General features: G+C 64.8%; 55 protein-coding genes and 1 riboswitch (2 of these 56 running past the window's edge). Of the genes, 15 read left to right on the forward strand and 40 right to left on the reverse strand.

Translation table 11 applies throughout. The features are described 5' to 3' along the window. The 4 genes from CIT40_RS05730 to CIT40_RS05745 form a co-directional block, all read right to left on the reverse strand. On the reverse strand, positions 1–830 hold the 5' portion of the coding sequence (locus CIT40_RS05730) for a DNA methyltransferase (protein ID WP_094894954.1). Its footprint begins 319 nt before the window's first position; the window shows 830 of its 1,149 coding nt (coding positions 1–830); its start codon is at positions 828–830; its stop codon lies beyond the left edge, outside the window. Then, a complete protein-coding gene (locus CIT40_RS05735; RefSeq protein ID WP_148667170.1) occupies positions 793–1,791 on the reverse strand; it encodes a hypothetical protein in 999 nt (332 codons plus the stop codon). Before CIT40_RS05735 ends, CIT40_RS05730 begins: the two co-directional genes overlap by 38 nt. 258 nt (positions 1,792–2,049) lie before the next feature. Then, complete coding sequence (locus CIT40_RS05740; protein ID WP_094894960.1) at positions 2,050–3,072, reverse strand: hypothetical protein; 1,023 nt, start codon at positions 3,070–3,072, stop codon at positions 2,050–2,052. Then, entirely contained in the window at positions 3,066–3,437 is a 372-nt protein-coding gene (locus CIT40_RS05745) for a hypothetical protein (protein ID WP_148667171.1), read from the reverse strand. The genes CIT40_RS05740 and CIT40_RS05745 overlap by 7 nt, the downstream gene beginning before the upstream one ends. 570 nt (positions 3,438–4,007) lie before the next feature. Here CIT40_RS05745 and purD point away from each other — a divergent pair. Both purD and CIT40_RS05755 read left to right on the forward strand, forming a co-directional pair. Then, positions 4,008–5,291 (forward strand): phosphoribosylamine--glycine ligase, encoded by a 1,284-nt coding sequence (gene purD, locus CIT40_RS05750; protein WP_094894963.1) that lies wholly within the window; start codon positions 4,008–4,010, stop codon positions 5,289–5,291. Positions 5,292–5,513: 222 nt separating this feature from the next. Further along, a complete protein-coding gene (locus tag CIT40_RS05755; protein WP_094894966.1) occupies positions 5,514–6,416 on the forward strand; it encodes an alpha/beta fold hydrolase in 903 nt (300 codons plus the stop codon). Positions 6,417–6,500: 84 nt separating this feature from the next. On the opposite strand, the gene CIT40_RS05760 is transcribed toward CIT40_RS05755, so the two are convergent. Then, a complete protein-coding gene (locus CIT40_RS05760) occupies positions 6,501–6,959 on the reverse strand; it encodes a nucleoside deaminase (protein WP_094894968.1) in 459 nt (152 codons plus the stop codon). A 120-nt stretch (positions 6,960–7,079) separates the two neighbouring features. Here CIT40_RS05760 and CIT40_RS05765 point away from each other — a divergent pair, with 120 nt between their 5' ends. Then, a complete protein-coding gene (locus CIT40_RS05765) occupies positions 7,080–9,176 on the forward strand; it encodes a pseudouridine synthase (protein WP_162307365.1) in 2,097 nt (698 codons plus the stop codon). A 1-nt stretch (position 9,177) separates the two neighbouring features. After that, on the forward strand, positions 9,178–9,735 hold the full coding sequence (gene rsmD, locus CIT40_RS05770) for a 16S rRNA (guanine(966)-N(2))-methyltransferase RsmD (protein WP_094894973.1): 558 nt from the start codon (positions 9,178–9,180) through the stop codon (positions 9,733–9,735). Positions 9,736–9,830: 95 nt separating this feature from the next. Here the strand turns inward: rsmD and mutL are convergent, their stop codons facing one another. The 8 genes from mutL to CIT40_RS05810 all read right to left on the reverse strand — a co-directional run bounded on the left by mutL (position 9,831) and on the right by CIT40_RS05810 (position 20,744). After that, complete coding sequence (mutL, locus tag CIT40_RS05775) at positions 9,831–11,642, reverse strand: DNA mismatch repair endonuclease MutL (RefSeq protein WP_094894975.1); 1,812 nt, start codon at positions 11,640–11,642, stop codon at positions 9,831–9,833. Between the two features lie 116 nt (positions 11,643–11,758). Further along, positions 11,759–12,181, reverse strand: coding sequence for an alternative ribosome rescue aminoacyl-tRNA hydrolase ArfB (gene arfB / locus CIT40_RS05780; RefSeq protein WP_094894978.1), 423 nt, complete (start codon positions 12,179–12,181; stop codon positions 11,759–11,761). A 115-nt stretch (positions 12,182–12,296) separates the two neighbouring features. Next, positions 12,297–13,664, reverse strand: a complete 1,368-nt coding sequence (locus tag CIT40_RS05785; RefSeq protein WP_162307366.1) for a M16 family metallopeptidase — start codon at positions 13,662–13,664, stop codon at positions 12,297–12,299. After that, positions 13,661–15,055, reverse strand: coding sequence for a M16 family metallopeptidase (locus CIT40_RS05790; RefSeq protein WP_414645388.1), 1,395 nt, complete (start codon positions 15,053–15,055; stop codon positions 13,661–13,663). The genes CIT40_RS05785 and CIT40_RS05790 overlap by 4 nt, the downstream gene beginning before the upstream one ends. A gap of 187 nt (positions 15,056–15,242) precedes the next feature. Further along, complete coding sequence (locus CIT40_RS05795) at positions 15,243–15,968, reverse strand: hypothetical protein (protein ID WP_162307825.1); 726 nt, start codon at positions 15,966–15,968, stop codon at positions 15,243–15,245. A 95-nt stretch (positions 15,969–16,063) separates the two neighbouring features. Next, a complete protein-coding gene (gene lspA, locus CIT40_RS05800) occupies positions 16,064–16,558 on the reverse strand; it encodes a signal peptidase II (protein WP_094894989.1) in 495 nt (164 codons plus the stop codon). Between the two features lie 10 nt (positions 16,559–16,568). Further along, positions 16,569–19,568 carry an isoleucine--tRNA ligase gene (gene ileS / locus CIT40_RS05805; RefSeq protein ID WP_094894991.1) on the reverse strand — a complete coding sequence of 1,000 codons (3,000 nt, stop codon included), beginning with the start codon at positions 19,566–19,568 and terminating at the stop codon, positions 16,569–16,571. 204 nt (positions 19,569–19,772) lie between these two features. Beyond that, a complete protein-coding gene (locus CIT40_RS05810; RefSeq protein WP_094894994.1) occupies positions 19,773–20,744 on the reverse strand; it encodes a bifunctional riboflavin kinase/FAD synthetase in 972 nt (323 codons plus the stop codon). A gap of 234 nt (positions 20,745–20,978) precedes the next feature. Between CIT40_RS05810 and CIT40_RS05815 the strand changes: the two genes are divergently transcribed. Further along, positions 20,979–21,374, forward strand: a complete 396-nt coding sequence (locus CIT40_RS05815) for a response regulator (protein WP_007596883.1) — start codon at positions 20,979–20,981, stop codon at positions 21,372–21,374. Positions 21,375–21,545: 171 nt separating this feature from the next. Here the strand turns inward: CIT40_RS05815 and CIT40_RS05820 are convergent, their stop codons facing one another. The 9 genes from CIT40_RS05820 to uvrC form a co-directional block, all read right to left on the reverse strand. Further along, the gene (locus CIT40_RS05820) at positions 21,546–22,400 is read right to left on the reverse strand and encodes a TIGR01459 family HAD-type hydrolase (RefSeq protein ID WP_094894995.1); all 855 of its coding nucleotides are present in this window, start codon (positions 22,398–22,400) and stop codon (positions 21,546–21,548) included. Between the two features lie 15 nt (positions 22,401–22,415). Then, complete coding sequence (locus tag CIT40_RS05825; RefSeq protein WP_094894996.1) at positions 22,416–23,927, reverse strand: EAL domain-containing protein; 1,512 nt, start codon at positions 23,925–23,927, stop codon at positions 22,416–22,418. A gap of 148 nt (positions 23,928–24,075) precedes the next feature. Then, positions 24,076–25,203: a YihY/virulence factor BrkB family protein gene (locus tag CIT40_RS05830; RefSeq protein WP_094894997.1), complete on the reverse strand. Its 1,128-nt coding sequence runs from the start codon at positions 25,201–25,203 to the stop codon at positions 24,076–24,078. Next, complete coding sequence (locus tag CIT40_RS05835; RefSeq protein ID WP_094894998.1) at positions 25,204–25,782, reverse strand: phage holin family protein; 579 nt, start codon at positions 25,780–25,782, stop codon at positions 25,204–25,206. Positions 25,783–25,871: 89 nt separating this feature from the next. After that, entirely contained in the window at positions 25,872–26,831 is a 960-nt protein-coding gene (prmB, locus tag CIT40_RS05840; RefSeq protein ID WP_094894999.1) for a 50S ribosomal protein L3 N(5)-glutamine methyltransferase, read from the reverse strand. Further along, positions 26,831–27,313, reverse strand: coding sequence for a molybdenum cofactor biosynthesis protein MoaE (locus tag CIT40_RS05845; protein ID WP_094895000.1), 483 nt, complete (start codon positions 27,311–27,313; stop codon positions 26,831–26,833). Before CIT40_RS05845 ends, prmB begins: the two co-directional genes overlap by 1 nt. 3 nt (positions 27,314–27,316) lie before the next feature. Continuing rightward, positions 27,317–27,568: a molybdopterin converting factor subunit 1 gene (gene moaD, locus CIT40_RS05850; protein ID WP_027565391.1), complete on the reverse strand. Its 252-nt coding sequence runs from the start codon at positions 27,566–27,568 to the stop codon at positions 27,317–27,319. Next, positions 27,565–28,182: a CDP-diacylglycerol--glycerol-3-phosphate 3-phosphatidyltransferase gene (pgsA, locus tag CIT40_RS05855; RefSeq protein WP_094895001.1), complete on the reverse strand. Its 618-nt coding sequence runs from the start codon at positions 28,180–28,182 to the stop codon at positions 27,565–27,567. Before pgsA ends, moaD begins: the two co-directional genes overlap by 4 nt. A 97-nt stretch (positions 28,183–28,279) precedes the next feature. Further along, positions 28,280–30,334, reverse strand: a complete 2,055-nt coding sequence (gene uvrC / locus CIT40_RS05860) for an excinuclease ABC subunit UvrC (RefSeq protein ID WP_094895002.1) — start codon at positions 30,332–30,334, stop codon at positions 28,280–28,282. Positions 30,335–30,585: 251 nt separating this feature from the next. Here uvrC and CIT40_RS05865 point away from each other — a divergent pair, with 251 nt between their 5' ends. Beyond that, complete coding sequence (locus CIT40_RS05865; RefSeq protein ID WP_162307367.1) at positions 30,586–31,209, forward strand: outer membrane protein; 624 nt, start codon at positions 30,586–30,588, stop codon at positions 31,207–31,209. Positions 31,210–31,320: 111 nt separating this feature from the next. Here CIT40_RS05865 and CIT40_RS05870 read toward each other — a convergent pair whose 3' ends face one another. From CIT40_RS05870 to CIT40_RS05885, 4 genes are all read right to left on the reverse strand, one after another. Continuing rightward, positions 31,321–31,536 carry a cold-shock protein gene (locus tag CIT40_RS05870; protein WP_008544396.1) on the reverse strand — a complete coding sequence of 72 codons (216 nt, stop codon included), beginning with the start codon at positions 31,534–31,536 and terminating at the stop codon, positions 31,321–31,323. A gap of 254 nt (positions 31,537–31,790) precedes the next feature. Beyond that, on the reverse strand, positions 31,791–32,651 hold the full coding sequence (locus CIT40_RS05875) for a 23S rRNA (adenine(2030)-N(6))-methyltransferase RlmJ (RefSeq protein WP_094895004.1): 861 nt from the start codon (positions 32,649–32,651) through the stop codon (positions 31,791–31,793). A 175-nt stretch (positions 32,652–32,826) separates the two neighbouring features. Further along, on the reverse strand, positions 32,827–33,519 hold the full coding sequence (locus CIT40_RS05880; protein WP_094895005.1) for a ribonuclease T2 family protein: 693 nt from the start codon (positions 33,517–33,519) through the stop codon (positions 32,827–32,829). Positions 33,520–33,639: 120 nt separating this feature from the next. Then, positions 33,640–34,101, reverse strand: a complete 462-nt coding sequence (locus CIT40_RS05885; RefSeq protein ID WP_094895006.1) for a hypothetical protein — start codon at positions 34,099–34,101, stop codon at positions 33,640–33,642. Positions 34,102–34,287: 186 nt separating this feature from the next. Between CIT40_RS05885 and CIT40_RS05890 the strand changes: the two genes are divergently transcribed. Then, positions 34,288–34,587: a hypothetical protein gene (locus CIT40_RS05890; RefSeq protein ID WP_038947472.1), complete on the forward strand. Its 300-nt coding sequence runs from the start codon at positions 34,288–34,290 to the stop codon at positions 34,585–34,587. Between the two features lie 42 nt (positions 34,588–34,629). Then, on the forward strand, positions 34,630–35,160 hold the full coding sequence (locus CIT40_RS05895; RefSeq protein ID WP_094895007.1) for a DUF3617 domain-containing protein: 531 nt from the start codon (positions 34,630–34,632) through the stop codon (positions 35,158–35,160). Between the two features lie 60 nt (positions 35,161–35,220). Here the strand turns inward: CIT40_RS05895 and CIT40_RS05900 are convergent, their stop codons facing one another. From CIT40_RS05900 to CIT40_RS05910, 3 genes are read right to left on the reverse strand one after another with little or no spacing between them, the layout of a single operon-like run. Then, on the reverse strand, positions 35,221–36,609 hold the full coding sequence (locus tag CIT40_RS05900; protein ID WP_094895008.1) for an ATP-binding protein: 1,389 nt from the start codon (positions 36,607–36,609) through the stop codon (positions 35,221–35,223). An 18-nt stretch (positions 36,610–36,627) separates the two neighbouring features. Then, positions 36,628–37,359 carry a response regulator gene (locus CIT40_RS05905; RefSeq protein ID WP_094895009.1) on the reverse strand — a complete coding sequence of 244 codons (732 nt, stop codon included), beginning with the start codon at positions 37,357–37,359 and terminating at the stop codon, positions 36,628–36,630. Then, positions 37,356–37,898 carry a MarR family winged helix-turn-helix transcriptional regulator gene (locus CIT40_RS05910; protein WP_244611916.1) on the reverse strand — a complete coding sequence of 181 codons (543 nt, stop codon included), beginning with the start codon at positions 37,896–37,898 and terminating at the stop codon, positions 37,356–37,358. The genes CIT40_RS05905 and CIT40_RS05910 overlap by 4 nt, the downstream gene beginning before the upstream one ends. Before the next feature lie 338 nt (positions 37,899–38,236). Between CIT40_RS05910 and CIT40_RS05915 the strand changes: the two genes are divergently transcribed. The 5 genes from CIT40_RS05915 to CIT40_RS05935 all read left to right on the forward strand — a co-directional run bounded on the left by CIT40_RS05915 (position 38,237) and on the right by CIT40_RS05935 (position 42,486). Beyond that, positions 38,237–39,319 carry a branched-chain amino acid aminotransferase gene (locus tag CIT40_RS05915; protein WP_094895011.1) on the forward strand — a complete coding sequence of 361 codons (1,083 nt, stop codon included), beginning with the start codon at positions 38,237–38,239 and terminating at the stop codon, positions 39,317–39,319. A 239-nt stretch (positions 39,320–39,558) separates the two neighbouring features. After that, positions 39,559–40,083 carry a YegJ family protein gene (locus CIT40_RS05920; RefSeq protein WP_094895012.1) on the forward strand — a complete coding sequence of 175 codons (525 nt, stop codon included), beginning with the start codon at positions 39,559–39,561 and terminating at the stop codon, positions 40,081–40,083. 85 nt (positions 40,084–40,168) lie between these two features. Then, entirely contained in the window at positions 40,169–41,689 is a 1,521-nt protein-coding gene (gene hisS / locus CIT40_RS05925; protein ID WP_094895013.1) for a histidine--tRNA ligase, read from the forward strand. Positions 41,690–41,807: 118 nt separating this feature from the next. Then, positions 41,808–42,011 carry a tautomerase family protein gene (locus CIT40_RS05930; protein ID WP_008144861.1) on the forward strand — a complete coding sequence of 68 codons (204 nt, stop codon included), beginning with the start codon at positions 41,808–41,810 and terminating at the stop codon, positions 42,009–42,011. Between the two features lie 82 nt (positions 42,012–42,093). Continuing rightward, positions 42,094–42,486: a thioesterase family protein gene (locus CIT40_RS05935; protein WP_094895014.1), complete on the forward strand. Its 393-nt coding sequence runs from the start codon at positions 42,094–42,096 to the stop codon at positions 42,484–42,486. Between the two features lie 33 nt (positions 42,487–42,519). Here the strand turns inward: CIT40_RS05935 and CIT40_RS05940 are convergent, their stop codons facing one another. The 3 genes from CIT40_RS05940 to CIT40_RS05950 all read right to left on the reverse strand — a co-directional run bounded on the left by CIT40_RS05940 (position 42,520) and on the right by CIT40_RS05950 (position 45,495). Beyond that, complete coding sequence (locus CIT40_RS05940; RefSeq protein ID WP_094895015.1) at positions 42,520–43,893, reverse strand: NAD(P)H-dependent oxidoreductase; 1,374 nt, start codon at positions 43,891–43,893, stop codon at positions 42,520–42,522. Between the two features lie 79 nt (positions 43,894–43,972). After that, entirely contained in the window at positions 43,973–44,797 is an 825-nt protein-coding gene (proC, locus tag CIT40_RS05945) for a pyrroline-5-carboxylate reductase (protein WP_094895158.1), read from the reverse strand. Between the two features lie 197 nt (positions 44,798–44,994). Next, on the reverse strand, positions 44,995–45,495 hold the full coding sequence (locus CIT40_RS05950) for a type III secretion system chaperone family protein (RefSeq protein WP_094895016.1): 501 nt from the start codon (positions 45,493–45,495) through the stop codon (positions 44,995–44,997). A 439-nt stretch (positions 45,496–45,934) separates the two neighbouring features. Continuing rightward, positions 45,935–46,108: riboswitch (FMN riboswitch) on the forward strand. Positions 46,109–46,183: 75 nt separating this feature from the next. On the opposite strand from CIT40_RS05950, the gene CIT40_RS05955 reads away from it, so the two are divergent. After that, the gene (locus tag CIT40_RS05955) at positions 46,184–46,741 is read left to right on the forward strand and encodes a 6,7-dimethyl-8-ribityllumazine synthase (RefSeq protein ID WP_094895017.1); all 558 of its coding nucleotides are present in this window, start codon (positions 46,184–46,186) and stop codon (positions 46,739–46,741) included. Positions 46,742–46,838: 97 nt separating this feature from the next. Here CIT40_RS05955 and CIT40_RS05960 read toward each other — a convergent pair whose 3' ends face one another. From CIT40_RS05960 to CIT40_RS05995, 8 genes are all read right to left on the reverse strand, one after another. Further along, positions 46,839–47,873, reverse strand: coding sequence for a D-alanine--D-alanine ligase family protein (locus CIT40_RS05960; RefSeq protein WP_162307368.1), 1,035 nt, complete (start codon positions 47,871–47,873; stop codon positions 46,839–46,841). Beyond that, the gene (locus CIT40_RS05965) at positions 47,870–48,898 is read right to left on the reverse strand and encodes a putative zinc-binding metallopeptidase (RefSeq protein ID WP_094895019.1); all 1,029 of its coding nucleotides are present in this window, start codon (positions 48,896–48,898) and stop codon (positions 47,870–47,872) included. The genes CIT40_RS05960 and CIT40_RS05965 overlap by 4 nt, the downstream gene beginning before the upstream one ends. 212 nt (positions 48,899–49,110) lie before the next feature. Then, positions 49,111–50,064: a ribose-phosphate pyrophosphokinase gene (locus tag CIT40_RS05970; protein ID WP_162307369.1), complete on the reverse strand. Its 954-nt coding sequence runs from the start codon at positions 50,062–50,064 to the stop codon at positions 49,111–49,113. 192 nt (positions 50,065–50,256) lie between these two features. After that, positions 50,257–50,871 (reverse strand): hypothetical protein, encoded by a 615-nt coding sequence (locus CIT40_RS05975; protein ID WP_094895021.1) that lies wholly within the window; start codon positions 50,869–50,871, stop codon positions 50,257–50,259. 303 nt (positions 50,872–51,174) lie between these two features. Continuing rightward, positions 51,175–51,942 carry a peptidoglycan editing factor PgeF gene (gene pgeF / locus CIT40_RS05980; protein WP_094895022.1) on the reverse strand — a complete coding sequence of 256 codons (768 nt, stop codon included), beginning with the start codon at positions 51,940–51,942 and terminating at the stop codon, positions 51,175–51,177. Further along, a complete protein-coding gene (locus tag CIT40_RS05985; protein WP_094895023.1) occupies positions 51,942–53,057 on the reverse strand; it encodes a class I SAM-dependent methyltransferase in 1,116 nt (371 codons plus the stop codon). The genes pgeF and CIT40_RS05985 overlap by 1 nt, the downstream gene beginning before the upstream one ends. Positions 53,058–53,078: 21 nt before the next feature. Beyond that, a complete protein-coding gene (gene lgt / locus CIT40_RS05990) occupies positions 53,079–53,924 on the reverse strand; it encodes a prolipoprotein diacylglyceryl transferase (RefSeq protein WP_094895024.1) in 846 nt (281 codons plus the stop codon). An 8-nt stretch (positions 53,925–53,932) separates the two neighbouring features. Continuing rightward, complete coding sequence (locus CIT40_RS05995) at positions 53,933–54,670, reverse strand: dienelactone hydrolase family protein (RefSeq protein WP_094895025.1); 738 nt, start codon at positions 54,668–54,670, stop codon at positions 53,933–53,935. A 162-nt stretch (positions 54,671–54,832) separates the two neighbouring features. Here CIT40_RS05995 and CIT40_RS06000 point away from each other — a divergent pair, with 162 nt between their 5' ends. Further along, positions 54,833–55,004 carry the 5' portion of an accessory factor UbiK family protein gene (locus CIT40_RS06000; protein WP_094895026.1) on the forward strand. Its footprint extends 77 nt past the window's final position, so only the first 172 of its 249 coding nucleotides appear in the window; its start codon is at positions 54,833–54,835; the stop codon falls past the right edge of the window.

A 55,004-nucleotide genomic window follows, 5' to 3' on the forward strand; every position in this document is an offset into this window, starting at 1 on the left:
TCTAAAGTTAAACGTTGCGCCTTCACGTAGTCTGCCACTCCGAAGTACGGGGGCGAGGTGACGATTAGTTGCGCACCATCGATCGGCTTGTTTCCCAGGATGGTCGCAGCATCACCTTCCAAAATTTTCACCTCGGTAGCAGCCGTCTCGCGACGCTGCGATGCATTTCGATATGTGTCTCGCGCCTCATAAGCCTCGGCAAATCCAATTAGTACCTTTTCGTAGAGATCAATCACGTCCCTCTCGTGATTATCTTTAGGAGTCGTGTTGTCACAGACGTAGCCCCAATGACGCGTTTCACGGCATACGGGCAGCAAGATCGATGAAAATGCAGCTTCGGCAAGAACACGACCGTCCCCTCGCAATTCTGCGATGCTGCTTCGCAATCTCCGCAAGTCGCCAAGTGTCCTTGGCGTATACCATTTTTCGCTCTGCACAGTTTTAGGAACCGCGTCCCTCTTAGCATTCTGGCGCACGAGGATGCGAATTCGATCTACTAGCTTTCTTATTTGATCAGAGCTCCGCGATAGTGTCTTCGCGCGAGCCATCAACGCCGAAACGGGATTAAGTTCTACCCCGACGCAAGGGCGGTCGAGGCGCTGAGCTTCCACTGCGGTGGTGCCGGAGCCAAGAAAAGGATCAAGAACGATTTCGCCCGGTTCAGTCAGTGCGCCGATCAGAACGGCCGGGATCTGAGATGGATAACGGCAGGGATGCCAGTGAAGGCTTGAAAATGCCGACTGACTGCGGCTTGTGGAGAAGTCCCAATCGACTTCCTCTAGACGCTTCAACCTAGCGCGCAAATCGATTGTTTTCGTTCGTGTCAACATCTACCTTAACCGCCCCGCCCAGCTCTTTAAGCAGAATATTCTGGAATCGCTCTTGGATTGGCTGCGGTGGCCTCTCCGCCTCGTTGGCAAAGCAATAGAACACAATGCTCTGCGACGCAGCACCAAAATTCCACCGGTGTCTTGTAGCCGGATCGGTGAACTCTAGTTTTTTCGAAAACGCGGACTTATCAACGAAGGCGTATCCGAAAGGCTTTTTGATACCAAATTCGTCCTGCGCCAGCTTCTCCACCAAGCTAATCGCTGCATCGCGCGACGAAAATCCCAGGCTCGCAAGCGACCCAGGCACTTGCAGCGCGAAGACCTGGGAGGGAAGGCTTTGATGAAAATGTCGCAGCATCAAATCCTTCGTTTTTGGTGCACGCGTTAGCAGATCGAGAAAGTCTTGATCGCGATTGGCCCAATGTATCTCCGACACGGCGCTTTCATTGAATAGCAGCGAAATCGCCTTGGTAAGGACCGCCTGTGTTGCGACCGTGATGGAGTCGAACACCAGGATGTCGTAAACTCGCCGACGCGTCTCCGCCCAGGCCTCGACTGACGAAGCGTTACGCTCTGAAAGGAGCATTTTCCCGTCTATCGAAACACCGATCTCCCGCGCAATCTGCAGAAACGAAGCCGATTGCGTGCTGAGCCCTAGCGCCCAAGCCATTCTCAGGACGTTGTCAAGGTTGTCGAAGTCCAACGCTCCGAACAGCAAAGCGGACGAGGGATGCTCCTTCCGCACGATTTGTAATACCAATTCAAAATCGATCTTGCTGGCGCTGCAGAGCCGCTTGAATCTCAGTTCCTCTCCCGGCAGTATTTGATGTGCGATGTTCCCGAACAAATTATGTCCGGTTAGTAAATCAGGAAGCGCGGCTTCGTGGTCCCATCCAGCGCGATCTTTGAGGTAATATTCAAGCAGGTGAGCAAACGGCGGAGTTGCAGCATCGTGTATCAAAATCGCTGCGGAGAGCGCCCTAACTTCGTCTCGCGCTAGCCCGTTATGAGGATTGAGGAGCGCTAACCTTAGAACTCCAAGCGTATGCGAAAACCGTCGGACCTCTGATAGTGTCGGTAGAGAGGGTGACGGTGCGTTTAGCAAACGAACCCCCATGAGACGGCGCACCTCAGGAGCGAGTATTAGACGGTCTAAGAAGCTTGGTGGCTCAAATGCGCCGTAAATGGGATCATGAACTATCATGGTTGCACGCCCGCTTCACGATCCAAGCCAAAAGTAAGAATACCAGCGTTTGCGATCGGATCGTGCCGCAAGCAGGTTCTTTGAATGCTCAAGCGCCAAGGCAACCCAGGCTTGGCTTAGGCTCGTGGCCCTCTCTCTTCCGCCGAAGTAAACGCCTGAATCGATAAACGAGTCAGCCGCTTCATCGGCCAGCTTGACCGCCTCTAGATGCTGCCCTTTGTCGCCTGTCAGTCCACTTGCCAAAAGAATGTCAACGGAATCTGCAGGAACGTGCAGGTAGTCGCGACGAGAGATTAGGCCTTCACCCACCCGATAATCATAATCCCAAAAATCCAGAGTGTCTTGCCCGCGAGTCTCCTGCGTGATCTTGCTCCTCACAATCCACTGTTTGATCCGGGGGCGTAGGTTCCCCTGGTCCAGAGCTAGACAAAGAGCGCAAAGAGAGAATTTTCTTAGGCCGCTATTCGAAGAGGGGGCTCCCTCTAGACGTTCCTGTAGAGCGGTCGCCGCTCTTAGCATCTCGGGGGGAATATCGCTCTTCTTTCCGGTCAAGACGTACGCTAGAATTGCAACGCACGTCGCCGTCTCATTCCCCGTTGCAGCTCTCGTGGACTTGTCGATTTGCCATCCTACCAAAAGCCCATCGGAAAGTATTCTCTCTCGCAGCTCACGGTCCGCTTCGGGGGCTATCGCTTGCAATTTGGGATGTTTGGATTGTCGCACGGCCATCAAGAAAAAGGCGCGCCTTGCCGTGAGCGCAAAGTCACGTCCGCCTCTTGTGCCCGGCACGTTCCTGTCATTCCAGAGTGAAACGAGATAATCAATTACCGGCGCCGGAATGCGGGGATACCCGTATGCTAGCGAAATGCAGATTACTCCCGCGCAGGTGCCGTACAGGCCGACTTGGTTTCGATTTTTCTGCCCGATGAATTGCCCCCAGCCCTTGAAGTCGGAGCCGCCTTCAACGGCGCGTTGCTCGTTCAGGAACGAATCCGCTAGCTTCTTGAGCGCGCTATCGATCTTTGCATCCGTTAGCATTGATCTTCCGAGACGAAGGCGGTCCGCAGTGTATTGGCGATGGAAATAGCGCGTTCACGCTGCGGCCAAGCTTTCCAGTCAGCTAGATGCGCATTGCCATTTTTCCATGCCACGAGGAACCGGGCGAGCTGTCGAGGAGCATTGAGTGGTGTGGAATGGATAAATAGGCGGCTCGAGCTGGGTGATGTTAGAAGATACTCAGGGTGCAGTGCAGCAAAGGCCAGTGCGCCGTCCAACGTCGAAAACTCGGCGGTGTTGGCAAAGTACGAACTGGCGAGGGACGAAACATCCTCACTACCTGGAAACACCAGGAAGTGCGCATGGAAGCAATGATGGTCATGCTCACCGGCCGCACAAACCGCCATGCGGCCATGTTCCGTGACGAGACAGTTGCCGTACATTGCAGACAGCCTGGTTCGGACCGCACCTAGGAATGAATCTCGCTCCGCTCGCAAATTCGGAGCTAAGTCTGCCATCGATCTGGAGTGCGCTTTTGCTGCAACAACGCAATAGCCATCTACTACCGGTCCAAGCCCAGCGAGCGCATAGAAATTCTGCGATTCGTGAAACACCAGCTCAGACGAGGGGGAGCATAGAAAGCAAAACCCCTCCGGTGTGTCTTCTCCCGCTGCCGTGTCCAACTGCTTACCCGCGCCGACTCAAGGTTACATTTTAGACGTATCCAGCAAGTCGCAATACCGCTAGTTGTCAAATCCAAACTTCGACACTTCCTCTCACAACAGGCCTGATCCACCGAAGCGGAGGTAAATTCCGTAGCGTCGCCAACCGGCCGGCCGCTGATGGCCCCGATGAATTACCGACTCGCGCCTCGGAGGTGGCCTGGAATGACGGGGAGTATGGGTGCACCGCCCTTGAGCCCCACCCCGATTCGTGCCACCTCCGCCCCATCCAGACCCCTCATTTCCGAGCCCTAGATGCACATTCTCCTCCTCGGTTCCGGCGGCCGCGAACATGCTCTCGCGTGGAAGATCGCAGCCTCCCCCCTGGTGACCAAATTCTGGTGCGCGCCCGGCAATGCCGGGATCGCGAAGGAGGCGGAATGCGTGGCGCTGGATGTCGCCGACCATGCGGCGGTGATCGACTTCTGCAAGGCCAACAAGGTCGAGCTGGTCGTGGTCGGGCCGGAGACGCCGCTGGCGGCCGGCATCGTCGATGATCTCACGGCCGCTGGCATCAAGGCGTTCGGGCCGAACAAGATTCCGGCGCAGCTCGAAAGCTCCAAGGGGTTCACCAAGGCGCTCTGCACCGAGTTCGGCATTCCCACCGGCGCCTATCAGCGCTTCACCAACGCCGATGACGCGCGGGCCTATGTGCAGAGCCAGGGCGCGCCGATCGTGGTGAAGGCCGATGGGCTCGCCGCCGGCAAGGGCGTCGTCGTCGCCAAGACCGTGCGCGAGGCCGAGGACGCCATCGCCATGATGTTCGAGGGCGCGTTCGGCGAGGCCGGCGCGGAGGTCGTGATCGAGGAGTTTCTGCCGGGCCGCGAGATCAGCTTCTTTGCGCTGTGCGACGGCGAGACCGCCATTCCGCTGGCCTCCGCGCAGGACCACAAGCGCGTGTTCGACCACGATGTCGGCCCCAACACCGGCGGCATGGGCGCCTATTCGCCGACGCCGCTGGTGACGCCTGCTATCCACGACGCGATCATGGCGAAGATCATTTTGCCGACCGTCGCCGGCATGAGGAGCCGCGGCACGCCGTTCCGCGGCATCCTCTACGCCGGGATCATGCTGACGACGCAGGGCCCGAAACTGTTCGAGTTCAACGTCCGCTTCGGCGATCCCGAATGCCAGGTGCTGATGCTGCGCATGATGAGCGACATCGTGCCGGCGCTGCTCGCCGCCTGCGACGGCCAGCTGAAGAATTTCGACCTGCGCTGGCACAAGGAAAGCGCGCTCACCGTGGTGATGGCCGCACAAGGCTATCCCGGCGACTACCAGAAGGGCACGCGGATCGAAGGGCTCGATGACGCGGCGAAAATCGACAAGGTCGAGATCTTCCACGCCGGCACGGTGGCGAAGGACGGCGCGATCCTCGCCAATGGCGGCCGCGTGCTCAATGTCTGCGCGCTGGGCGCCGATGTGACGGAGGCGCAGGCCCGCGCCTACCAGGCCGTCGACCGCATCCGCTGGCCGGAAGGTTTCTGCCGCCGCGACATCGGCTGGCAGGCGGTGGAGGCGGAGAAGGCCAAAGGCTAATCGAGGGCTAGGCGAGAGCCGGCCGAGGGCGCGTCGAGAGCTCGTTCGGCGCAAATGGCGCCACCGGATCGCCACATCCGGACGCCAAAATGTGCAATTGGTATCTGGGGTTATTGGCCCCGATGATGATACCGGTACTGTGCATGGGGTTGTTTTCGCACTTTTGGGTGTCGGGGACCGGCCCGATGAACCCGACAAGGATGCAAGACAAGGATGCAAGAGATGTCCGACCTCGCCGACCTCTATCCGGGCTTTGCCTCCGAATGGATCGATACCTCGTTCGGCCGCATCTTCGCCCGCGTCGGCGGCAAGGGACCGCCGCTGCTGCTGCTGCACGGCTTCTCCGAGACCAACGTGATGTGGCATCGCGTGGCGCCTGAGCTGGCGGAGGCCTTCACGCTGATCATCGCCGACCTGCCGGGCTATGGCTGGTCCGACATGCCCGAGAGCGATGCGCTGCACATCCCCTACAGCAAGCGCACCATGGCCAAGGCGATGGTGGAAGCGATGGAGCGGCTCGGCCACGTCCACTTCGCGCTCGCCGGCCACGACCGCGGCGGCCGCGTCTCGTACCGGCTGGCGCTCGACCATCCCGGCCGGCTGTCGAAGCTCGCAGTGCTCGATATCCTGCCGACCTATAATTACTGGGAGCGGATGAACCGCGCCTACGCGCTGAAGATCTGGCACTGGACCTTCCTGGCGCAGCCCGCGCCGCTGCCGGAGACGCTGATCGCAGGCCAGGGCGAATTCTTCCTGCGCTTCAAGATGGCGAGCCAGACCAAGTCGAAGACGCTCGATGCCATCGACCCGCGCGCGCTCGAACACTACCTCGCCCCGTTCCGCGACCCCGCCCGCATCCATGCGATGTGCGAGGATTACCGCGCCGGCGCCTATTTCGACTACGATCTCGACAAGGCCGATGTCGAAGCCGGCAAGAAGATCACGGTGCCGATGCTGGCGCTGTGGGGCAATGCCGGCATCGCCCAGGCCGCAGCGACCCCGCTCGATGTCTGGAAGCAGTGGGCCACCAACGTGGAGGGCATGCCGGTGGATTCGGGGCACTTCCTCACCGAGGAGAATCCGGACGCGACCGCGAAGGCGCTGCGGGCGTTTTTCTGCTCGTAGCCCGGGTGAGCGCAGCGACACCCGGGACATCTTTCGCGGCGATCTCGGATGTCGCTGCGCTCATCCGGGCTACGCAGCTCCGACCTACCTCCGCTCCCGAAAGAACTCCCTGAGCAGCCGCGCCGCCTCGCTCTCGCCGACCCCGGAATAAACGTCCGGCGCGTGGTGGCAGGTCGGCGCGGCGAAGAACCGCACGCCCGACTCGACCGCGCCGCCCTTGGGGTCGGCGGCGCCGTAATAGAGCCGCCTGACCCTCGCAAACGAGATCGCGCCCGCGCACATGGTGCAGGGCTCCAGCGTCACGTAGAGGTCGCAGTCGACCAGGCGCTCGCTGCCGACCTTTTTCGCCGCCTTGCGCAGCGCGACGATCTCGGCATGGCCGGTGGGGTCGCGGTCGGTCAGCGTCCGGTTGGCGGCGGTGGCAATGACCTCGTCATTGCGGACCACCACGCATCCGATCGGAACTTCGCCCGCTTTTCCGGCATTTTCAGCCGCCAGAAGCGCCAAATCCATGAAAGAGGGGGCTTTCAAGCCTCGTATCATCGCCAGAAACCTGCTAGTAGCTGCGCCTTCAGCAGAAGTGCTTAACCGAATTGCCTGGGCATGCGGCTCCAAACGAGCGCGCACAATGCTTAACGGCCACCCCCTCGAGTGAGATCATTCATGCCTCGCGACAGCGACAAAGACAACGATTCCCGCGGCCGGCGAGGCCCGCCCAAGGGCGGCCGCAGCGGCAAGCCGCGCGGCCCGGACAAGAAGTTCGCCAAGCGCGGCCCCGAGGGCAGGAGCGACGCCCGCCCGCCCCGTGGTAACAGCGACAGCCGTCCTTTCCGCCGCCGCGAGGAGGGCGATGCCCCGCGCCGCGACTTCAGCGACCGGCCGAAATTCAACCGCGACGACCGCCCCCGGGAAGATCGCGGCGAGCGCAGCTTCAAGCCGCGTGGCGATCGTCCGTTCTCGGATCGCGCCTCGCGCGACGGCGACAAGCGGCCCTTCAAGCCGCGCGGTGATCGCCCGTCCTACGGCCGCGACGACCGTCCGCCGCGCCGGGATCGCGACGAGTCCCGCCCCGCCGGCCGTTCCGGTGGTGAGAGGAAATTCGGCGACAAGAAGCCTTACGCGCCGCGCGGCGATCGTCCGGAGCGCAAGTTCGACGGCGAGCGGAAGTTTTCGCGGGGTGCACCGCGCGAGGACCGCGGCGAGCGCAGCTTCAAGCCGCGCGGAGACCGCCCGAATTTCGATCGCGGCGAGCGGAGCGATTCCAAGCCGTGGCAGAAGCGCGACGCGGGTCCGCGGGGCGATCGTCCGCCGCGCAAGGATTTCGGCAAGGGTCCGCGCAAGGATTTCGGTGGTCGCGACCGCGGCGGGGACAAGCCCTGGCAGAAGCGCGACGATCGGCAAAGCGGCGGCGATGAGCGTCCGCGCTTCTCGCGCGCGCGCGACGATCGCGCGACGGGCGATCGTCCGTTCCGCGAGCGGCCGAAATTCGACCGGCCGCGCGAGGACCGTCCGAAATTCGACCGGCCCCGCCGCGACGGCGATGGCGACCGCGGCGGGCGTGGCGGCGACCGGCCGACATTCAACCGTCCGCGCGAGCGCTCCGAGGGGCGCTCCGACTGGCACGAGCATCCGCGCAACGAAGGTGGCTTCGGTGATCGCCCGCGCCGTGAAAACGAGGACGAGAGCAGGATCTTCGAGAAGCGCCCCGCCTTCGGCGGCCGCGGCGCCTATCGCGAGCGCGACCGCGATTCCGATCGCCGGCCGCGTCGTGACGAAGAGCCGAAGCCGAAGAAGGCCGGCGAGCGCATCGCCAAGGCGCTCGCGCGCGCAGGGCTTGCCTCGCGCCGCGATGCCGAGGAGATGGTCACGCAGGGCCGCGTCACCGTCAACGGCCGCGTCATCAACTCGCCGGCGCTCGACATCACCAAGAACGACGTCGTCCTGGTCGACGGCAAACCGTTGCCGGAACGCGAGCGCACGCGGCTGTTCCTCTATCACAAGCCCCGCGGGCTGATGACCACGCATGACGACCCCGAGGGCCGTCCGACCGTGTTCGACAATCTGCCCGAAGGCCTGCCGCGGCTGATCAGTGTCGGCCGGCTCGATTTCAACACCGAGGGCCTGCTGCTGCTCACCAATGACGGCGGACTGGCGCGCACGCTCGAACTGCCCGACACCGGCTGGCTGCGCCGCTACCGCGTTCGCGCCCATGGCGACGTCACCCAGGCACAGCTCGACGCGCTCAAGGACGGCGTCGAGATCGAGGGCGTCAAATACGGCCCGATCGACGCGACGCTGGAGCGCGACCAGGGCGCCAATGTCTGGCTGGTGTTCGCGATCCGCGAAGGCAAGAACCGCGAGGTGCGCAATGTCTGCGCCCATCTCGGGCTCGAGGTGAACCGGCTGATCCGCGTCTCCTACGGTCCGTTCCAGCTCGGCGAAGTCCCCGAAGGCCAGGTCGAGGAGATCAAGTCCCGCGTGCTGCGCGACCAGCTCGGCGACAAGATCATCGAGAAGTCGGGGGCGCAGTTCGACGTGCCGTCGAAATCCGCGCGGGTCGACGATGCGCCAAGCGAAAAGAAGCCCGCCACCAAGCGCGGCGTGATCAACGATCGCAAGGGCCGCCGCGTGCTGGTGCAGCGCACCGGCAGCGAGGAGGCGCGCGAGCGCAACGAGGAAGAGGCCGCCGGCTACGGCCCGCCGCGCCGTCCCAAGCGCGGCTATCACGGCAAGCGCGACCTGACGCCGAAGGAGGACTAGGTTGCGCGTCGTCGGCGGTCGTTTGAAGGGGCGTAATCTCGCCTCGCCGTCCTCGCGCGACATCCGCCCCACGGCGGACCGCTTGCGCGAATCCGTCTTCAACATCCTCGTGCACGCCTATGACGATCCGATCGAGGACGCGCGCGTGCTCGATCTCTTCGCCGGTACCGGCGCGCTCGGCATCGAGGCGTCGTCACGCGGCGCCAAGTTCACGCTGTTCGTCGACAACGGCGCGGAAGCCCGCGCTTTGCTGCGCAACAACGTCGAGTCGCTCGGCCTCGGCGGCGTGACCAAGGTCTATCGCCGCGACGCGACCGATCTGGGCCCCGCGCATCCCGTCGAGCCGTTCTCGCTGGCGTTCCTCGATCCGCCCTATGGCAAGGGCTTTGCGGAGAAGGCCCTCGCAAGCTTGCGCGACGGCGGCTGGCTCACCCCGGGCGCGTTGCTGGTGGTGGAAGAGGCCAAGGCGGCGCAGTTCGTGACGCCGGACGGTTTCGAGGAACTGGAGCGGCGGGCTTATGACGACACGGAATTCGTGTTCTTGCGTAGGGCGGATTAGCCGTAGGGTGGGCAAAGCGAAGCGTGCCCACCACCTGTCTCGATCATGCAGAGCTCGTGGGCACGGCGCTTCGCGCCTTTGTCCACCCTACAAAATCACCTTCGCCCGAACAGCTTCTCCACATCGCTCAGCTTCAACTCGACATAGGTCGGCCGGCCGTGATTGCACTGGCCGGAGTTCGGGGTGTCCTCCATCTCGCGGAGCAGGGCGTTCATCTCTTCCGGCCGCAGCCTTCGGCCGGCGCGCACCGAGCCGTGGCAGGCCATGGTCGCAGCGACATGCATCAGGCGTCGCTCCAGCGGCAGCGCCTCGTCCCACTCGGCCATGTGCTCGGAGAGATCGCGCAGCAACCCGCCGGCATTGGTCTTGCCGAGCAGCGAGGGCGTCTCGCGCACCGCGACGGCGCCGGGACCGAAGGATTCGATGGCAAGGCCGAACGACGCCAGCTCTTCGCTACGCTCGAGCAGGCGCTCGACCGTCGCCTCGTCCATCTCGACGATCTCGGGAATGAGCAGGATCTGCCGCTGCACGCCGTTCGCCGCCAGCGAGGCCTTCAGCCGCTCATAGACGATGCGCTCATGCGCGGCGTGCTGGTCGACGATGATGAGGCCGTCGCGGGTCTGCGAGACGATATAGGTCTCGTGGATCTGCGTACGCGCCGCGCCGAGCGGGCGATCGACCAGATCCGCCGCCGGCTGCGTCTCGAACCGCACGTCCGCGCTGGGCCCGCCGACGTCGAAGGCGGCCTGCGCGCGTTCTGTGAAAGCCGTTGCCGCAGAGCCCTCGAATGACGGCATCGGCGCGACGGGCGCGGAGGGTGACGCGCGCCAATCCCAGCTTGCGGGCCGCGGCGTGAAAGCCGGGCGGAACGCGGATAATGCACTTTCGCCGCTGTTGGCGGCGGTGCGGCGGCCCTCGCGTGCGAGGCCTTCCTTCAGCCCGTGCACGATCAGCGCGCGAACGAGGCCGGCATTGCGGAATCGCACCTCGGTCTTGGCCGGATGTACATTGGCGTCGACCTCGCGCGGATCCAGCGTCACGAACAGCGCCAGCACCGGATGGCGGTCGCGCGGCAGATAGTCGGCGTAGGCTCCACGCACCGCGCCCAGGATCAGCTTGTCGCGCACCGGGCGGCCGTTGACGAAGAGATATTGCCCGAGCGCATTGGCCTTGGTCAGCGCGGGCGCCGCGGCATAGCCCGCGACGACGACGCCCTCGCGTTCGGCGTGGACCTCGAAGGCATGGCTGCGAAACTCGGCGCCCAGAATGTCGCCGAGCCGGGTCAGCCGTCCGGCCGCGCCGGGCAACGCCGCAGCCCAGGTCACCGGCGCGCGCTCCTCGCCGGCCAGCGTGAAGGCGATATCGGGCCGCGCCATCGCGAGCCGCCTGACCACCTCGCGGATCGCCTCGGCTTCGGTGCGGTCGGTCTTCAGGAATTTCAGCCGGGCCGGCGTCGCGTAGAAGAGATCGTTGACCTCGACGCGGGTGCCATGCGCCAGCGCGGCCGGCATGATCTCGGACTTCTCGCCGCCTTCGACGGTGAGCGCCCAGGCATGCGGCTCGCTGGCATGCCGGGTGGTGATAGACAGCCGTGCCACCGAGCCGATCGAGGGCAGCGCCTCGCCGCGGAACCCGAGCGTGCGGATCTGCAGCAGATCCTCGTCGTCGAGCTTGGAGGTGGCATGACGTTCGACCGCGAGCGCGAGATCCTTTGCGGTCATGCCGCCGCCGTCGTCGGTGATGCCGATCCGGCGGCGGCCGCCGCCGTCGGTGAAGACGTCGATCCGGCTGGCGCCGGCATCGATCGCGTTCTCGACCAGCTCCTTGACCACGCTCGCCGGACGCTCGACCACCTCGCCGGCGGCGATGCGGTTGACGACTTGTTCTGGAAGCTGGCGGACGGGCATGGGGGACTCGAAAGGACGATCAGGCGCTCAATTTAGTCCCGATGAGGCGCAATTGCATGGGGCATGCCTGCGCTGCCCACATCTACCGGCATCCCCTGCGTTTCGGAGGAACGCGGCTAGTCGTCGAAACCGCGGCCTCCGCCGCGTCCGGCCTTGACGTCGCTGCGACGCTTCTTGCCCTCGAGCCGGCGTTGCTTGGAGCCGAAAGTCGGCTTTGTCGCGCGCCGCGGCTTGGGCCGGATCATGGCTTCAGTCAGGATCTCGACCAGCCGGTCGATGGCATCCTGCCGGTTGCGCTCCTGGGTGCGGAAGCGCTGCGCCTGGATCACGATCACGCCGTCCTTGGTCATACGCTGGCCTGCGATGCGGGCGAGCCGGATCGCCGCGTCCTCCGGGATCGTCAGCTTGCGCGTGTCGAAGCGTAATTGCGCCGAGGTCGCGACCTTGTTGACGTTCTGCCCGCCCGGGCCGGAGGCGCGGACGAAACTGATCTCGATATCGTCCTCGTCGATGACGAGGTCGCGGGAAATCCGCAGCATGATGGCACCATCTATGATGTCCGGACATATCGCGGACGTCTGGTTTCGGCAATGGCGCGAGGTTTAACGCAAAATGGCCGGGACGAGCCCGGCCATTTCAGGAGAAGTGAGGACTTTAGTTCGACTTCGTCGCCGGAGGCGTGGCGGGCTGGGCCGCAGCCTGCGGGGTGCGGCCGACGACGACGGTCAGGAGGCCCTGGCCCCAGAGGCGCTTGGCGGCGGCCTTGGCGTCGTCCAGCGTGACGGCATCGACGATGGCGTTGCGCTTTTCGATATAGTCGATCGGCAGCTTGTCCTGCTGGTACTGCAGCAGCGCCTGCGCCAGCTTGGAGGAGGTGTCGAGCGCCAGCATCTGCGAGCCCTTGAGGTAGGACTTGGCCTCGTCCAGCTCCTTCTGGGTCGGACCTTCTTCTGCGATCCGGCGCACTTCCTTGTCGATCGCGTCGATGGTGTCGCTGGCACGATCGGCACGCGTGCCGGTGTTACCAATGAAGATCGCCGAATGCTCCATCCAGAGCAGCGATTCGAACACCGAATAGGCCAGCCCGCGCTTCTCGCGCACCTCGCGATAGAGCCTTGAGGACAATCCGCCGCCGCCGAGGATGTGATTGACGACGTAGGCCGCCATGAAGTTCGGGTCGTTGCGCTTCACCCCGGGGCCGCCGAACGTGATCACGGTCTGCGGCACGTCGAGCGTGACGAAGGCGCGCTGCGGCGGCTTTGCGGCCTCGACGTCGGGGACCGCCGTGAGGTTGGCCTTGGCGGGCAGGGCGCCAAAGGTGTGGTCGAGCAGCTTGCCGAGCGTTTCCGGGTCGACATCGCCGACGACTGCGATCTTCAGTCCGTCCTTTGCAAGCACGCGGCCGACATAGTCCTTCATGTCGGGAACGGTGATGGTCGGCACGCTGTCGAGGGTGCCGTTGGTCTGCCGGCCGTAGGGATGATCGCCGAAGGCGACCTCCAGGAATTTGCGGCTCGCCAGCGAGGTCGGGTTGGTGGTCTCGCGGCGCAGCCCCGAGATGACCTGCGAGCGGATGCGCTCGACGTCGGCGGTGTCGAAATGCGGCGAGGTCAGCGCGCTCCTGAGCAGGTCGAAAGCCTCGTCCTTGTTGTCGCGCAGCATGCGCAGGCTGCCGCGGAAGGTGTCGCGGGTGGCGCTGAAGGAGAGCTCGATGGCGCGGCGGTCGAGCCGCTCGTGGAAGGTCTTGGAATCGAGATCGCCGGAGCCCTCGTCGAGGAGGTCACCGACCAGGTTGGCGACGCCCGACTTGTCCCTGGGATCCTGGGCCGAGCCGCCAGCGAAGGAATATTCCATCGCGATCAGCGGCACGGTTGCGTCCTGCACGAACCAGGCCTCGATGCCGCCGGGCGAGACCAGGCGCTGGATCTTTGCGGCGGCCTGTGACGGCGAGAGCGAAGCGAGCGCAAGCGCAGCGCCGGTGGCAAGGGAGACTGCAGCGCGACGTAGGAAGGGATAGGTCACGAACGCTTCTCCTCGCGCTTGGCGGCACCGGTGTCCTTGATCAGATAGCCCGTCACCGAGCGCTTCTTCTCGAGCCATTTCTGGGCGACGGCGCGGACCTGCTCGGCGGTGACCGCGCGGATGCGGTCGGGCCAGCTCCTGATGTCCTCGACCGACAGGCCGGTGGTCAGCGCGCCGCCATACCAGCGTGCCAGCACCGCCTGGTTGTCCTGGGCGTAGATCGCTTCCGCGATCAGCTGGGTCTTGACCCGCTCCAGATCCTCGGCGCGGATCGGGTTCTGCGCGACATTGGCAATGACGGCGTCGACTGCCTGCTCGACCTCAGCGAAGCTGATCCCGGGTTTCGGCGAGGCCGAGACCGCGAACTGGGTCGGGTCGAGCGAGATGCTCGAATAGCTGGCGTTGGCGGAGACCGCGAGCGGCTTGTCGACGACGAGGGCGCGGTACAGATAGGAATTGCTGCCGCTGCCCATCAGCTGCGCCAACACATCGAGGGCGGCGCTTTCACCGGCCGCAGCCGTGGTTGCCGAGGGCACCAGATAATAGCGCCGCATGCTCGGCTGCTCGACGCGCGGGTCGGCCAGCGTGACGGTGCGCGGCGCGGCCGGCTCCGGCTCCTGCGGACGGACGCGCCGTGCCGGGATCGCCGGCTGGGCCGGGATCGCCCCGAAATTGCGCTCGACCAGCGGGCGGATGTCGGAGGCTTCGACGTCGCCGGCGATCACCAGGATCGCGTTGTTCGGCGCGTAGAAGCGGCGGTAGAAGGCGAGCGCGTCCTCGCGATCGAGCTTCTCGATCTCCTGATGCCAGCCGATCACGGGACGGCCGTAGGGATGATTGAGATAGAGCGCGGCCATGATCTGCTCGTTCAGCCGCGCGTCCGGATTGTTGGCGACGCGCATGTTGTACTCTTCGAGCACGACGTCGCGCTCGGGCAGCACGTTCTCGTCCTTGAGGATGAGACCGGTCATGCGGTCGGCCTCGAATTCCATCATGGTCGCCAGCTGCTCTTTCGGCACGCGCTGGTAATAGTTGGTGTAGTCGACCGAGGTCGAGGCATTCTCGTTGCCGCCGACGCGGAGCACGGTCTGGGAGAATTCGCCGACCGGATGCTTCGAGGTGCCCTTGAACATCAGGTGCTCGAGGAAGTGGGCGAGGCCGGACTTGCCCGGCGTTTCGTCGGCCGAACCGACCTTGTACCAGATCATCTCGGTGACGACGGGCGTGCGGTGATCGGGGATCACCACGACCTGCATGCCGTTGGCGAGCGTGAAGCTGGCGGGCGGGGCCGATGTGACCGTGGTCTGGGCAAGGGCCGCGCCTGATGTCAGGACACTGGTCGAAAGCAGCGCGGCAAGGAGACAGGCAGCCGATCGGTTTGCGGACATCATGATCCTTTTGGAAGACCGAGGTCCGGATGTCCGGCTCGGAGGCACGGCATGCTACACCGTGCGGCTGAGGCTTCGCGTCACGAAGCAGAGAACTCAACGCGGTGGCAAGTTACTGATCAGCAACTTATGCACCTCGGCCGGCGTCCATGATCGCCGGCGCGGGGGGCGCGTCTACAGGACAGGAACGCTATTGTTCCTTGTCCTTGCCCGACATGATGTCGAAATAGGTCCGCCGCGACTTGTCCGGCCCGGCGCCATAGGCGTAATTCGGGGACGGCGTCTGATAGCCCGGCGGCGGCTCGACCAGCGACTGGCGCGGCGGCTCGGTGGTAAATTTCTTTTCTTCGGTGGCGTTGCCGCCCTTCATCATATTCCACAGACCGCCGGAGAAGCCGAGTTCGGCGGGGCTCAGGGACGGATTGCCGTTGGTGCCGGGCTGGATCGGGTCGTTGCTTGTCCGGGGGGCTGCGGCGACTTCGCCGGCCTTCATCTCGGCGGGCGTCAGCGGCCGGGCAACCTGCCAGTTTTCCGTTTCCTTGGTCGCCTTCTTGCGCGCGGCGATGGCTTCCTTGCGGCGCTTCTCTTCGGGGTCCTTGGGCCAGTTCGGCGCGGCCTTGGCCTGGGTCGCGGGAGGCGGCAGGTCGAGCTTGGGCGGCACCACCAGCGGCGAGCGCTCCCGGTATTCGATGCCGGGCTTTTCCATGCTCTTGGCGCCGATGCCGGACATCAGATTGTCGATGATCTTTTCTTCGAAGGTCATCCCGTCATCGTCATCGTCGTCGTCACCGGCGCGGGCCGCGCCCGCCGACATGACGAGACCGATGCCGAGCGCGACAGCGGACAATTTCAACGCCTGCCAAAGCCCCGATCGGGGGTCTCGAACCATCGACATGCTGGTCTTCGAGCTGCGCATCACTGTACCTGTTCCATATTGTGTCAGATCGCCGCGCGTATGCGGCAAACCCTCGCAAAGGCCGGGTTCCACCTGCCGGTCCGTATCGGCCGGGATCAGGGCGCTTTTGCGGCGGGTACCCCCAGGAAGGAATCATACAATAGCCCCGCCACCCCAGCAACGATGGCCACGTCCGCCAGGTTAAACACATACCAATTATAGGTATTTCCGCCGATCTCGATGTGGAGCAGGGCGAAATCGACCACCGCGCCATAGGCCAGGCGGTCGATGCCGTTGCCGATGGCGCCGCCGATGATCAGCCCCAGCGCGACCGTGGCGAGCCGGGTGTGCGAGCGGGCCATCCAGATCGCCAGCGCGACCACGGCGATGGCCTTGACGGCCATCAGCGCCAGCTGAGCCGCCTGGCTGTCGTTCTGGAGCCAGCCGAAACTGATGCCGATGTTCCAGGCCAGCACCAGGTCGAAGAACGGCGTTACCTTCACCACGCCGCGACGGGCGAGGTCGAACACGTTCAGCAGCCAGAGCTTTGAGGCCTGGTCGGCCACGAGGGTGACCAGGGCCGCAAGGATGCCGGCGCGAAGCGGGGTCATGGCCGGGGGATCAGACGCTCACGCCCAACGCCTTCCACTCGCGCAGCGCCTTGGCATCGCGCGGGGTGACGTCGGGATATTCGGCGTCTTCGCCGACCGTGGGGGAGATCTTCCAGGAGCGGGCGCATTTGGTGCCGACCGCCTTCTCCACGACGACTGCAACGCCGGGCACGGCATCGAGACGGAATGCCGAAGCCGGTGCCTCGCCCTCACGCACCTCGTAATTCGAGGTGATGCAGATCTCGGCGAGGTCGGTGTCGAACAGCGTCATGAGCACGTCTCGGTCGGCGACGTAGATCACCGGCGATGCCTCCAGCGAGGAGCCGATGTTCTTGGCGGCGCGTTCGAGCTCGAGCGCGCCGGTGACGACGCGGCGGACGTTACGGATCGTCTCCCACTTCGCGGCGAGCTTGTCGTCGCGCAAGGCTTCGAGATCGGTCGGGAACAGCGTCAGATGCACCGACGGCTCGGCGTCGGGGCGATACATGCGCCAGCCTTCCTCGGCGGTGAAGCTGAGGATCGGCGCCAGCCATTTCAGGACCGAGGTGCACAGCAGGTCGATCGTCGTCAGCGCCGCCTTGCGCGTCAGCGACGACGGCGGATCGCAATAGAGCGTGTCCTTGCGGATGTCGAAATAGAATGCCGAGAGCTCGCTGTTGAGGAAGGCGGACAGGGTCGCGACCACGGTCTTGTAGTCGAATTCCCGATAGGCCTTGTCGACAGCGGCGGCGCGAACCGCGAGCTCGTGCAGCATCAGCCGCTCGAGCTCGGGCATCTCGGCGGGCGCGACCGCGTCAGCCGGCTTGTAATGATGCAGCGTGCCGAGCATCCAGCGCACGGTGTTGCGCAGCTTGCGGTAGGTCTCGACGGTGTTCTTCAGGATCTCGGGACCGATGCGCTGGTCGTCGGTGTAGTCGCAGGACGCGACCCAGAGCCGGAGGATGTCGGCGCCGGATTCCTTGATGACCGACTGCGGCTCGATGGTGTTGCCGAGCGACTTCGACATCTTGCGGCCGTCCTCGGCCTGGGTGAAGCCGTGGGTCAGCACGATGTCGTAGGGCGCCCGACCGCGGGTGCCGCAGCTCTCCAGCAGCGAGGAGTGGAACCAGCCGCGATGCTGGTCCGAGCCTTCGAGGTACATCACCGTGTCGGTTCCGCCGTCGACCTTGCGCTTGATGCCGGCGAGACCCGGGAAATGCACGGGGTCTTCGAGCACGAAAGCGTGCGTCGAGCCGGAATCGAACCAGACGTCGAGGATGTCGTCGACCTTCTGCCAGTCCTCACTGGCGCGGGACCCGAGGAAGCGCTCGCGGGCGCCCTTCGCGTACCAGGCATCCGCGCCTTCCTTTTCGAAGGCCTCGCCGATGCGCTTGTTCACCGCTTCGTCCTGCAGGATCTCGGCGGAGCCGTCGCCCTTCTCGCGCACGAACACGGCGATCGGCACGCCCCAGGCGCGCTGACGCGAGATCACCCAGTCGGGACGCGCCTCGATCATGCCGTTGATGCGGTTCTCGCCCGACGGCGGCACCCATTGCGTCACCGAGATCGCGTGCAGCGCGCGGGCGCGCAGCGTGTCGCCGCTCTTGGTCTTTCCGCTCGCTGCAACATCCTTGTCCATCGCGATGAACCATTGCGGCGTGTTGCGGAAGATCACCGGCTTCTTGGAGCGCCAGGAGTGCGGATATTGATGCTTGAGCCGGCCGCGCGCGATCAGCATGCCGCGTTCGACGAGCGCCTTGATCACGGCTTCGTTGGCATCGCCCTTCTCGCCCTTGTCGTTGATGACACGCTTGCCGGTAAAGCCCGGCGCATGATCGGTATAGGCGCCGTTCTCGTCGACGGTATAGGGAATCGCCGTGGTAATGCCGCGCGCGTCGAGATCGCGCGCCTGTGCCATCCAGACATCGAAGTCCTCGCGGCCGTGGCCGGGCGCGGTGTGCACGAAACCGGTGCCGGTGTCGTCGGTGACGTGGTCGCCGGGCAGCAGCGGCACGACGAAGTCGTAGCCGCCGGCAAGGCCCTTCAGCGGATGGGCGCATTCGATCGCGTCCATGGTGTCGCCGGGGACGTCGCGCACCTTCTCGTAAGTCGTCACGCGGGCCTGCTTGAAGACCTCTTCGGCGAGCGCGTCGGCGAGGATCAGGAGATCGCCGGTTTTGGCCCAATTGTCGGCGGGCGCGTCCGTCACCTTGTACAGGCCGTAGGCGATCTTCGGTGAGAACGAGATGGCGCGGTTGCCCGGCAGCGTCCAGGGCGTGGTGGTCCAGATCACGACGCTAGCGGAGGCGAGCGCGCCATGCGCGGGCGACGTGACGGGGAATTTCACCCACACCGTATCGGAGGTGTAGTCCTCGTATTCCACCTCGGCCTCGGCAAGCGCCGTTTTCTCGACCACGCTCCACATCACCGGCTTGGAGCCGCGATACAGCGTGCCGTTGGCGGCGAACTTCATCAGTTCGCGCGCGATTTGGGCTTCAGCCGGGAAGCTCATGGTGGCGTAGGGATGGTCCCAGTCGCCGATGACGCCGAGCCGCTTGAACTCCTCGCGCTGCACGCCGAGCCAATGCGTGGCGTAGGCGCGGCATTCCTTGCGGAAATCGATCATCGCGGCACTGTCACGGAAGTCGGGCTTCTGCTTGCCCTTCTTGCGATAGTGCTCTTCCTCGACCTTCCACTCGATCGGCAGGCCGTGGCAGTCCCAGCCGGGCACGTAGTTGGAATCGAAGCCGAGCATCTGCTGGCTCTTGGTGACGAGATCCTTCAGGATCTTGTTCAGCGCCGTGCCGATATGGATGTTGCCGTTGGCATAGGGCGGCCCGTCATGCAGCACGAACTTGGCGCGGCCCTTCGCACTCTCGCGCAGCTTCTCGTAGAGGCCGATCTCGTACCAGCGCTTGAGGATCTCCGGCTCGCGCTGCGGCAGGCCGGCGCGCATCGGGAATTCGGTCTGCGGCAGGAACAGGGTCTTGGAATAGTCTTTGGCGTCTGACTTCTGCGGCTTTTCGGACATGAGGCTGACTGGCTCGGAATGGCGCGGGAACGGATGGCGATGCGGAATCGCGGGGTGAAACGACAAAATCCCGGTCTTGCGCCGAGCCCTTGGGCTCAGGCGGAAGCCGGGCCGCTAATCCCTATGATGCGCCGCGCAAACATGGGCACTCCATAGCAGGGGGGCGGGGGAAGCGCAAAGGTTCGGGCAGATCGGGTTCGGCCCTCAATCGACGATGCCGAGCCGCGGAAATGCGTCCGGGGCGGCGGCGAGGATGGCACGGGCACGGGCGGAATCGTCGTCCATCTGCCGGATCAGGGGCTCTAGACCATCGAATTTCAGCTCCTCGCGGATGAAGCTGACGAAGGCGCAGTCCAGCTGCTGCCCGTAGAGGTCGCCCTTGAAGTCGAACAGGAAGATTTCGAGCAGGGGCGCGCCGTTGTCGAAGGTCGGGCGGCGGCCGAAGCTGGCTACCCCGTCCAGCCGTTCGGTGCCGCGGCCGACCCGCACCGCATAGATGCCGTGCTTCAGCCCGCAATTGGCGTCCAGACGGATGTTGGCGGTGGGATAGCCGAGATCGCGGCCGCGCTTCTCGCCATGGATCACCTCGCCGGTGACGAACCATGGCGCGCTCAGCATGGTGGTGGCTTCCTCCAGCTGGCCTTCGGCGAGAGCGATCCGGATCGCGCTGGAGGACACCGGCCGCTCGTCGAAATCGACATGGGGCTGCACGTCGACCTCGATGCCGAGCCGGGGCGCCTCGTTGACGAGAAGGCTCGGCGAGCCGACCCGTCCCTTGCCGAAATGGAAGTCGTAGCCGACCGCGATTCCGCTGACGCCGAGCCGCCCGATCAGGTCATGGTGAATGAAGTCTTGCGCGCTGGTTCCGGCACGGGCCTTGTCGAAGGTCATGACCACGGCGCCGGCAAGCCCGGTGCCGGCCAGAAGGCGCAGCTTGGCCCGCTCGTCCGTCAGGCGGAATTGAGGGGTATTCGGGCTGAAAAACCGTCGCGGATGGGGCTCGAAGGTCAATGCCAGGGCCGGGCGGCCCTGAGCCCTGCCCATTTCCAGGGCTGCGGCGATCACGGCGCGGTGGCCGAGATGAACCCCGTCGAAATTGCCCATGGCGACCACGGCCCCCCTTGGAATGGCGGAGTCCGGCGTGGTGTCGCGGATTACGGTAAAATGCGGAGCCATCAGGGGAATTCTCGAACCGGCGGGACCGGCGGGGACCGTGGCGCGACCGGCCGGATGAAGTCAAGCGGGAGGGGCGGCCGGATCAAATGCGATTCCAGTCCCTGGGGGGCGTCCCCAATTAACGCGCTGTTTAACGCCTTGGTGCTAGTCCTTGAGCGTGGAACTGCCGGGGCTCGGGCTCGGGCTTGGGCAGGTCCGATCGTAATATTCCTGGTTTGCGTTGGGGGAGTCGAGATGGCGGTTGATTTGTCGATGTCGGTTTTGGTGGTGGATGACTACAGCACCATGATCCGTATCATCAGGAATCTGCTGAAGCAGCTTGGCTTCGAGAACATCGATGATGCCAGCGACGGTTCGGCAGCGCTGAACAAGATGCGCGGCAAGAAGTACGGGCTCGTGATCTCCGACTGGAACATGGAGCCGATGACGGGCTACGACCTGCTGCGCGAAGTGCGCGCGGATCCGAACCTCGCCACGACGCCCTTCATCATGATCACGGCGGAATCCAAGACCGAGAACGTGATCGCGGCCAAGAAGGCCGGCGTGAACAACTACATCGTCAAGCCGTTCAACGCGGCGACGCTGAAGACCAAGATCGAGGCGGTCTTCCCGGACATGGCCAGCGCGTAAGCGCGCTCCTCTCCGGGTCAACAATTCTCCATCGAGATCGTCATGCCCGGGCTCGTCCCGGGCATCCACGTTCATGGCTGGAAGAAGAAAGGCGTGGATGGCCGGGACGAGCGGCCATGACGACTGGCGCTCAGCAATTCGTCCAGGCTGGCATCGGTTCAAGCCGCGCCATCACCACTTCAATTCGCGCATCAGCGCCTTCGGCGGGTGGCCGAACAATTCCATCACCGAATTCGGGTCGAGCTGGTCGAGGCCCTCGAACTCCTCGGCATGGATGCCGCGGGTGACGAACAGGCAGTCGATGCCGAATTCGCGTGCGCCGGTCAGGTCGGTGCGGACGGAATCGCCGATCGCCAGGACTTTCTTCCGGTCGATCGGGTGGCCCTGGCGTTCGCCGGCGAGCGCCATTGCGCGTTCGTAGATCGGCCGGTGCGGCTTGCCGTAGAAGATCACTTCGCCGCCGAGTTCGCGGTAGAGCTCCGCGATGGCGCCGGCGCAATAAATCAGCCGGTCGCCGCGTTCCACCACGATATCGGGGTTGGCGCAGACCAGTGTCAGCTTGCGCTCGCGCGCCTTCAGCATCATGCCGCGATAGTCTTCCGCCGTCTCGGTCTCGTCGTCATAGAGGCCGGTGCAGACGATATAGTCGGCTTCTTCCAGCGGCGCGGTCGTCGCATCGAGGCCGCGATAGATCGAATTGTCACGCTCGGGGCCGAGCCAGAACATCTTGCGGCCGGGATGCTCGGCGACATAGAGCCGGGTCAGGTCGCCGGACGAGACGATCGCGTCATAGGTCTCGTCGGCGACGCCGAGCTTGCGCAATTGTCGCTGCACCGAGTCCGCCGGCCGCGGTGCGTTGGTGATCAGGATCACCGTACCGCCGCGGCTGCGATAGGTGTGCAGCGCCTCACAGGCTTCCGGGAACGATTCGAGGCCGTTGTGGACGACGCCCCAGATGTCGCTGAGCACGACATCGACACCGCCCACGAGCTCGCGCAGGCTTTCGGCGAAATGCAGCGTGGTCATGATGCGCAGCGTCGATCAGATGCGGCGCGCGAGCGCTGCGTTGCCGGTGATGCGTTGTGCCGGAGGAGCGGCTGACGTCGCGCCAGATGTCGTGCCAGTTGTCGTACTTTGGCTGGGGGGAGCGGAGCCATTGGATCCCTGAATGTCCTGCGCCTGGTTCGGCGAGGCCCCGCCGGTAGCAGATGCCCCCTCCGGCCGCAATGGCCGGGGCGGCGCGAACAGGAAGCCCTGGCCGAACCGCACGTCATAGTCGAGCAGGTCCACGACGGCGCGCTCGCCTTCGATCCGCTCCGCGATCAGGTCGATGCCGAAGCGGCCGAGCAGGTCGGAGAGGTCGGAGGGATGGATGTCCGAGGCCGAGGCCTGCCTGGGGTCGAGCAGCAGCGAGGCCGGCACCTTGATGAAGCGCACCCCGCGGTCGGCCAGCTCGCGCGGCTCGATCCTGAGATCCGTGACGTGGTCGATCGAGAAACGGAAACCGCGCTGGGCCAGTGCGGCGAGATTCTCGGTCTCGGCCGGGCCGAGATTGCGGAAGGTCGATTGCTTGAACTCCAGCACCAGCGAGGGCGCCAGCGCCCGGTTGGCTTCGAGGAAGTCAAGGCATTGCGCGAAGGTGGTGGAATTGCCGAGCGTGGACGCCGCGACGTTGCAGAACACGCCGACGTCCTTGTTGCGCACCATCAGGCGCCGCAGCACCTGCACGCAGCGCAGCATCACCATGTTGTCGATGCGCCCGATCAGCCCCGAAGCTTCCGCGATGCTGATGAACTCCTCGGCGGCGATCAGCTGGTCGCGCTCGTCGCGCAGGCGCGTCACCGCCTCGTAGAACCGCACCTTGCGCTGCGGCAGCGTCACCATCGGCTGCAGGAAAATGTCGATGCGGTTTTCGTCGATGGCGTTGCGAAGCGTCGCCAGCAGTTGAGTCTGGTTGCGCCCGGTGGCTGTCTGAACAGGGGGGGCGGTCTGGGGCTGGACCGCCGGGGCCTGCCGCGCCACCGAAGGCGGGGGTGCTGCGGGAAGCGGGGGAGGGGCGACGAGTTGTTCCTCGAACGGTGCGATCAGGTCGATCGGCGCCTCCGGCTCCTGCCTGGCGATCGGAGCGGGAACGGGCGCCGGCGCATTGCCGGCCAACTGATCCTCATGGCTCGATACGGTGGTGGCGAGCTGCCTGACCAGGCCGCCGAGCTCGTTGATCTCGCCGACCACCGACTGGATACGGTCGGAGTTGGTCGAATTGGACGAGGCGATGCGTCCCTCGATCGCCGCCAGCCGGCGGCCGAACTCGGCCACCTGGCGGGCAAGATCGGCGGTGCCGCGCGACAGATCGGCGATCTGGCCGCCGACGTCGTTGCGGTCGCGCAGCCGCATCGACACCGCGTTGTAGAGGATCAGGAAGGTCAGCGCGGTCAGCGCCACGATCGCGGATTCGGTCCCGCTGATGCCGGCGACGGCGTAGAGCACAAGCCCGAGCGAGGCCGCGACCAGAACCATGCAGATGGCGATGAAGATCGTCGAAATGCGAATCATGCCGCGCGTTACGCCTTTAAGAGCTGACTGCCTCACCCGGGAAAACACGGGTCACGTCGCGATCCCGCCACACCTCATGCTCCCCCAAGCCGCACGACCTTAACATCATTGTTGATTCGAGGGGATAGCGCCGCGCGCTCGGGTGCGGTCAGGACGGCGCGGCGGCGCCGACAGTGTCGGCCGAGACAGCTTCGCGGGTGCCGAGCGGCTTGGGTTGCCCCTCGGTCGTATCCCGCAGCGTCTGCCGCTCGATCTCCGAATTCAGCTCGGCACCGAACATGATGACGATGGCCGACATCCACATCCACATCATCAGGCCGATGGCGGCGCCGAGCGAGCCGTAGGTCGCGTCGTAATTCGCGAACGCGGAGAGATACCAGGACAGGAGAGACGAGCCGGCGATCCAGAGCAGGGCCGCTGTCATTGCCCCGACGCTCAGCCATTGCCAGCGCGGAGCATCACGGCTCGGCGCAAAGCGGTAGAGGACGGCAAGTGCGGCCAGCAGAATGACGAGAAGCAGGGGCCAGCGCGCCAGTGCAACGATCAGTTTGCTCTCGGGGGCGATGCCCAGATGATCCAGCGCCAGTGGAAACGCGACCACGGCGCCGACCATCATCAGCAATGCGGCAATGCCGCCAATCGTGAAGGTTAGCGAGATCAGGTTCAACCGGATGAAGCTGCGCTTCTCGCGTTCCTCATAGGCAACGTTCAGGGCATCGAAGATCGCCTTGACCCCGGCGTTGGCGCTCCAGATCGCAAGCAGGAGGCCGAAGGCGAAAGTGGTGCCGAGCGCCGTGTTGCCTTTCGATACCACCCGGGCGGTCTGGTCCTCGACGATCTGGAATGTGCCCGAGGGCAGCATCATCGCTAGAGTCTGCAGATTGTCCGATATCGTGGAGGGGTCGGTGAACAATCCATAGGACGAGACCAGCGCGGTCACGGCCGGAAAGACCGCGAGCAGACCGAAAAACACCACGCCTCCCGCGTTTGCCAGCAGGCGGTCGTCGTCGATTCGCTGATAGGTGCGCCAGAGGATGTCCTTCCAGCCGGACCAGGGGATCGTGAAAGGGCTGGTCGAACGGCGTCCACGCCCAGGCTCGGCAGCCGCGCCGCTCGGGTCGGTCTCCGGCGATTTTGCTTCCTGATTGCGCTGATCGGGGCGAGGTCCGGCGCGAAACAGCCCGATGCCCTGGACGTAGCGGTCAGCGGTCAGCACGAACACGGCCGTCGCTGCGATCAGCATCCAATTGTCGAGATGCCCTGGACGAGACGGCATTCAGGCGCCCAGTCGTTGCCCATTGCGATGCCGCCGCGCCGCAGCGAGGCCGATCAGGCCGACTGCAGCCAGCATCATGCCGACCTTTACCGGCCGCTTGCCGCGCGCGCGCCAGGCCTTGCCATTTTCACCGGGAGCCAACGGTGCCAGCGGGATCGCAGTCGCGACTTCCTTCACAGCCCGTGTGACGGTCCCGCTTGGAATGCGCGGGGTGGCAATGGCAACGCGAAGACGGCTCGTAAGTGGCACGATAGGCCTGGCCTTCCGGTTCAGCTGCGCTGAGGCGATACCGGCGCAGATCGCGGCCAGCACCAGCAGGACCGCGCCAACCGCGCCGAACCCCCAGAACTGGCCATGGGTCAAGGCCACCCAGCGGTAGAGTGCGATCAGCCCGACGAAGAACGCCGCAAGGACGAAAATCCCGGCGACCGCGAACATTCCGCCGGCCATCGCGTAAGACGTCACCCGGCCCGTGGCATGGGTGGTACGGTCCCGCATGTAGGATTGAGCCGCCCGTTTGAGATGGTTGAGTTTCAGCGCCATGCCGGCGCGCAGCAATTCGCCCGATGGCGCGAGCATCTGGACATCCTCCGAAAACGAGACAGTTCGTCGGGGATGAACGTGGCGGAATTTGACTTGTTCCGCCGGAGCAGAAGGCGCCGTGATGGTCAGGCCAGATCGGCGGCCGCGATCCAGAACACCTCGCCCTCGGAATCCTCGGTGTCGAGCCAGAGCAGCGGCAGTTCCGGAAAGGCCTCGTCGACCAGGTCCCGGCCGCGGCCGATCTCGCAGATCAGCCCGCCATCCGGCGTCAGGTGATCGGGTGCCTCGGCCAGGATGCGGCGGACCACGTTGAGGCCGTCGGGGCCACCGTCAAAGGCGAGCTTCGGCTCGGCCCGGCATTCCGGTGGCAGCGCGGCCATGCCCTCGGCATCGACGTAAGGCGGGTTGGTGATGATCAGATCGTATCTGGCATCGCCGAGCGGGGCGAACAGGTCGCCGCGATAGAGGCTGATCCGGTCCTCGAGGCCGTATTCGGCGACATTTCGCCTGGCGACTTCGATCGCGCCCTTGGAGACATCGACGGCATCGACGGCGGCGTTCGGGAAATGGTGCGCGGCGAGGATGGCAAGGCATCCCGATCCCGTGCAGAGATCGAGCACGCGTTCGACCGCCGCGGGATCGTCGATCAGCGAGCCCGCCTCGCCGTCGCCGCCGAAATGCGACTCCAGCAGTTCGCCGATGAAAGAGCGCGGAACGATGACGCGCTGGTCGACATAGAAGGGCAGGCCGCGCATGTAGATCTTGTTGACGAGATAGGCGGCCGGTTTGCGCGTGGTCACGCGCTGATGGATGAGGTTGAGGATAGTCTTGCCCTCCGCCGCGGTGACGCGTGCGTTGGCGAAAATCTCGAACTGCTCAGGATTGAGATGCAGCGCTTCGCTCACCAGGAAGGCTGCTTCGGCAACTGGATCGGTCGTACCGTGCGCAAAGGCGAGCTCGGCCTGGACGAAGCGGCTCACCGCATAGCGGACGAAATCGAGCAGCGTGAGGAGCTCGCCCGGGCCGACTTTGGCGAGCTTTGGCGCGGCGCGGCCGCGTACGGTCTTTTTGGCTGCCTTTGCCATCAGGATCGGGTCCAGCGTGCGGCGGCCTCGTCGTCGCGGGCATGGGCTTCGACCCAGTCCGCGCCGGCTTCGCTCTCTTCCTTCTTCCAGAACGGCGCGCTGGTCTTGAGGTAGTCCATCAGGAACTCGGCCGCATGGAATGCGGCCTGGCGGTGCTGGGAGGCGGTCAGCACCAGCACGATGTTCTGGCCCGGCATGAAGCGGCCGACGCGGTGGATCACGGTGACGCCGTTGAGCGGCCAGCGCGAGATCGCCTCGTCGGTATGACGCCTGATCTCTTCCTCGGCCATGCCGGGATAGTGCTCGAGCGTCAGCGCTGCGATCCTCGCGCTATCTTCGTCACCGCGGCAGATGCCGGAGAAGCTGACGACCGCGCCGATGTCGGTACGGCTCCTGGTCAGGACCGCGATCTCGCGCGCGATGTCGAAATCGTCTTCCTGAATGCGGATGGTGACGGGGCAGGCGCCAGCAGAGGAGGTCATGACCTAGCCGCCGGTCATCGGCGGGAAGAACGCGATCTCGCGGGCGCCGGCGATTGCGGCATCCGATTTCACGTGGGCATGGTCGATCGCGGTGCGGATCACCTTCGGCTTCTCGAAGGCGTAGGCGTAGGCCTCGCCTTGGCCCGACAGCCACGCGATCAGTTCCTCGACGGTGCGCACGGTCGCCGGCGGCTCGATGGTCTCCTCCGCCTTGCCGACACGCTCGCGGACCCAGGCGAAATATTTCACCTTCATCCCTCATCCTCCTTGATGAGGTGATGGATGCCGGCGCGGAAATAGTCGTAGCCGGTGTAGATGGTCACGATGGCCGAGGCCCATAGCAGCACGAGGCCCATCATCGAGACCACAGGCACCACCTCATCGCCGGCAGGCCCGGCGAGCAGGAACCCGATGGCGACGAGCTGGACCGTGGTCTTCCACTTCGCAAGCTTGGTGACGGGCACGCTGACCCGAAGCGCGGCGAGGTATTCGCGCAGGCCCGAGACCAGGATCTCGCGGCACAGGATCACGATGGCGGCCCACAACGACCAGCCATGGATGATGCCGTCTGCGGCCAGCATCAGCAGGCAGGAGGCGACCAGCAGCTTGTCGGCGATCGGGTCCAGCATCCGGCCGAACGCCGATTGCTGATTCCAGATCCGCGCGTAATAGCCGTCGAGGTAATCGGTGACCGCGGCCGCGATGAAGAGGGCCACTGCCACCCAGCGCAGCCAGAGCGGCTGATCCAGAATCGACTGCGCATAGATGCATCCGACGACGACCGGGATCGCGGCGATCCGGCCGTAGGTCAGGAGGTTGGGGAGGGACATCGCGCGGCTGGTCGTCCCTCGTGTCGTAGCGATGTTCATCCGTCCTACCAATACCGCTCGTGCCTGAAGGTCAACCGTTCCGCTCCGCAAGATGGGGTGCGGGATACGACGACCATATGACCACAGCCCCTTTAGTTCATCCCGGCTGGGGATGGAAATACTCGAAAATCCTGCGGGCGCTCTCGGCGCTCACCCCCGGAACCTTGCCGAGATCGCCGATCGAGGCGCGTTCGATCTCCTTCAAGGTCCCGAAATGATGCAGCAAGGCACGTTTGCGGGACGGGCCGATGCCCGGGATTTCCTGCAAACCGGCCTCGCGGATGTCCTTCTTGCGCAGCTTGCGGTGCGAGCCGATGACGAAGCGGTGGGCTTCGTCCCGCAGCCGCTGGATGAAATAGAGCACGGGGTCGCGCGGCTCCAGCTTGATCGCCTCGCGTTCCGGCATGAACAGGGTCTCGCGGCCGGCATCCCGGTCCGGCCCCTTGGCGACCGACATCAGCGACACCTGGGTCAGGCCGAGATTTGCGAAGATCTCGCGGACCGCATTGAGCTGGCCGCGGCCGCCGTCGATGATGACGAGGTCGGGCCATTGCGGGAAATCGTCGTCTTTTGTTTTGGCAGCGCCCTCCTCGGGCGGGTTGATCAGGCGCTTGAAGCGCCGCTCCAGCACCTCGCGCATCATGGCGAAGTCGTCGCCGGGCGTAATCCCTTCCGACTTGATGTTGAACTTGCGGTATTGGTTCTTCACGAAACCGTCGGGGCCGGCGACGATCATGGCGCCGACCGCGTTGGTGCCCTGGATGTGGCTGTTGTCGTAGACCTCGATGCGCTTGGGCGAATGGGGCAGGCCCAGCGTCGTCGCGATGGCGTCGAGCAGGCGGCTTTGCGTGGCGGTGTCCGCAAGCTTGCGGCCGAGCGCCTCGCGCGCATTGGTCAGCGCATGGGTGACGAGTTCCTTCTTCTCGCCGCGCTTGGGCGTGGTGACCTCGATCTTGTGGCCGGCCTTGATCGAGAGCGCATTGGCGAGCAGTTCGCTCTCCTCGATCTCGTGCGAGAGCAGGATGTTCCTGGGCGGCGGCTTGTCGTCGTAGAACTGGGCGAGGAAGGAGCCGAGCACTTCTTCCGGTGTGTACGTCTTTTCCGCGCGCGGAAAATAGGCGCGGTTGCCCCAGTTCTGGCCGGTGCGGAAGAAGAACACCTCGACGCAGGAGAAGCCGCCCTCCTGGTGGATGGCGAACACGTCGGCTTCCTCGACCGTGCGCGGATTGATGCCCTGCTGCGACTGGATCGCCGACAAAGCGGCGAGGCGGTCGCGGTAGAGCGCGGCGCGCTCGAACTCGAGCTCGCCGGAGGCCTTCTCCATCTCGCCGGCGAGCTCCTGCTTGACCGCATGGCTCTTGCCGGACAGGAAGTCGCTCGCCTCGCGCACCAGGGTCGTATAGCCGCCGAAGTCGATCTCGCGGGTGCAGGGGCCGGCGCAGCGGCGGATCTGGTAGAGCAGGCAGGGCCTGGTGCGGCTCTCGAAGAAGGAATCGGTGCAGGAGCGGATCAGGAAGGCGCGCTGCAAGGCCGTGATGGTGCGGTTGACCGCGCCGGCGGAGGCGAACGGACCGAAATAGCGCCCGGGCCGGCTCTGCGCGCCGCGATGTTTCAGGATCTGCGGCGCCCAATGGTCGCCGGTGATCAGGATGTAGGGAAACGATTTGTCGTCGCGCAGCTGCACGTTGAAGCGCGGCCGCAGCTGCTTGATGAGGTTGGCTTCCAGCAGCAGCGCCTCGGTCTCGGTGTTGGTCGAGATGATCTCCACGGTGACCGTGGCCGCGATCATGCGCAGGATGCGGGCGGGCTGCGGCGCATTCTGGCGCGCATAGTTGGAGAGGCGCTTTTTGACGTTCTTGGCCTTGCCGACATAGAGCACGTCGGCATTCGCATTGAGCATGCGATAGACGCCGGGCGAGATCGGGGCGAGCCGGACCGCGCGTTCGATCGCCTCGTGGCCGGTCGCCAGCGGGCCTTCGCCGACGGCGCCGCTCTCTTCCAGGATATCGGGCAGCCGGGAATCGTCCTCGTCATCGCCGCCGCTGGTGGCGGGATCGAGGTCGGGCGGCGTCTCGGCCGGGACGTCCGGTGCGGTGCCACGCACAGGTTTGCGCGCGCGGTCGTCCGGAGTGTCGGTGGAATCGTGAGCCATGGAGTGAATTTAGGCGCTGAGGGGGCCGATTTGAAGTTCCGGCCGTGCGGCACGCACAGGATGGCGGCGCAGTTCCCGGTAACGCTTGCTTAAGCCTGTTAACAGCGCGGTAACCCGGCTTAACAGCCCTTTAACTTAAAACTCTCGATAAATCTTACGCGAAAAGGTCGTGGTTCCGTAACCATGCGGTTTGCCCAGCGCGGCGGCGTCAGGCTTCGCACCGGTTGCGACAGTTGCGTTGGAGTTAAGTGATGAAGAGGTTCGTTGTGGGCGCAGCCGCGTTGGTTGCGGCCGGCTGGACAGCTTCGGCAGAGGCCGCCGACATGAGTTACGGTCAGCGCGCGCCCTATACCGTCAACCAGCCGCTCAACGCCTATAGCTGGGCGGGCCCGTATCTCGGCGCCAATCTCGGTTACGAGTGGGGTTCGGTGAGCAACAATCCCGCAAAGCCCGCCGGCTTCGTCGGCGGCGTGCAGGCCGGCTACAATTTCCAGAACGGCCCATGGGTGTTCGGCGTGGAAGGCGATATCCAGGCCGCCGGTGCCGATGACACCTTCGCGCCGTGGAAGTTCTCCAATCCCTGGTTCGGCACCCTGCGCGGCCGCGCCGGCTATGCCTTCAGCAACATCCTGTTCTACGGCACCGCGGGCCTGGCCTTCGGCGAGCTGCGCGCACAGACGTTCGGCTGGACGGAGTCGCACACCACCGCCGGCTGGACCATCGGTGCCGGCGCGGAGGTCGGCTTCGCGCCGAACTGGAGCGCGAAGCTCGAATATCTCTACATCGATCTGTCGTCGAGCCAGTTCGCAATTACAGGCGTGTCAAACGGCTATAGCGCCAGCGTTGTGCGCGCAGGCGTGAACTATCACTTCTGATAGCTGAAGAAGAAAATACCGGACGACAACCTCCCGGCCGCTCGCGGCCGGGATTTTTTTCGCAGGTATTCTTGCGCCGAGTATTGCGCCGAATGTCGTGCGTCAGTCCCGCTAGGACAGGATCACCAAATTGACCGCCTTCGGGCCCTTCCCCTTCTTGTCGGGTTCGACTTCGAAAGTAATACGCTGTCCTTCCGCAAGGTCCTTCAGTCCGGCCCGCTCCACAGCAGTAATATGTACGAAGACGTCGCGGCCGCCGTCGTCAGGCTTGATGAAACCGTAGCCGCGTTCGCCGTTGAAAAACTTGACCGTTCCCGTCATGGCCATCGGGAAACTCCCCCTCATTGCTCCTCCGCCGCGACGCAGACGCACGTCGCGACATGACCGGGCATCACGAAGCCCGGGAGAGCTGGCCATCCTTGGGCGGACCGCTGGCGGTCCGGCCGGATCTTTCTTAGGCCTTCACTCCGCCGCAACCATTCGCGGAAGCGGAACGTAAAGCCAGTCACGGAAACAGCATAATACGGTTCTCTGCAGATTGACTACCGCTCCTGCATATTTTTCCCAAGAATGGCGGAGTGTTACGGCCGCGGTGTCTCCAATCGGAATCTGGCAGCGCCGCCCTGGCCGAGCGGCATTTCCAGCTCGGGCAGGATCGTCTTGAGTTCGCCCTGAAGCGTGTAGGGCGGATTGACGATCAGGAGCCCCGTGGAGGCGAGAGCCCCGCCATCGAGCTGGGGCGCGACGCTGAACTCCAGGCGCAGACAATTTCCGGGAGGCTTTGCTGCAGCTGCGAGCCGCGCCACGGTTTGGGCCAGCGTGTCGGTGGCACGCCGGTTCTTGGCCGGATACCAGATGACATAGATGCCGGTCGGCCATTTCGCGAAGGCTGCCGAGAAGGCTTCGCCCAGCCGCTCGAACTCGTCCTTGGCCTCGAACGGCGGATCGATCAGCACGAGGCCGCGCCGCTCCTTCGGCGGCACGAAGGCCGGCAGCGCCACCCAGCCATCGAGGTCGACCACGCGGGCCTGTTCGTCGCGACGCAGCACGGCGATCAGCGCCTTCCGCGCCTTCGGCTCGATCTCGCAGGCGACGAGGCGGTCTTGCGGCCTGAGCAGGCCGCGCGCGATCAGCGGCGAGCCCGGATAGGCCTTGAGTTCACCCTTCGGATTGAAGGCGCGGACGATGTCGAGATAGGGCTTGGCCAGTGCCGCGCTCTCGTTCGACAGGCGCGCCTGCATCAGCCGCGCGATGCCGGTCAGCCATTCGCCGCCCCGGCGCGCCTCGTCGCTGTCGAGATCATAGAGGCCGGCGCCGGCATGGGTGTCGATGACGCGGAACGCCCCCGGTTTGTCCTGCAGATAGGTGATTATGCGCGCCAGCACGATGTGCTTGATGACATCGGCGAAATTGCCGGCATGGAAGGCGTGGTGGTAGTTCATGGCGCAGAGTTACGACATCGCGCGATGAAAGTAACTCCCGTCATTCCGGGGCGGTGCGCAGCACCGGGCCCGGAATCCATTTCGCCACGGAGCATGCTGCTGGATGGATTCTCAGATGCGCGACTGCGCATCAGAGTTCGCGCTCTGCGGGCCCCGGAATGACGGCGAACAAATCCTAGCCGCCCCTGATCGGCGGCATCGTCACCTGGTCGCGGCGGCAGGTGCGGCGTTCGTTCTCGTCGCAGGCGCGGAATTGCAGGTCCTTGCTGAGGCAGATCCGGACCTCGGACAGCCGGGTCCGGTTGCAGGTGACCGAGACGGCGGCATTGCTCAGCCCCGGATTGGCCTTGATGAAGGCTTCCTCGACCTCCGCCGGCGCCAGGGTCTTGGCCTGCGACAAATCGAGATATTCGGCCGGAATCTTGATCGCTGCGCGCGCCTTGCGGATCGTCTCGAAATAGCTGCGGTCGGCGAGGCCGGAGCAGGTGCCGTGCTTGTCCCATTCGTTGAAGATCAGGCCCGGCGCCGGCATCAAATCGAGCATCGAGGAGACGATGCTGCGGTTCAGCCGCGGTGCGGGCCGCTGGCAATATTCGGGGAAACCATTCTCATATTGCGGCCACAGCCCATGCACCACGAAGGCAAAAGGCCGGCCGCCGCACTGGATCTGCGAGCGGCCGCCGCGCTCGGCCGCCTCTTCGCAGAACGAGGGCGACCACGACAGCGACAGCACATAGAAGTCGAATTCGCCGGGCGCGTTCTGCCGCTTGTCCTGGGCGTTTGCGCCGCCGGCGAGCAAGGCCAGCCCGGCGGCCAGGGTCAGTGAGATCACGAGCCGGGAGAACGAATGCAATCTGGAATGAAACATGGCGACGCCCCTCAACTAGACTGTGCAAGGAAAGCCTAGCAGGCGATAGGAACATTTCAAGAACAAAATTCAGGCGACCGCTATTCAGCGCCGCAAGCGACCCGAATCAGGGCCTTCCGATCAGGGCCTGGCGGCGCGGCAGGCCGGATTGTAGGCCCAGTTGCGGTCGACCCCGACCACGCACCATTCGACACCGTTGCCGTAGCCGGCGAAGCCGCCATCCTCGATGAGCGAGTAATGCACCTTGCGCACCTTGCCGTCATTGAGCATGGCGTCGGCCGTGCAGTAGCGGCGCGGAATGTTGTCGGATTGCCAGGGCCGGAACGCGGTCTCGCGAACGGCCGAGAAGCCGGTGATCTTCAACGAGGAATTCCAGAACGTGCTTTCTTTTTCCCAGAACTGGGTGGCGATGGTCGGCAGCGCCCTGTCGCAATCGGCGACAGTGCCGTCATAGCGCGGCCCGCTCAGCCAGAAATTCAACTCCAGGGGATTGGCGGCCCGGGCCTCGCCGAGCGACATCGCCCCGAACACGAGGCCGAGTAGGGCGGCATAGCGGAGCGATTTCGGGGAGGAGGCGCGCATGGTCAATCCGGACAGCTGAAGTCTTGCTTGGGCGTGGACGGTGCCGCGAAGGCCGGGGGAGGTCAAGTGCAGCGCGGCAACACTTCGCCAGGAGTTGACCACAACATCGTGGTTGGCAGGGCTTCCGTTCTTTTCACTTCCCTCCCGGCACCGTAAACTGGCGGCCAGCCAATTGGAGTGACGGGAATGCGAATCATTGCGGCCGCGGGTCTTCTCGCCAGCCTGGTTGTCTCGGGTATGATGGCGAGCCAGTCGGCGCGCGCCGATTATGTGCCGCCTTTCAAGGGCAACGACACCGGCGGCATCATCGCCTATTCGATGGCCACCCAGGTCGATGCCCGGCAGGCCGCGGTCGATCACTGCGCGCGCTATGGCAAGGTCGTGAAATTCCTGGCGGTGCAGGCCTATGAGGGCGGCTACATCTCGTTCTCCTGCCGCTGGGTGCCCTATGGCGCCGCCGACCAGCCGATCCGCACGCTCTACTGAGGCGTCGCCTAAACGCCGCAATTTCAGCCGGGAGCTTCTCGCATGACGCGCAAACTCGCTTTGCTCGGCTCGACCCTTTGCCTTGCGTTGTCCGCAGGCGTGGCCTGCGCCGACGACCTGCCGGTGCGCAAGGCCGGTCTTTGGGAAATCAAGATGGTCAGGACCGGCACGCCGATGCCCGAGATGACCATGCAGCATTGCACCGACGAGACCGTCGACAAGGAGATGAACAACAACGTCTCCCCGATGGCCAAGCAGATCTGCTCGAAGCAGGACATCAAGAAGACCGCAACCGGTTATGTCAGCGATTCCGAGTGCAGCGTCGCCGGCATCAGCACGACCTCGCACGCCGAGATATCAGGCGATTTCAACTCGGCCTATACGGTGAAGACCTCCTCGCACGCGCAGGGCGGCGCAGCCGGCGCGGCAGGCCGGGACACGACCACGACGCTCGAAGCGAAGTGGTTGGGTGCCTGCAAGCCCGAGCAGAAACCGGGCGACATCGTGATGCCCGGCGGCTTCAAGATGAACGTGCGCGATATGGATAAGCTGAAGGCGCTGCTGCCGAAATAGAACTTCGCGAGTTCGTAGCCCGGATGGAGCGGAGCGCAATCCGGGCTACAGCTGGCTCGGCTACACCGGTATCCTCACGCTCGCCCTCAATCCCCCCATCGGGCTGTCGCCCAGCGTGATGTCGCCGCCATGCGAGCGGGCGATGTCGCGGGCGATGGCGAGGCCGAGGCCGGTGCCGCCTTCGTCCTGGTTGCGGGCGTTGTCCAGCCGCAGGAACGGCTTGAACACTTCTTCGCGCAAATGCGTGGGAATGCCGGGGCCGTCGTCGTCGACCGTCACGGTCAAGTAACGGTGATCGCGCTGGCCGGCGATGGCGATGGCCTTGCCGTAGCGCGCCGCGTTGGTGACGAGGTTGGCGAGGCAGCGCTTGAACGAGGCAGGTTTCACCGTCACCACGGGCAGTCCGTGGAACGCCACCGTCGCGATGTGGCCGTGGCGCTCGGCATCGCTGCGCAGCTCCTCGAGCGCCTGCGCCATGTCGGTCGGCTGCGACTGCTCGCCGGAATCACCGCGGGCGAAGGCGAGGTAATCCTCCAGCATCATCGACATCTCGTCGACGTCCTTGCGCATCCCCTCGAGCTCCGGGCTGTCGCCGATCAGCGCCAGCTCGAGCTTGAAGCGGGTCAGGATCGTGCGCAGATCGTGGCTGACGCCGGCGAGCATCGCGGTGCGCTGCTCCATGGTGCGCTCGATGCGCGACTTCATCTCGAGGAAGGCGACCGACGCCCGCCGCACCTCGCGCGCGCCCCGCGGCCTGAAGTTCGGCGCGTCGCGGCCCTTGCCGAAACTTTCGGCAGCGTCCGCCAGGCGCAGGATCGGCTTGATCTGGTTGCGCAGGAACAGCACGGCGACGATCAGCAGGATCGACGACGTCCCGACCATCCAGAACAGGAAGATCTCCGAGTTGGAGGCATAGGCGGCGCTGCGTTGCGCGAACACGCGCATCACGGCATCGTCGAGCTGGATGCGGATCTCGACGAGGTTGGAGCGGCCGACCGTGTCGATCCAGAACGAGCGCCCGATCTGGCGGCCGAGCTGCACCGACAGCGTCTGGTCGAGCAGCGAGAAGAACGGCTTTGGTCCCGGCGGCGGCATGTCGCCGGGAGGCAGGAAGTCGACGACGAGGCCGAGGCGCTGCTGGGCGATGCGGCGGATCTGGTCGCGGTCCTTGTCCTGCGGATAGCCTTTGTAGACGTCGATCAGCGCGGCGATGTCCTGCACCACCGCGGCCGACAGGCGCCGCGTCACCGTGTTCCAGTGGCGCTCCATGAACACGAAGGCGACGACCGATTGCAGCACCACCATCGGCACGATCATGATGAGGAGCGCACGGGCGTAGAGGCCGGTCGGCATCCAGCCCTTGAACGCGTTGCCCATCCAGCCGTTGGCGGCGGAGACGCGGCCGGCGGCGCTTCGGAGCAGCGTCAGGCCGGTATCGATCGTGCTCATCGGTCGCGCTTCACTGATTTATGGCGAGGCCACCAGGCGGTAGCCGATGCCGCGCACCGCCTGGAGGAACAGCGGATTGGCGGGGTCGGTCTCGATCTTGCGCCTGAGCCGGTTGATCTGCACGTCGACGGCGCGCTCGTTGACGCTGCCGTTGCCGGTCAGCGCACTGCGCGGCACGGTCTCGCCCGGAGTCTCGGAGAGAATGCGCAGCATCTCGCGTTCGCGGTCGGTGAGGTGGATGACCTCCTCGCCCTGCCGCAGCTCGCCGCGATCGAGATGATAGATGTAGGGACCGAACGCGATCTTCTCCACCGCTGTGGCCTGCGGCGGCGGCGCGGCGCGCTTGAGGATGTTGTTGATGCGCAGCGCCAGCTCGCGCGGCTCGAACGGTTTTGCCACGTAGTCGTCGGCGCCGATCTGCAGGCCCTCGATACGCGCTTCCGCCTCGTGGCGCGCCGTCAGCATCACGATCGGCACCGAGGAGGAGGTGCGGATGAAGCGGGCCAGATCGAAGCCGGTCTCGCCGGGCATCATGACGTCGAGGATCAAGAGGTCGAAATGCAGACCCAGCAGCTTCGAGCGCGCATCGCCGGCACTCGCGGCGGTGGTGACGCGGTAGCCTTCAGCGGCGAGGAAGCGCGAGAGCAGATCGCGGATGCGGCGGTCGTCGTCGACGAGCAGCAGATGCGGCGCATCATCGGCCGGGCGCGCTGGCGGGCGGGCGAGCGTGGCAGCAAGTGGCACGGTCACTCCTTGGTGTCCTGGTTGACGGAAGCAAAGATCGTCTCGAGCACCTTGTCCGGATCGTCGCGATCGATCATCGCGCGCAGGAAGCGCTTGACGGTTTCCGCATCCTGCGGCGCCATTTCGGCGAGCGCCTTGGTGATCCGCGTGGTCTGCAGCCCGGCGAGCTTCTGCACCAGCGCCTCGCCCTTCGGCGTCGCGTAGAGCAGCCGCTGGCGGCGGTCATTGTCGCCGGTCTTCTGCACGATGTAGCCTTCGTCCAGCAGCTGCTTGAGCACGCGGCCGAGCGACTGCTTGGTGATGCGGAGCACGTCGAGCAGGTCGGCGACCTTGAGGCCGGGATAGCGGTAGACGAAATGCATGACCCGGTGATGGGCCCGGCCGAAGCCGAAAGCCTCCAGCTCCTGGTCGGGGTCGCCGACGAAGTCGCGATAGGCGAAGAACAGTAGCTCGATGATATCCCAGCGCAAATTGCCTCCGTCGTCTGCGGCCGGCCTGGGCTCGGCGGCGTCGTGAGAGGAAGTCGCGAAATTTATGTCAGGCATATTGACGTATCTTGGGTTCAATGTTACAAAACGATTGACCAGCACGAAATTTTAGATCGTTTCGCGCGGGGTGGCATCGAAGCAAGGGCGGCTGGAGAGAGCCGGACAGGCGACGACGGCCGGATCAGATCTACCGTGCGATTGTCGAGCGGCGTTTCGGCAAAACATACTGGACTTCCGCCTTCCGCAAAAGCATGTCCTCGGCGATATGCTGGCCACGGAAACCGGCCGTAACAAGGCTGGCGGTGGTTCGGCCTAAAACCAATCAAGCCAGCCGGGCCCAAAAGGGGCAGGCCGGCGCCAGAACGGCGCCGCCACCGGCAGCGGGAGGCAAGGACATGAGCATGAAATTCGATATCCAGCCCGCATCCAATCCGACGTCCGAGAAGGAGCGCGTCGCCAAGCTGGTGGACCCCGGCTTCGGACGGGTCTTCACCGATCACATGGCGATCGTGCGCTACAACCAGGCCAAGGGTGGCTGGTACGAGGCGAAGATCGAGGCGCGCGCCAACTTCCAGCTCGATCCGGCCGGCGCGGTGCTGCACTACGCCCAGGAAATCTTCGAGGGCCTCAAGGCCTACAAGCGCGACGATGGTGGCGTGAACCTGTTCCGCCCCGACGCCAATGCGCGGCGCTTCAAGGACTCCGCCGACCGCATGGCGATGGCGCAACTGCCCGAGGACGTCTTCATCGAGGCGGTCGAGCAGGTCGTGCGCATCGACCGCGCCTGGATGCCGGGCGGCGAGGGCAGCCTCTACCTGCGGCCCTTCATGATCGCGAGCGAGACCTTCCTCGGCGTCAAGCCGTCGTCCGAATACATCTTCGCGGTCATCGCCTCTCCTGTCGGCTCCTACTTCAAGGGCGGCCCCGCGCCGGTCTCGATCTGGGTCTCGGAAAACTACACGCGCGCCGCCGTCGGCGGCACCGGCGCCGTCAAATGCGGCGGCAATTATGCCGCGAGCCTGCGCGCCCAGGCCGAAGCGATCCAGCATGGCTGCGACCAGGTCGTCTTCCTCGACGCGATCGAGCGCCGCTACGTCGAAGAGCTCGGCGGCATGAACGTGTTCTTCGTATTCGACGACGGCTCGCTCTCGACGCCGCCGCTCGGCACCATCCTGCCCGGCATCACCCGCGACTCCATCATCGCGCTCGCGAAGGATGCCGGAAAGACCGTGCGCGAGGAGCCGTATTCGCTCGATCAGTGGCGCAAGGATGCGGCCTCAGGCAAGCTCAAGGAAGCGTTTGCCTGCGGCACGGCGGCCGTGATCTCACCGATCGGCAAGGTGCGTTCGGTCAGCGGCGATTTCGAGATCTCGGGCGGTGCCGCCGGCCCGGTCGCCATGGGCCTGCGCAAGCAGCTCGTCGACATCCAGTACGGCCGCACAAACGATCCCCACAACTGGATCAAGAAGGTGTTTTGATCTCCTCTTCCTTCTCCCCTTGCGGGAGAAGGTGGCGCGAAGCGCCGGATGAGGGGTTGTCTCCGCGAATTCAAATGTGAGTTGGACTCGTGGATAAAACCCCTCACCCGTCTCGCCGCTAGCGCGGCGAGCCACCCTCTCCCACAAGGGGCGAGGGGAACAACGCATCGCTCGTCGTGTTCATGAACGCACCTGTGCGACCATGCGACAAAGCCTCGACACATTGAGGCATCGCGATCATGGCACCCCGACTTTCTCAACCCATGAAATGGGTCGTTCTCGCCGCAATCACCGGCGTCTCCGTTCTCGGCATCCTGACCATCGGCCCAATGCACGAGGTCGCAGCCGATGATCGCTCGCCGATCGTCGACGTGCGCACCACGGATCCCGAAATGAACAGCGCGATCGCGCGCGCCCGCGGCACGCTGCCCACCTTCTGGGCTTCTTATGAATCGCCCAAGCCGACGGAGGAAGGCCATTCCCTGAAGGTGCGTTTTCATACCCGCAAGGGTGGCGAGCACATCTGGATCGCCGAGATGAAGAAGCTACCGGGCGGAGGCTATTCGGGCGTGTTCGCCAACGAACCGCGGGACCTGCCCGGCAAACGGGCCGGCGACGAAGTCAAGTTCACTGAGGCCGACATCTCGGACTGGATGTTCATGCGCAACGGCAAGATCGTCGGCGGTGAAACCATCAAACCGACGCTGAAGTCCCTGCCCAAGGCGGACGCGGACGCGCTAAGGGCGCGAATGGAGCAGCCGTAGGGGCACGGGGCTCAGCCGTCAGGCCATGACGAGTTCTGCGGATACCCCGGTTGCCGCCTCGCGCCCCGGCTGGTAAACGCCGCGCATGGCCGAAAAACCCAAAAAGCCGCAGAAACTGAAGGCGCGCCTGCCGCGCGGGCTCGAGGACCGCGATCCTGCCGCGATCCGGGCGACGCGCGAGATGGTCGAGAAGATCCGCACCGTCTACGAGCTCTACGGCTTCGAGCCGGTGGAGACCCCGGCGATGGAATACACCGACGCGCTCGGCAAGTTCCTGCCCGACCAGGACCGCCCCAACGAGGGCGTGTTCTCGTTCCAGGACGACGACGAGCAGTGGATCAGCCTGCGCTACGATTTGACCGCGCCGCTCGCCCGTTACGTCGGCGAGCGTTACGGCACCGACGCGCTGGTCCTGCCCTATCGCAGCTACCGCGTCGGCTACGTCTTCCGCAACGAGAAGCCCGGCCCCGGCCGCTTCCGCCAGTTCATGCAGTTCGACGCCGACACGGTCGGCTCGGCGACGCCGGCGGCGGATGCGGAGATTTGCATGATGGCCGCGGACACGATGGAGGCGCTCGGCGTCGCGCGCGGCTCCTACGTCGTGAAGGTCAACAACCGCAAGGTGCTCGACGGCGTTCTGGAAGCTATCGGACTCGGTGGTGAGGAGAATGCGGCGCGCAGGCTGATCGTGCTGCGCGCGATTGACAAGCTCGACAAGTTTTCCGCTGACGAAGTGCGAAAACTGCTTGGCCCCGGGCGATGGGATGGCGGTGAAGAAGGCAAGGGCGACTTCACGAAGGGCGCCAATCTGAGTGCGGCGGAGGCTGATGTCGTTCTCGCCATCACCAAGCCGCGCGACGATTGGAAAGAGGCCATTGCCGCCGCAGAAACCTATCTCGCCAAGAGCGAGGTCGGTCAGGCCGGCGTGAGCGAGCTGGAAGAAATTGCCAAGCTGGTCGCGGCATCGGGTTACGATGCGGACCGCATCAAGATCGATCCCTCCGTCGTGCGCGGCCTCGAATACTACACCGGCCCCGTCTACGAGGTCGAACTGCTGCTCGAGACCAAGGACGATAAGGGCCGCCCGGTGCGGTTCGGCTCGGTCGGCGGCGGCGGCCGTTATGACGGCCTCGTCTCGCGCTTCCGCGGCGAGCCGGTGCCGGCGACCGGTTTCTCGATCGGCGTGTCGCGGCTGCAGGCGGCACTGACGCTGCTCGGCAAGCTCGACACCAAGCCGGAGTTCGGCCCCGTCGTCGTCACCGTGTTCGACCGCGACCGCGTTGCCGACTATCAGAAGATGGTGGCGTCCCTGCGGACCGCCGGCATCCGCGCCGAGCTCTATCTCGGCAATCCCAAGAACATGGGCAATCAGCTCAAATATGCCGACCGCCGCAACTCGCCTTGCGTCATCATCCAGGGTTCGGATGAAAAGGCGCGCGGCGAGGTGCAGATCAAGGACCTGGTCGAGGGCGCCAAGGCGGCGGCCGCGATCGCCTCCAACCAGGAATGGCGCGAGAGCCGCCCGGCGCAGTTCTCGTGCAGTGAGGCCGATCTGGTTGCGAAAGTGCGCGAGGTCTTGGCCCGCCATGACGTAAAGTGGGGATAGCCATTCCGCCAAGCCGTCATGCCCGGGCTTGTCCCGGGCATCCACGTCTTGTTTGATGAAAGCGAACGTGGATGGCCGGGACAAGCCCGGCCATGACGAACGCAGCAGGGAGAGAACGATGCCTGAGATCACTGTCAGCATGGCCGAAGGCCGCACCGACGAGCAGAAGGCCGGCATGATGCGCGATATCACCCAGGCGCTGGTGAAGAATCTCGGCGTCGACGCCGATGCCGTCGTCATCCAAATCAACGAAGCCCCGCTCCGCCACAAGATGAAGGGCGGCAAGACCTTCGTGGAGCGCGCGGCGGCGGCGAAGAAGTAGCCTCGGCTGGAGCGGCAACCACCACCGTCGTCCCGGACCAGCGTCAGCGCAGATCCGGGACGACAGCGGAGTTTGAGGCACCATGGACGCACGCGACTTCATCACGATCGGTATGAGCGCCGAGCGCACGCTGGTGGTCCCGGCGGAGCGCACGGTCGGGCATTTCGTGCCCGGCATGCCGATGGTGTATGCGACGCCGATGATGATCCTGGAAATGGAGATGACGTCGGGCGATGCGATCCGCGCAGCGCTGCAGCCGGGTTGGGTCACCGTCGGCACCGAGGTCGACATCCGCCATCTCGCAGCTGCCCTGGTTGGGGCAACGGTGCGCACCACCGCAAAGGTCGTTGCGGTCGAACGCCGGGTCATCCGGTTCGAGGTCGAGGCGTTCGAGGGCATGCGCAAGCTAGGCGAGGGCCGCCACGCGCGCGGGCTTGTCAATGTTGAGATGTTCAACAAGCGGCTCGGGGCGTAGCCAAGGTCGCGCTGCCGCAGGGTGAGCTAAGGCTCAAAGCGCCGTGCTGGAACTTCTATCTGCTCCCTGCGACGAATAGAACGCATCCTGCTGCCTTCGGATGCGCACGGCAGGCAGCGTTTCGTCAATCGCCACATCGGCCCAGGTGATGCAGGAGTCCTTTGCTACCGCCTTTGTCAATCGCACATTGTGTGCAAGCCCAAGCGGCAAATAGCCCTTTGCAAGCGAGGTTCTGGCCGGCGTCAGCTTGCCGAAGACAGTGTAGCCGCCTTCTCCGTCCAGCGTATCTCCGGCGCGCAAATCCTTCTTGGCTGTCGCGGCAACATCGGCGTTGAACGTCGTTGCGACCCCCGTCGGCTCCTTGCGCAGTGCGATCGAGGCGACCGAAATTCCGAGCTCGAGACCAATGAGATGCCACTTCTTGTAGGAGCTCATGTAGCGGCCGCTCGGATCGGTGACGACGCTGTATTCCTGGAAGCAGTTGCGGATGTACTCGCTGTCGCCTTCGAAGCAGACCCAGACGCCCTTGCGGATGTCGTTGGGGATCGGTTTGCCGTCCGCCGTCAGGCAGGACACGACTTCGACCTGTCCCTTGGATTCCAGGATGCCGCCTTCGGCGCGGGGGCGCATCAGCGTCGGGATGTCGTCGACCGATCCCGGTGGGAATGCGAGGCCTTGCGAGGGCGCCTCCAGCCCGGTTGCGTTTGCGATCGCGGCGGATTCGATCGCCGGCTTGGAGCCGTCGAGAAATGCGTTGAACATCTTTGGGTTCATGCCGCCGCGCGCGGCTTGCTCGGCGGAGAGGCCCCAATGGTCCCAGACCGTTTCGGGCGTCGACTCCCGATAATGCGGCAGCCATTTGTGGCCGCGGCCGGCCGCCACGACCGGGAAACCGCAGGCCCTTGCCCAATCGACGAGGTCGCAGGCGAGGGCCGGCTGATCGCCATAGGCGAGACTGTAGATCACGCCGGCCTGTCTTGCTCTTTGCGCGAGGATCGGTCCGCAGAAGGCGTCGGCCTCGACGGTCACGTTGATGACGGGCTTGCCGTTGGCAAAGGCGCCAAGGCAGTGTTCGACCGCCGCGACGGGATTTCCGGTACACTCGGCGATCACCTCGATGCCGCTGCACTTCATCAGCGCTTCCCAGTCGTCGGTCAGGAAGGTCGTACCATTCTTGAGGGCGTCCTCGAGCGAGGTCGCGGCGAATTGTTCGGGGCGCCAGCCAACCCGGTTCAGGTTTTCGCGGGCATGCGACGGGGACAGGTCTGCAATTGCGACGAGATGGACGCCGGGCGTGCGCAGAACCTGATGCAGGTACATCGCACCGAACTTGCCCGCCCCGATCAGCCCGATCCTGATGGGGCGCCTCGCGGCCTGTCGTTCGAGAAGTTTCGCGTAGAGGTTCACGACGCTCTCCCTGTCGGCAACAGCCAGGATCGCCTTGCGTTCGGCCGTCCGGATCGGGGCCGAAACGCTCTTGGTCTGCCTACTTCGCCAATTCCTTCGACCGCTTCGTCGCCGCCGCGATCGCGCGGATCATCAACTCGCGCAGGCCGGGCTCGCCCATCAGCACGCCGAGCGCCGCAGCCGTGGTGCCGCCGGGCGAGGTGACGTTCTGGCGCAGCGTGCTCGACGGCAGCTCCGACTGGTGCAACAGTTCGCCCGAGCCGGCGACCGTCTCGCGTGCAAGCTTGGTCGCCAGTGCTTCGGGCAGTCCGGCCTCGACGCCGGCGCGGGCGAGTTCTTCGGCGAGCAGGAACACATAGGCGGGGCCGGAGCCGGAGACGGCGGTGACCGCATCCATCAGGCTTTCGTCGTCGACCCATTCGACCGAGCCGGTGGCGCGCAGCAGCGCATCGGCCACCGCGCGCTGCGCGGCGCTGACGTTGTTCGCGGCAACCGCGACGGTGATGCCGCGGCCGATCGCGGCCGGCGTGTTCGGCATTGCGCGCACCACGGCGCCGCCGCAGACCTGCTGCAGCGATGCGATCGTGGTTCCCGCCATGATCGAGACCACGGACGTCCTGTCGGAAACGAACGACTTCAGCCTGGCGCCGGCCTCGCGGAACATCTGCGGCTTCACCGCGACGACCATCGTCTCGACGGGGCCGGCCGTCGTCACATCGGGATTGAGCGCGACGCCTTTGGCGGCAAGCGCGGTGATCTCGGGCGAGATGTGCGGATCGATCACGGCGACGCGGCGCGGATCGAGTCCGCCCGAAAGCCATCCCGTCAGCAACGCGCCGCCCATCTTACCGGCGCCGGCGAGGAGGATGGTGCCGGTGATGTTCTGGAGGGGATTGTTCGTCATCGCTGCTGCCACACGTACGCTGTCGTCCCCGCCTGGTGCGCAATTGCGCACGGGGAGCGGGGACCCATAACCACAGGCGGTTCTAGTGGATGAAGCTGCCGGCAACAAGCCGCGTGCCCCAAGGAGGCATCACGCGGTATGGGTCCCGGATCTGCGCTGCGCTTGTCCGGGGCGACGGCGGAGAGGTGGGCGAGACCTTACGCCTCTCCTACCGTGTCGAACATCGCCGCGTCCATGGCCTGTGCGGTGGTCTTGCCGGCCCACACCACGAACTGGAACGCTGGGAAATAGCGCTCGCAGGCGTGGATGGCGCCGGCGAGCATGGCTTCGCATTGCGCGGTCGAGGCGGTGAGGCCGCCCGGCAGCACCAGGGCCTGGCGGTGCATGATCATGCCGGTGGTGGTCCAGAGATCGAAGTGCCCGACCCACAGCTGCTCGTTGACCGCGGCGACGAGCCGCTGCACCTCGCCGCGGCGCGCAACCGGAATCTTCATGTCGAAGGCGCAGGCCAGATGCAGCGCCTCGATCTCGCCCATCCAGGTGAACGAGATCTGGTAGTCGGTCCATTGTCCCTTCGAGACAATGGTGAGTTCGTCTTCGCCGGAGCGTTCGAACGGCCAGTTGTTGCTGGCAGCGATATCCTCGACCACCGCGAGCGGATGGCTTCTGGAATCGATAGTGCCTTCGAGCAGGGACATGCCGTCTCGACCTCTTGCCTTTTTGTTGTCTTTGATACGCACGCGGTAGGGTCCGGCGCGCGCTCCCTAAACGTCGTCGATCTCGGGAGTCGCTTTCGTGATCTCCTCGGGACCGGCGCGGCCTGTCGCGGATCAAGTGATGTGATTTGCGGAATCTGCGCAACTGGCTGCCGAGTCCGTCCACAAGCCAGGACTCGTTCGTCCACAGCTCATCTCCGCCACAATCCTTAACGTCGGGAGATCCAGGAGGAGAACAAACCGGAATCGGATTTGCGAGCCAGGCTGCCAATCGCCAAAGGGCTGCCAATCGTTAATTCCGCCCCGCGAGGCCCGAACCGCCGCGGAGGCATGGGACCATGCGAATTGCCCATGCGGAACGCGCTTGCCGCGCCGGCCCGCCGGCTGCATATTTCCGCCCAGGCCGCTCATCCCGGGCGGCCGATGTTCTCAGGGCGGGGTGAAAGTCCCCACCGGCGGTAAGGGCCGAAAGGCCCAAGCCCGCGAGCGCCTTCCGTAAGGGATGTCCTGAAAGGGATTTTCCCGAAGGGAAGGGTCAGCAGATTCGGTGCAACTCCGAAGCCGACGGTTAAAGTCCGGATGAAAGAGAACGGTCGGAGGCAGACGCATCGCAAGATGCGGCTGTTTGTCGTTCCGTGTGCCCTGATTCTGGTCCTTGAGAAGGAAAGCCATGAATCAGATGCTGCAAGATCCCAAAACCGAAACTTCCGAAGTCACCCAGCCGCCGGTTCCGCATGACCCGGCGCCCGACCACCCGCGTTTCGCAAAGCCGCAGCGGGTGGCCTTCGTGCAGGCCTGCTGGCACCGCGACGTGGTCGAGGAGGCCCGCATCGCCTTCATCAAGGAGGCCGAGGCGCGGCACCTCACCCATGTCGACGTGTTCGAGGTGCCGGGCTCGTTCGAGATCCCGCTGCACGCGCAGGTCCTCGCCAAGACGCGGCGCTACACGGCCATCGTCGCGGCCGGCCTCGTCGTCGACGGCGGCATCTATCGCCACGAGTTCGTCGCCGATACCGTGATCAAGGCCCTGATGGACGTGCAGCTGCGCACCGAAGTGCCGGTGTTCTCCGCGGTGCTGACGCCGCAGCAATTCCACGAGACCGAAGTGCACTACGACTTCTTCCGCAAGCACTTCACCATCAAGGGCATCGAGGTTGCCGCGGCCTGCGCGGAGACGCTGCACGGGCTGGAGCGCCTGCGCGGCCAGGTCGCCGCGGGGATCGTGTAAGCAGTCCCGATCGTTATCCCGCCGTCGTCGTCTCGATTGACGTCGGCGGCGGGAGAACGCGATGCCGGCGCATGGCGCGAGATCGCAAGTCGCGAATTTACCCCAGCGACACCCCCGCCTTGGCGCGACTGATCCCCAGCGCCAGGATGCGCTGCAGGAGGTCCGGATATTTGAGCCCGGCATGGAGAGCCGCCGTGGCGAATTCCTGGCTCTTGGCGATCTCGGGATTGGGATTGGCTTCGATGAAATAGGGCGTGCCGTCGGCGGCAAGGCGAAAATCGATCCGCGCGTAGCCGTCGAGTCCGAGCGCCCGGTAGATACGCTTCGCGGCCCGCTGGATCCGGGCGGTCACTTCCGGTCCGAGATCGTTCGCAGGCCCGTCGACGATACCGACTTTCTCCTGATAGTCGGTGTCGTGCTTGGCCTTTTCGGTGGCGATGTGGCGTGACCTGCGCCCGCCCATGCTGCCGAATTTCAGCTCCCAGACCGGCAGAACGCGCAGGCGATTGTTGCCGAGCACGCCGACGTAGAGCTCGCGTCCCTCGATGAACTGCTCGGCGATGGCGGCGGTTTCGCTTCGATCATGGATGAAGGCGACGCGCTCCGCGAGCTTTTCGTCGGTTTCGACGATGGAGGCCTGAGAAATGCCGGCCGATCCATCCATGTTCAGGCTCTTGACGATCAGCGGCAGCGCCAGATGTTTCGGCCGCTTGACCCGGCGTCGCATCGGGAAAACGGCGAAGGCCGGCACCGCAATGCGGCGATGATGCACCAGCGTCTTGGACAGGTCCTTGCCGCGCGCCAGGATCAGGCCGCGCGGATTGCACCCGGTGTAGGGCACCTTCATCAGTTCGAGATAGCTCGCGATGTGCTGGTCGAAGGCGACGTTGTTGTGGAACTCCTCCAGCAACGTGAACACCACATGCGGCTTGAAGCTCTCGATCTCGACGCGCACCGGCTTGATTTCCTCCTGCGCACCGAGCGCACGCACGTCGTGGCCGGCTGCACGCAAGGTGCTGACGACGTCGTATTCCGTTTTCCAATTGTTGATCTCCTGCGCGCTGTACCCTTCGCTTGAGTCCGGCGGCAGGAAGTCCGGATGCATGAGGACCAGAATGCGGAGTCGTCTCATAGGGCGATCCATTTACGCCGGGACGGGCCAAACATCGCGTGCATCGTCTTGGCGGTCACGAGGACAATGAAATCGAGGACGAGCTTCTGCTCGGGACCCACGGCACGCAGATCGAGTTCGCGGCACCGGGAGATCATCTCGTCGAGCACCGCGTCGAGCGTGAGCTGGTTCTCGCCGGTCCATCGCGCGACCAATTGCCTGATCTGGGCGCGGTTTCGCCGGATCAGGACCGAGGCCGGCTTTGCGCGGTGGTGCCGCGGGTCGGCGGAAAACAGCCTGGACAGGTCGCGGTCGTAGGTCTTTGCCGGCGTAAAGGCGTAGAACGCCTGCTTTTTCTTGTAATGCTCTTCGAGCGTCTGACTGAGCCGGCCCAGCGGATCGACACGCTCCCGCGTCGTGATCAGCGGCCGCTTTCCTGCGATCTCGCTCATGAGCTCGTCGACATATTCGAGCTTCTTCAGCGCCGGCCAGCCGGCGTATCGCGTCCGCCAGTTCGAGCGCGGCCGCAGCCACACCGCAAAGGTCTCGGCAAAATCCTCATCCGGATGGCTTTGTGCGTACCACAGCCTGAGATGCTGAACGTAGCGCCGGCTCGCCGGATTGGGCCGGTAGTAGCGCGGATAGTGCTTCGACGACGGGCCGAACAGCTGCTGCCAACGCCGGCGGCGCTGCAGCTGATAGCCGTGCTGAATGGCGTGGCCCGCTTCGTGGCGGAGTATGGCCATGCATTCGCGCCAGGTCCCGCCCTCGACGTCGAACATCATCTTCTTCTCGAGCTTCATCAGGCGGGGATGAGCCAGATAGAAGGGAATCGCGATACCTGGCACGCCTCCCGGACTGAACCATTCGCTCGAGATCCACGTGTGCGGCTGCAGCCGGATGCCCCGCTCGTCGAGTTCCTGATGGAGTGTGCCGACGCAATCCTCGAGCCAGGTGCCTTCGACCGTAACCTTCAGGGTCGAGAGCCTCTGCTGGAGCAGCTCGTCGTCCGGCAGCTTCTCCCAGGCAAATTTCCGGCTTGGCATCAGGCATCCAGGCAGAGATGACTCGGTGTCATGATGATGTCATGGGTGGCAGCCGGCAACAACCCGTGGGGGGCGAGGCGCGCTGCGGCGCGAGGTGCCGTAGGGTGGGCAAAGCGAAGCGTGCCCACGTTCTGAGTGCGATCAATGTGAGATGGTGGGCACGGCGCTTCGCGCCTTTGCCCACCCTACGAGACCTTATCGGGATCGAAAAACTAGTCGAACAGGCTCGAGACCGACTCTTCTGCTGCGGTGCGCGCAATGGCGTCCGAGATCAGGCTGGCGATCGGCAGCGTGCGGATGTTCGGCGCCTTGGTCACCGCGTCGGTCGGCAGGATCGAGTCGGTGATCACGAGCTCCTTCAGCTTGGAGCCGGCGATGCGGGCGGCCGCGCCGCCGGAGAGCACGCCGTGGGTGATGTAGGCGTAGACGTCCTTCGCACCCTTGGCGATCAGCGCGTCGGCTGCGTTCACCAGCGTGCCGCCGGAGTCAACGATGTCGTCGACCAGGATGCAGCTATAGCCGGCGACGTCGCCGATCACGTTCATGACCTCGGATTCACCCGCCCTCTCGCGGCGCTTGTCGACGATCGCGAGCGGGGTGTTGATGCGCTTGGCAAGGCCGCGAGCGCGGGCCACGCCGCCGACATCTGGCGAGACCACCATCACCTTGCCGAGGTCGAAACGTTCGCGGATATCGCGCACCATCACGGGGGCAGCGAACAGATTGTCGGTCGGGATATCGAAGAAGCCCTGGATCTGGGTAGCGTGAAGGTCGAGCGTCATGACGCGGTCGACGCCGGCATGGGTGATCAGGTTGGCGACGAGCTTGGCCGAGATCGGCGTGCGAGAACCGGACTTGCGATCCTGCCGGGCGTAGCCGAAATACGGGATCACCGCCGTGATGCGGCGCGCCGAGGAGCGGCGCAGCGCGTCGGTGATGATCAGCAATTCCATCAGATGGTCGTTTGCCGGGAACGAGGTCGACTGGATGATGAAGGCATCCGAGCCGCGGACGTTCTCCTGGATCTCGACGAAGATCTCCATGTCGGCGAAGCGCCGCACCACCGCCTTGGTCAGTGGCAGGTCGAGGCCCTGCGCGATCGCCTGCGCAAGGGCCGGATTGGAGTTGCCGGCGACGAGCTTGATGGAGCCGTTCTTGCCCGACATGGATGCTTCCTCCCGCGCTTTGCTGGATACGACGTTCAACATCTCAGATCCCACTGGAAGCACGGTTATGACGGGCGAGGAAATATCAGGCCGGGGGCTGCGATGGCAACCCGGGAGGCTACGTTTTCCCTTCGAAAATCCTGAGTCGGGCCAACGGCTTGGCCGCAACTTGAGGCCGTGGTTTAGCGGGGGTTATCGCTCGGCATAGCCGAGTGCCGAGGCCGGCATCTCGGGTGTGGGTCCGATCGGAGCGACGCTCGCGACCGCCGGTCCTCGAAGGCCCGGAGCCGTGCCCGGTGCATCCGGCGTTCCGCTGATCATGTTGGAAAGTCCGCTGAATCCGGCCTGGGCGATCTTCCGCAGCACGAGGTCGTCGGCGGCGTTCCAGGGATCGCGGCCACCCTTGGCGGCGGTCGGCTCCTCGCCGGAGAGGCGCAGGGCCCGCTGCTGGTTGGCGTCGTAGACGTCCCAGACCCAGGCGATCACCGTCTTGCCGCGCACCACCTGGGCGGAGAGATAGCTGCGCACCCGGTAGGCGGCCGAGCCCTCGCGGGAGACGACGGACAGGCTGCGCAGCTTGGATTCGCTGTCGAGCACGCCAACCATGCGGTCGAACACCTGCGGCGGCGGCCCGTCGATCGATTCGAAGGCGACTGTCGCACCGCTGCCCGTGCTCGGCGCCATCGCATAGGAATTGGCGGCCCCGCCGCCGCCGGCGCAACCGCCAAGCGCGGTCGCTGCCGTCAGCAGCACGATCGCCAGCACGCGCGAACCCGCACGGCCCAGGATGAATGACGCGTCCCTCATTATGGAGGGCAGCGATATCGTTAAAATCGATTAAGGTCTAGGGCAGGGACGACACAGGCCACCGTCATCGCATCGGGAATCGCCCCGGAATGACACGGGGTTGCCGCTGTGTTCACGCTTCGAGCGTATAGCCCTTAAAGCGACGGATGGGACACCGGTGCGTGTCCCGGACGCGCTGCGGCGCGCAGTGCCGCTGCGCTGAGCCGGGACCCAGCCTGTCGCCGAGATCAAGATCGCAGAGAGATGGGCCCCGGCTCAGCAGCGCATCACTTTCGTGCTGCGCCGCGTCCGGGGCACGAGACCTCACCCTTCCAGCGCGATCGCGTGAACGTGACGGCCGTAATCCGGCTCCTTGCGATGCACCGAACGGCGATAGCTGAAGAAGCGCTCGTCGGCGTAGGTGTCGAGGCCGAGATCGTCGATCATCAGGATGCCGGCGGCCTCGAGCCGGTTGCGAATGAAGCCGGCGAGGTCGAACATCGCGTGGCCCTCGCGCACCGACGGGATGAAAAAGATTGCGTTGTCGGCATCGGCCTCGATGAACCGCGCGACGAACTCGTTGCCGACCTCGTAGCTGTCCTGGCGGATCAAGGGCCCGATTGCGGCGATGATGCCGCTGCGGGTGGCGCCCAGCTTCTCCATCGCCGAGATCGTCGATTCCAGCACGCCAGTCAGCGCGCCCTTCCAGCCGGCATGTGCGCCGCCGATCACGCGCGCATTGGGGTCGACGAACAGCACCGGCCCGCAATCGGCGGTGGAGACGCCGAGCGCGATGCCGGGCGTGTTGGTCACCAGCGCGTCGCCCTTCGGCCGCGGCCCGCTCGGCCACGGCGTTTCTGCGACAAGCACGTCAGGCGAATGGATCTGGTGCAGGCTGAGGAAGCGGTCCGGCGCGACGCCGACATGTTCCGCCATGCGGCGGCGGTTTTCCGCGACAAGGGCCTGATCGTCGTTCGAGCCGAGGCCGCCGTTCAGCGCGGAATAGATGCCGCCGGAGACGCCGCCTTCCCGCGTGAAGAAGGCATGGCGCAGGCCGGGCACGGCTGCCAGCAGCGACGAGGTGAGGGTCATCAATTGTCTCCGGCCTGTTCGAGATCGCTGAGGCCGGCAATGGCCGTCAGCCGCGGCTCGGAGATGCCGAGCACCTTGAACATCGAGCCCATGCCGCTGCGCCCGGTGTCCGTCAGCCGCTTCAGCGCGATCGAAATGTCGGTGGCGACCTCGGGCGTCGCCTTCTGCATCAAGGCTGCGGCGCGGGTGTCGATGCCGATGCGCTTGAGGAAGTCGCCTTGCGTTACCGGCCCGTGCACGCGCGCGCCGACATCCTCCGCCGCGCGCGCCAATGCCTGGAAGTCGACATGGGCGGTGACGTCGGCCTGGCCCGGCGCCTTCAAGGGATCGGTGAAGGTGTGACGCGCAATCGCCTGGAAAGTGTCGCCGGCGTCGCTGCGCAAATGGCCATAGTCGATGATCAGCGCCGCGCCGTCCTGGTCGCGCACGCGCGTGGCGAGCTTCATGATCTCGCCGTCGGGCCGCCATTCGAACACGGCGCCGACGGGCGCGGCGCGCACCAAGGGCGGCAGCAGCACGTCGAAGCGCGGGGTCGGCTCGGATGCCGCGCCGAATTGAAGTTTTCCGTTGCCGTCGATCTCGATCACGCGCTCATGCCAGCCGTTCTCGTGGCGGATCATCTGGTGGATCGGCAGTACGTCGAAATATTCGTTGGCGAGGATGATGCTCGGTCCTTCCGGCACATCGTCGATGCTGTCGTGCCAGGCGATGTTGCGCACGCCCGAAAGCGTCGCACCCTGCCGCTCGCGCAGCACGGGATTGACCTCGACCATGTGGATGTGAAGCGCCTGGTACAGCGGCGGCAGCACGCGGAGCGCGCGCAGCGCGTCCGCCATCATGGTGCCGCGGCCGGGGCCGAGCTCGATCAGCCGCAGGAATTGCGGCGAGCCCATCTGCTTCCACACCGAGGCGGTCCATAGTCCCAATAGCTCGCCGAACATCTGGCTGACCTCGGGCGCGGTGGTGAAGTCGCCCTCACGTCCCAACGGATCGCGCGAGACGTAATAGCCATGGCGCGGATGCATCAGGCACAGTTCCATGTAGCGCCAGACCGGCATGGGGCCTGAGGCTTTGATCAGCGCCTTGATCTCATCGAGTAGCGGCTGGTCGGTCACGGCGTACTTTCTCGAAATGAATTAACGAATGGCCTCGATGGGCTTCGGCGCCCCGCGCCTGACTGCCAATACAATAAGTATGCCGCCCACGATAAGCATCGGGATCGACAGCAGCATGCCCATGGTTAATCCGCCCCAGAGGAAACCAAGCTGCACGTCCGGTTCGCGGAAATGCTCGCCGGCAATCCGGGACAGGCCGTAGATCAGGATGAAAGCGCCAAGGATCATGCCGGGCCGCTTCAGCGCGCCGAGCCGGATCATGATCGCGAGCACCGTGAACAGCAGGATGCCTTCCATGCCTGCCTCGTAGAGCTGGCTCGGATGACGCGGTAGCTGCGTGGGATCATGCGGGAAGATCATCGCCCAGGGCAGGCTTGCATCGGTGGCGCGGCCCCACAATTCGCCGTTGATGAAGTTGGCGATGCGCCCGAGCAGCAGCCCGACCGGGGCGACCGCGGTGGTGATGTCACCGAGCGACAGGATCGGGATCTTGTTGCGATAAGCAAACCACATCACCGCGACGACGCAGCCGAGGAAGCCGCCATGGAAGGACATGCCGCCCTCCCACAATCGGAAGATCGCGGCAGGATGATCGATGAAAAACGGCAGGTTGTAGAACAGCACGTAGCCGGTGCGGCCGCCGAGAATGATGCCGAGCGTGACCCAGAGGATGAAGTCGTCGATCTGCAGCAGCGACATCGGCGCGGGGCCGCCCCACAGGCGCTCCTTCTTCAGCAGCGAGCGCGCATAGAGCCAGCCGAACACGATGCCGCAGATATAGGCCAGCGCATACCAGCGGATCGCGAACGGGCCGATCTCGAGCGCGATCGGCTTGAAGGCGGGAAAGTCGATGAGAAGAAGCTGCATCGCGCCTTCTATGTCTGGACGAGATTGCGGCGATAGAGCGCCAACAGACGCTCCCAATGCCGCTCGGCGGCGTCGCGGTCATAGACCGGGCGCTTGGGGAAGGCGAAGCCGTGATGGGTGCCGGGATAGATCTCGACCTCGGCTTTCGCGCCGTTCATGCCCACCTTGACCTTCTCGACGATCTCCGGCGGCGCGTAGACGTCGGTCTCGGCGCAGGCGAAATAGAGTTCGGCCCTGGTCTTGGCCGCGGCCAAATGCGGGCTGTCGTCCTGATCCGTTGCCAGTTGCACGCCGTAGACCGAGGCGGCCGCCTTGACGCGATCGGGGAAGTGCGTGGCGGCGTTGATGGCGTAGCGGCCGCTCATGCAATAGCCGACGGTTCCGACCAGCTTGGTGTTCGCGGCCGCCTGGCCTTCGGCATGGGTGAGCAGCGCCCTGGTGTCGTCCATGATCATGGGGATCGTGAGCGAGCCCATCAGCGCAAACATGCGCTTGCGTTCCGGCGCGTTCGGATCGGCGGGCAGCGCGCCGAGCTCCATCACGCCGGAGCGGTAATAGAGGTTCGGCAGCATCACGTAATAGCCTGAGGTCGCAAGCCGGCGCGCCATGTCGCGCAGCTCTTCGCGGATCGCGGGCGCGTCCATGTAGAACAGGATGACCGGAAACGGCCCGCCGCGTTCGGGATGGGAGATGAAGGTTGCGGTGTGGCCGTCCCTGGTGGGGATTGCGATCTGCTGGTCGATCATCTCATTCGCCTTGTGATTCTTCTTATGCAGGGACGTTGAATACGATTGCAAGGAAACCGGTTCATGACAAGGATACCGCCGATCGGGCCTTGAACCGTTCCGCTCGGATTGCCATTGTCTTTTCGAGAGTTCGCGCAAAGTTGAGGCCGCCAGGAGACCGAAATGACCCAGACCAACAACCGGTTTTTCGACGAGATCGGCCGCCTTATGAACGACGCCGCCGGTGCCGCCCAGGGCGTCAAGCGCGAGTTCGACACGGTGATGCGCACCCAGGCCGAAAAATTCCTGCGCGACATGGATCTGGTCAAGCGCGAGGAGTTCGAGGCGGTCAAGG

This window comes from Bradyrhizobium amphicarpaeae, from assembly GCF_002266435.3.
GTDB classification, from domain to species: domain Bacteria; phylum Pseudomonadota; class Alphaproteobacteria; order Rhizobiales; family Xanthobacteraceae; genus Bradyrhizobium; species Bradyrhizobium amphicarpaeae.

What these genes read in the sequence shown, in the direction of transcription:
- CIT40_RS05740 (WP_094894960.1), bottom strand. Translation starts at nt 3,072, where the DNA reads ATGCTAACGGATGCAAAGATCGATAGCGCGCTCAAGAAGCTAGCGGAT.
- CIT40_RS05745 (WP_148667171.1), bottom strand. Translation starts at nt 3,437, where the DNA reads ATGGCGGTTTGTGCGGCCGGTGAGCATGACCATCATTGCTTCCATGCG.
- purD (WP_094894963.1), top strand. Translation starts at nt 4,008, where the DNA reads ATGCACATTCTCCTCCTCGGTTCCGGCGGCCGCGAACATGCTCTCGCG.
- CIT40_RS05755 (WP_094894966.1), top strand. Translation starts at nt 5,514, where the DNA reads ATGTCCGACCTCGCCGACCTCTATCCGGGCTTTGCCTCCGAATGGATC.
- CIT40_RS05760 (WP_094894968.1), bottom strand. Translation starts at nt 6,959, where the DNA reads ATGATACGAGGCTTGAAAGCCCCCTCTTTCATGGATTTGGCGCTTCTG.
- CIT40_RS05765 (WP_162307365.1), top strand. Translation starts at nt 7,080, where the DNA reads ATGCCTCGCGACAGCGACAAAGACAACGATTCCCGCGGCCGGCGAGGC.
- mutL (WP_094894975.1), bottom strand. Translation starts at nt 11,642, where the DNA reads ATGCCCGTCCGCCAGCTTCCAGAACAAGTCGTCAACCGCATCGCCGCC.
- arfB (WP_094894978.1), bottom strand. Translation starts at nt 12,181, where the DNA reads ATGCTGCGGATTTCCCGCGACCTCGTCATCGACGAGGACGATATCGAG.
- CIT40_RS05790 (WP_414645388.1), bottom strand. Translation starts at nt 15,055, where the DNA reads ATGATGTCCGCAAACCGATCGGCTGCCTGTCTCCTTGCCGCGCTGCTT.
- CIT40_RS05795 (WP_162307825.1), bottom strand. Translation starts at nt 15,968, where the DNA reads ATGCGCAGCTCGAAGACCAGCATGTCGATGGTTCGAGACCCCCGATCG.
- lspA (WP_094894989.1), bottom strand. Translation starts at nt 16,558, where the DNA reads ATGACCCCGCTTCGCGCCGGCATCCTTGCGGCCCTGGTCACCCTCGTG.
- ileS (WP_094894991.1), bottom strand. Translation starts at nt 19,568, where the DNA reads ATGTCCGAAAAGCCGCAGAAGTCAGACGCCAAAGACTATTCCAAGACC.
- CIT40_RS05810 (WP_094894994.1), bottom strand. Translation starts at nt 20,744, where the DNA reads ATGGCTCCGCATTTTACCGTAATCCGCGACACCACGCCGGACTCCGCC.
- CIT40_RS05815 (WP_007596883.1), top strand. Translation starts at nt 20,979, where the DNA reads ATGGCGGTTGATTTGTCGATGTCGGTTTTGGTGGTGGATGACTACAGC.
- CIT40_RS05820 (WP_094894995.1), bottom strand. Translation starts at nt 22,400, where the DNA reads ATGACCACGCTGCATTTCGCCGAAAGCCTGCGCGAGCTCGTGGGCGGT.
- CIT40_RS05825 (WP_094894996.1), bottom strand. Translation starts at nt 23,927, where the DNA reads ATGATTCGCATTTCGACGATCTTCATCGCCATCTGCATGGTTCTGGTC.
- CIT40_RS05830 (WP_094894997.1), bottom strand. Translation starts at nt 25,203, where the DNA reads ATGCCGTCTCGTCCAGGGCATCTCGACAATTGGATGCTGATCGCAGCG.
- CIT40_RS05835 (WP_094894998.1), bottom strand. Translation starts at nt 25,782, where the DNA reads ATGCTCGCGCCATCGGGCGAATTGCTGCGCGCCGGCATGGCGCTGAAA.
- prmB (WP_094894999.1), bottom strand. Translation starts at nt 26,831, where the DNA reads ATGGCAAAGGCAGCCAAAAAGACCGTACGCGGCCGCGCCGCGCCAAAG.
- CIT40_RS05845 (WP_094895000.1), bottom strand. Translation starts at nt 27,313, where the DNA reads ATGACCTCCTCTGCTGGCGCCTGCCCCGTCACCATCCGCATTCAGGAA.
- moaD (WP_027565391.1), bottom strand. Translation starts at nt 27,568, where the DNA reads ATGAAGGTGAAATATTTCGCCTGGGTCCGCGAGCGTGTCGGCAAGGCG.
- pgsA (WP_094895001.1), bottom strand. Translation starts at nt 28,182, where the DNA reads ATGAACATCGCTACGACACGAGGGACGACCAGCCGCGCGATGTCCCTC.
- uvrC (WP_094895002.1), bottom strand. Translation starts at nt 30,334, where the DNA reads ATGGCTCACGATTCCACCGACACTCCGGACGACCGCGCGCGCAAACCT.
- CIT40_RS05865 (WP_162307367.1), top strand. Translation starts at nt 30,586, where the DNA reads ATGAAGAGGTTCGTTGTGGGCGCAGCCGCGTTGGTTGCGGCCGGCTGG.
- CIT40_RS05870 (WP_008544396.1), bottom strand. Translation starts at nt 31,536, where the DNA reads ATGGCCATGACGGGAACGGTCAAGTTTTTCAACGGCGAACGCGGCTAC.
- CIT40_RS05875 (WP_094895004.1), bottom strand. Translation starts at nt 32,651, where the DNA reads ATGAACTACCACCACGCCTTCCATGCCGGCAATTTCGCCGATGTCATC.
- CIT40_RS05880 (WP_094895005.1), bottom strand. Translation starts at nt 33,519, where the DNA reads ATGTTTCATTCCAGATTGCATTCGTTCTCCCGGCTCGTGATCTCACTG.
- CIT40_RS05885 (WP_094895006.1), bottom strand. Translation starts at nt 34,101, where the DNA reads ATGCGCGCCTCCTCCCCGAAATCGCTCCGCTATGCCGCCCTACTCGGC.
- CIT40_RS05890 (WP_038947472.1), top strand. Translation starts at nt 34,288, where the DNA reads ATGCGAATCATTGCGGCCGCGGGTCTTCTCGCCAGCCTGGTTGTCTCG.
- CIT40_RS05895 (WP_094895007.1), top strand. Translation starts at nt 34,630, where the DNA reads ATGACGCGCAAACTCGCTTTGCTCGGCTCGACCCTTTGCCTTGCGTTG.
- CIT40_RS05900 (WP_094895008.1), bottom strand. Translation starts at nt 36,609, where the DNA reads ATGAGCACGATCGATACCGGCCTGACGCTGCTCCGAAGCGCCGCCGGC.
- CIT40_RS05910 (WP_244611916.1), bottom strand. Translation starts at nt 37,898, where the DNA reads ATGCCTGACATAAATTTCGCGACTTCCTCTCACGACGCCGCCGAGCCC.
- CIT40_RS05915 (WP_094895011.1), top strand. Translation starts at nt 38,237, where the DNA reads ATGAGCATGAAATTCGATATCCAGCCCGCATCCAATCCGACGTCCGAG.
- CIT40_RS05920 (WP_094895012.1), top strand. Translation starts at nt 39,559, where the DNA reads ATGGCACCCCGACTTTCTCAACCCATGAAATGGGTCGTTCTCGCCGCA.
- hisS (WP_094895013.1), top strand. Translation starts at nt 40,169, where the DNA reads ATGGCCGAAAAACCCAAAAAGCCGCAGAAACTGAAGGCGCGCCTGCCG.
- CIT40_RS05930 (WP_008144861.1), top strand. Translation starts at nt 41,808, where the DNA reads ATGCCTGAGATCACTGTCAGCATGGCCGAAGGCCGCACCGACGAGCAG.
- CIT40_RS05935 (WP_094895014.1), top strand. Translation starts at nt 42,094, where the DNA reads ATGGACGCACGCGACTTCATCACGATCGGTATGAGCGCCGAGCGCACG.
- proC (WP_094895158.1), bottom strand. Translation starts at nt 44,797, where the DNA reads ATGACGAACAATCCCCTCCAGAACATCACCGGCACCATCCTCCTCGCC.
- CIT40_RS05950 (WP_094895016.1), bottom strand. Translation starts at nt 45,495, where the DNA reads ATGTCCCTGCTCGAAGGCACTATCGATTCCAGAAGCCATCCGCTCGCG.
- CIT40_RS05955 (WP_094895017.1), top strand. Translation starts at nt 46,184, where the DNA reads ATGAATCAGATGCTGCAAGATCCCAAAACCGAAACTTCCGAAGTCACC.
- CIT40_RS05960 (WP_162307368.1), bottom strand. Translation starts at nt 47,873, where the DNA reads ATGAGACGACTCCGCATTCTGGTCCTCATGCATCCGGACTTCCTGCCG.
- CIT40_RS05965 (WP_094895019.1), bottom strand. Translation starts at nt 48,898, where the DNA reads ATGCCAAGCCGGAAATTTGCCTGGGAGAAGCTGCCGGACGACGAGCTG.
- CIT40_RS05970 (WP_162307369.1), bottom strand. Translation starts at nt 50,064, where the DNA reads ATGTCGGGCAAGAACGGCTCCATCAAGCTCGTCGCCGGCAACTCCAAT.
- CIT40_RS05975 (WP_094895021.1), bottom strand. Translation starts at nt 50,871, where the DNA reads ATGAGGGACGCGTCATTCATCCTGGGCCGTGCGGGTTCGCGCGTGCTG.
- pgeF (WP_094895022.1), bottom strand. Translation starts at nt 51,942, where the DNA reads ATGACCCTCACCTCGTCGCTGCTGGCAGCCGTGCCCGGCCTGCGCCAT.
- lgt (WP_094895024.1), bottom strand. Translation starts at nt 53,924, where the DNA reads ATGCAGCTTCTTCTCATCGACTTTCCCGCCTTCAAGCCGATCGCGCTC.
- CIT40_RS05995 (WP_094895025.1), bottom strand. Translation starts at nt 54,670, where the DNA reads ATGATCGACCAGCAGATCGCAATCCCCACCAGGGACGGCCACACCGCA.